Source organism: Actinopolyspora lacussalsi (genome assembly GCA_030803735.1).
Lineage (GTDB): Bacteria > Actinomycetota > Actinomycetes > Mycobacteriales > Pseudonocardiaceae > Actinopolyspora > Actinopolyspora lacussalsi.
In genome coordinates this window covers 4,549,045-4,606,715 of the sequence record JAURUC010000001.1, presented here as the reverse complement: position 1 = coordinate 4,606,715, position 57,671 = coordinate 4,549,045, and the positions used below count along the sequence as shown (strand labels likewise).

The following is a 57,671-nucleotide window of genomic DNA, read 5'->3' as shown; positions in this document are numbered from 1 at the left end:
CGTTGCGAATCGCACCGGCGGTGTCCAGCGGCTCGTGCTCCACCACGTACTCCAGCTCCAGCCCCATTCCGGAACCGTCACCGAAGTACTCGGTGAAGGTCTCGGCCCGGTAGGAGGTGCTGAGTATCACCCTGGTGATCCCCGCGGCGCGGATCCGCGAGAGCAGGTGGGTCAGGAACGGCACTCCGGCGGTGGGCAGCATCGGTTTGGGTGCGGACAAGGTCAGCGGCCGCAACCGCGTACCTCGGCCTCCCACGAGCACCACGGCCTCCGCACCGCTCGTCGGCGCGTGGTCGTCGGGACTCGTCATCGCCATGCACCTCCCCGGACCGAGGGTCCGCTCGATACGACTCGCACGGGTGGTCGTCGCCTACGACAGGGCGATTTCATTCGGTCGTCGAATTCGACCAACTCATCACCCTGACGTAGGAATCCATGAGGAATACTCTGGCAGTAGCAGCACCCACCTGGTATGGCGCCCCTGGTCGGCACGGTCCGCCAATGCGAAACCACGCGGTGTCGAACACTCTGTCACGATGGACCTGCCACCACGGGGTCGAGCCGCGAGGCCGGCCGACTCGGGACCGGCTAATCCACCGGACGGACGGGCCACGCTGCGGCTGAAAATCCACCGGCCAGCATTGAGAGGGACCATGGACCCCCGCAACCGAGCCGACGAAACACTTGCTCGTGCGCGGGCACGGGGTGCGTTCGTCGTCACACCGGACAGCGCCACCTCACCGATGGACGCGGCGCAGACCGTGCGCATCCCGCGCGACTCGGTGCGTGACGTGGAGCGGGACGATCCGAACTCCACGCAGCTCATCCAGGACTCGACGGGACGGCCTCCCCAGCGGGAACAGCAGAACCCCCAGTGGGACCAGCGATCCGGTCAAGGGGAGCAGGAGAGCCCCCGGCAGTCGGAGCCGCAACGGCCCGAGTCGTATCCCCCGTCGGAACAACCAACAGCCGAACAGCCCGCGGCCGAACAGCGAGCCTGGCCCACCTACGACGCCGACGTCCCCACCACACCGCACCGGATCGACAACGCCGCCTACCAGCACGATCCCAGGCGCGGTCCACAGCGGTTCGACTGACTCGGCGTCCCGGCAGAATCCCTCGCTCGGGAAAGAAGCTCACCGGACGGTCGTGCGCCGCAGCGCTCCCGAGCCGAACCCCGACCACTCCCGCAGGCCGAGCTCCAACCACCCCGGCAGTCGGCACCGCCGCGGGTTCTCCCGTGCGGCTCTCGCGAGGACGCCGGAGACGTTGTGTAGGTCGCTACCCGATGTCGCCGGACCCGCAGCGAGAGCCGCGCGGGAGGTTCCGCCACGGAACCATCCCAGCAGCTGACGTGGAACGCTCTGCTACTAACGGTCGGAGTTGCGCGCGACGAACCTGGCGCGCGCGCCCAGCGCGGCCCGCAGCGCGATCCGCAACGGCGCCCGGGTCGGCCCGGCATTCCGGTCGGCGAGGTACCGGTAGGCACTGCGGTGGTGTTCGTGCAGCATCCGTCCCGAGGAACGCGCGGTGGCGTGCCCACCGATGTGCGTCACCTCACTGGCGGGCACGTACACGTTGAGCCAGCCCGCTCGGCCCAACCGGTCCCCGAGGTCGACGTCCTCGAAGTACATGAAGTAGCGCGGATCGAAACCGGTCACCGAATCCAGCGCGGCTCGCCGCAGCAACAGGCAGGAGCCGGACAACCACCCGGCCGTGCGCTCCGCGGAGCTGTCGGTGGACTGCCGGTAGGCGCGGCTGAACGGATTGTCGGGCCATATCCCACCCAGCAGGGCGTGCCCGGCACCTCGTCCCAGTGAGGGCAGCGATCGGGCCGAGGGGTAGACGCTGCCGTCCGGTTCCCGGATCAACGGGCCGAACGCACCGCCGCGCGGCCAGCGTTCGGTGGCCGCCAGCAACTCGTCGAGGCTGCCCGCGCTCCACTCGACGTCGGGATTGGCGACCACCACCCAACCGATGTCGTCGCTCAACTCGGCGATGCCGCGGTTCGCGGCCGAACCGTAACCCAGATTGGCGCCCATCCTCGCGAGCTCCACACCGGGGCGCAGTGCGGCGCGTTCCGGGGAACCGTCGGTGGAACCGTTGTCGGCGAGGATCACGCTGAGTTGCCGATCGGTGGCCTTGGGCAGGGTCTCCAGGAAACGGTCCAGCGTGTTGCCGGGCGAATAGGTAACGGTGACGACGGCGAGCCCCTCGCCGTAACTGTGGGAGTCGCGCACGTCGTCATTCTCACGCATGGCGGCGAACCGATCGGCTCCGGGAGCCGCCCACCGGAACGCGCGGTCCGGGACGACTCGGTCGCGACCGCGCCGCACGGCGCGTCGGTCCGGAGCGGTTTCACCGGTTGCGCCGGTTGCGCCGGTGCAGGTACTCGGCGTGCTCGTAGGCGGCGCGGTGCCTGTCCGCGCAGTCGGCCCAGGTGAACTCCTTGGCACGCTGTTGCGCCGCGCTGGACAGTTCGGAACGACGCACCGGATCATCGAGCAGCTCACTTATTCCGTGCGCGATCCCTCGTTCCGCCACACCGCAGTAGGCCACCGCGTCTCCGCCCACTTCCGGCAGGCTGAGTCTTCGGGTGGTGAGAACGGCCGCACCGCAGGCCATGGCTTCCAGCACCGGAAGCCCGAACCCCTCCCCGATGCTCGGATAAGCCACCAGGGCCGCGCCGCCGAGAAAACCGGCCAATCGCTCGAAGGGTTGATAACCAGCACGAATCACCCGAACACGGTGCGGCACCGATTCGAGCGCGTTTTCCACCTCGGTGTCCCACCCGGCCTGTCCGGCCAGCACCAGGGCGGGGGAATCGCGGCGGTCGGCGACCGCGCGGGCGAAACCGCGGATCAGCGCCGGGACGTTCTTGCGCGGCTCCAACGCTCCCAGAAAGGCCACATAGGGCTGATCGCCCAGTCCGAGGGATCGTCGAACGGCGGTGACCTCCTCGGGGGCGGGCGGGTGGAACCGCTCCGGGTCCACCCCGTGATACATCACCCGCAGTCGCGCGGCGTTGGCTCCGGCCGCACGTACGAGTTCGTCGGAGGTCGCTCTGCTGGGCACCACGCAAACCGTGGCGCGACGCAGCGCCGCCCTGGTCCAGGCGCGGAAGAACCGCGCCTTGACCGGCGAGTGCAGCGGCGCGTCGGAGAAGAACGTCGCGTCGTGCAGGGTCACCACCGAGGCGCTGGTGTTGGCCAGCGGAACGGTGTAGTGCGGGGAGTGCACCACACGGGCGTTCAGGCGCCTGGCCAGCCTCGGCAGGGTGGTCTGCTCCCAGGAGAGCCGGGCGGTGCGGGTGACGACCGATTCGGCGGCGGGCGCTATCCGGGTGTGCGGCGCGATCCTGCCGTAGAGCTCGGCGTCGCGTGGCTGGCAGGCCACGCTCATCGGTGTTCCGGCGGTGTCCAGCGCGGCGAGCAGGGAATCGACGTATCTGCCGACGCCACCTCGGTCCGCGGGCACGGCGGTGGCGTCGATAAGCACGTGTGGATCTCCTCGGTGCACGCGAGCAGCCTAGGAGGTAGGCATCGGTCATTGTGGCGGGATGGTGAAATCCATGGTCGCGAACTCCGAAATGTGACAGCGGTCCCACCCGTCGCGGGGATCGTTCACCGAGCGTCGGGGTTCCGGGAGTGGTTCGCCACGTTCGCCGCACCGGTGTGCAGGCTCCAGACGCGGCGGGCGGTCTCGCGCCAGTCGAAGCGGCTCGCCCGCGACCTGCCGGCTTCGATCATCCCGGCCGAGCGACGTCGATCGTCGAGCACCTCACGCAGTGCCAGCGCCAGCGCGCCCGCGTCCGTCCTGGGCACTGTGATGCCCGCTCCGTCGGCGAGTTCCACGAGCGCGGGAGCGTCGGAATGCACCACCGGGGTTCCGGCCGCCATCGCCTCCAACACCGGCAGCCCGAACCCCTCGGCCATGCTCGGCGCCACGAGCGCGGCCGAGCGGCGCAGCAGCACGGCCAGGTCGCTGTCCGCGACGGGACCGAGATTCCGGAGCCTGCCGGGCGGGAGCCCGTGGCGAGCCGCGAGATCCGACAACGAGACGCCACCCCAGCCGGGCGCGCCCACGACCAGCAGCGGAATGTCCGGAGCTTCCGGCTCGGCCAACGCGCGGATCAGCCACTCGTAGCCCTTGCGGGGCTCGATCGTGCCCACGGCGAGCAGGTATCTCGGGGGCAGCCGCAGCCGACGTGCTGCCTTCTCCGCCTCCGCTGTGCCGGGGGAGAGCACGGCGGTGCTGACCCCTTCGCCGATCACCTCGATCCGCGTGGCGTCCGGGACATGTCGCCGCAGGTCAACGGCGACCGCCTCGGTGGGCACCACCAGCGAGTCCGCCTTTCGCGCCGCCCTGGTCACGGCTCGCCGGTGCCAGACCGCGCCGCGCGCGGTGAGCGTCTCGGGGTGGGTCCAGGGAACCGTGTCGTGCACGGTCACGACCAGCCCACGGCCGGGCGCGACCGACGGGAACAGCGGCGTGGGGGCGTGCACCGAATCGGCGGAGACGCGGGGCCACCGGCCGTACTGCCAGGCCAGGGTCAACGCCCGCCGTGGCAGCGGCAGCACTTCCGGGCCGCCCACACCGTCGACCTCGGCGCGGGCCGGATCACCGTCGGAGCTGACGACCGTACTCACTTCCCACCCGGCCGGAGCCGTGGCCGCCAACGAGCGCAGCAGCTCGCGGGTGTAACGCCCGGTGCCGCCCGGTACCGGCGCGAGCAACTGCTCGGCCACGACAACCAACTTCGGCACAGCCGCCCCCAGTCCGCACGTTTCACCGACCGCTGCCCGTCAGACAACCACATCCGTGATCGGACCGAGGCGATAGGCTGCGGACATGACCGTGGAGCAGGCCCGCAGCACGATCGTGGTGGTGACCTGGCGCGGTGCCGAGCACATCGGAGCGTGCCTGGACGCGCTCTCCCGGCAGCGCAACCACCGGCTGCTGGTGGTGGACAACGCCTCCGACGACGGCACGAGCGAACTGCTGGCCCGGCACCCCTCGGCTCCCGAGGTTCTCCGGCTACCCCGCAACCTCGGCTATGCGGGCGGTCTCGCGGCTGCCTTCCCGCTGGTGCGGACACCCTACTTCGGCTGGCTCAACGACGACGCCGCACCGGAAGCGGACTGGCTGTCCACACTGGAGGATTCGTTGGACCGCGATGCGGGTGTCGGTGCGGCGACGAGCCGGTTGTGGAACCGGCGAGGTCCCCTCTCCCAAGGGGTGCGGCTGACCGGCACGGGGTACGGCGCCGACACCGTGGCGGAGGACAGCACCGTGGCAGCGGACAACGTCGGTACCGGGGACGAGGTGTTCGGGTTCTGCGGCGGGGCGGCCCTGCTGCGCGCCTCGGCGCTCTCGACGGTCGGCGGCATCCCGGCCGACTACTTCTGCTACTACGAGGACACCGACACCTCCTGGCGCCTGCGGCTGGCCGGGTACGGGATCACGCGGACCGCCGCGAGCTGCGAGCACTGGCACGGTTGCTCATCAGCACCGGGGTCGGCACGGTTCCACCGCTGGAACGAGCGCAACCGGCTGCTGACGCTGCTGCGCTGTGCGCCCGTGGAGATCGCCCTGCGGGAACTGCTGCGGTTCGGCGCGATCACCCTCGCGCTGCCCTGGCGCGGACTGCGACAGCGGCCAGTCCCGCACGCGGCGAACTTCCGGGTGTCGCTGCGGCTGGGAGTGCTGGCGGAAGTGGCCGCGCGGGCACCGACGACCCTGCGGCAGCGACGCAGGATCACCGAGGTGTGTGCCGTCGCTCGCCGCCACATCTGGCGGAGCTGGGCCGGGAAGTGAGGGACGGAGGCCCGCCTTCCCGGCCGGGAAATCAGGTTTCGGCGGGCTCCTTGGAACTGAACATCCGGTAGAGCCGGACACAGGCGGGCACTCCCACCATGAATCCGAGCATGCCCACGGCCAGCATCACAGGCACCCCGAGCCACCTGTTCGGCTCGTAATCGGCCCGGAACACCTCCGGACGAGTGCTGGTGGTACCGGCACCACCGTCGGCGATGGCCCGCCGGACCACCGCGACCTCCTCACCGACATCGCCGGGCTTGAGCTGCGAACCCGAGACCTCCCACATCTCCGTGGTGCCGTCCCGCCAGGTCACCCGCGCCTGACAGATGTAACCGAAACCGACGATGCTGCCCCGCTCCGGAGCGTCCGACTCCGTGATCGGACCGGCGAACCGGCACTGCTGCGCCACAGCCGTACCACGAGCCGTCACCTCCGAACCGGCAACCCCGATGCCGAACAACGGGATCACCACGAAAATCACCGACAGAAGCAGCGCCACCCCGATCGGCACCAGCAACACGTCACGGACGAAACGAACAACACGCACGATTTCTCCCAGAACTGGCCGGGTGACTTTTCCTTGAGCTGCGAAGAACCACCACGGCCGATGAAAGCTTCACATCTCACGCACCGTCGGTGTGATCGTGCTTGCCCATCTCGTGCTCCGCGTAGTCCTGATCGTCAGCCGTGGCACCGATCGCGGCGGTGTTGCGAGCGATCTCCTGCCCACGGGTCAGATCGGACAACGAACGGTTTCTCGCCCACTTCTGGATACCACCCCCGATCCGCGAATCCAGCTGCAACAACTCGTCCACCTTGGTCAGCAGTGGTTTGACCTTGCCCACGATCTCGGCCAGCTGCCGGAAGGCCCGGACGATCTTGTCCAGCCATTCGGAGACCCTGCTGGCCCACTTCGCGACGATCCGGATGCCGTCGGCGATGAGCAGCGGGGTGAGCGCACCGAGCGAGAGACCGGCTGCGGCCGAGGACCGCACCAGATAGGTGACCAGTTCGGACATGGCCGAGGCGATCATGTCCCGCACGGTGGTGCGGACGATCAGGATGGCCGTTCCAGCGCCGGAAACCGCCGCGCCAACCGCCCTGGCCGATTCCGCGGCTCCCTCGATGAGCTTGGCCTCGCCGGAGCCGAACATCCGGTACGACTCGGCGGCCGGTCCCTGCCAGCCTGCCGTGTCGGTGTCGACCGCCTGTTGCATCTCCGTCGCTGCCTGCTGCAATTCGTCCGAGATGTTGGCCCAGGTGTGGGCGTTGGCCTGCACCTGGTCGTGGTTGCCCGCCAGCGAGTCCAGCATGTCCGGTAACGGCCAGACGTGTTCCATCATCCAGGCGAAGGTGGAGGTCAACAGCGCGTCGAACGGATTGGCCACGGTGGCGAGAGCGTCCACAGCGGCGGCGCCGCCGGTGATGGCGGCTTCGCCCCAGTCCTCATTCTTTACCGCGCGCCAGGAATCGACGGCGAAATCGACGACCATGAGGCCGTCCTCCCACATCTGGGAATCCGGCTCCGCCTCGACCAGCGGGTTGTCCTGGCTCACGTCAGATCTCCCCCAACTCGTTGCGCACCGATTCCAGCAGTTCGGAGACGTGCTGATCCACGGCGTCGTAGGTCTCCGCCGCTCCCTCGATCCCGGCGGCCGTGGCCTCCACCGCCGCGTTGGCGGTCGCGATGGTCGCCATGCCCTGCACCTCGATCGCACCGATCAACGGGGTGAGGATGGGGCTGCACAGCAGCCCGTACGCGTCCGTGCCGTTCAGCGAGACCTCACCAGCGGCGTCCTGCGCCGTGCCGATCCGGTCGGTCACCTGCTGCAGGTGCTGCGCGTGCGCGCGCATCTCGTCGGTGTTGACGTCGAAACGCTGTTCTCCCAAGGTTCACCTCCTGCGCTGGTTCAGCCAGTCGTACTCGTCGTACTGCTCCTCGCCGGAGCCCCGTCCGCCACGAGTGGACGCGGCGTCCCCCTGCTCCGGTTCCACCGGAAACCGGTCGCGCATCCCGGACAGCACCGAATCCATCGTCTCGCTGTCCTGCCCCAGCACGGGTTCCATCGCTTCCCGCATCCGATCCGTGAGCTGCGCCTGCGCCGAACGCACCGTGGTCAGGATCGTCTCGGACAGCTGCTCGGGGCGCTGTCGCAGCGCATCGTCCTCCAGCCGCAGATCGGACATGTTGCCGTTCTGGTCGACGGTCACCCGCACCGAACCGTCCCACTGCTCGCCTCGCCCGACACCGCCGAAGCCGCGTCCTGGATGCGCTGCGCCTGCTGCATCTTGTCCTGGATCTGCTGCCGGAAGCCGGCCAGCATCTCGTCCGGATCGGAAGGTGTGCTCACTTTTCCCGTCGTCCTTTCACCCGGTCGTGCTCCGAAGTCGTTCGGATACTACGGAGCGGTTCACAGCGACATGACACCAGACGAGTGACGCCGTGTTGGGCGGAACGAGTCATTCCGGACAGCGGACGCCCGACAGCGGACACCCGCCACCGGGTGCCTGCGCGAAGCGGTACTCACCCGATAGGGCAGTCTGGTGGACGTGGCTGACCCCGGGAACAGTGCCGAGCTGCCAATGGTGTCGGTGATCACCGTCAACTACCACGGCACCGAGAGCACCATCACCTGCCTGAACGCGGCACGGGAACTGGACTACCCACCCGACAGACTCGAACTCATCTGCGTGGACAACGAGAGTTCGACCGAGAACGCGGAACGGCTCGGTGCTCTCGACGGGGTGAAACTGCTGACCTCCCGGGAGAACCTGGGATTCGCGGGCGGCTGCAACCTGGGAGCCCGGGAAGCGAACGGCACCGTGCTGGCGTTCCTCAACAACGACGCGGTACCGGACCCGAAGTGGTCGCGCGCGGCGGTCGAGGTGCTGCGAGCCGAACCGACGGTGGGGGCCGTGGCGGGCAAGGTGCTGGATTGGCAGGGCAGCCGGATCGACTTCGTCGACGGGGGGCTGACCTGGTTCGGCATGGGCTACAAGCGCCACGCGGGCGAGCTCGACGACGGCAGTCACGACGGCGCCCGCGACGTGCTGTTCGGCACCGGTTCCTCGCTGTTCGTGCGCGCCGAGCTCTTCCGAGCGCTCGGCGGGTTCGACGAGCGGTTCTTCATGTTCTACGAGGACGTGGACCTGGGGTGGCGGCTGAACCTGCGCGGCTGGCGGGTGCGCTACGAACCGACCTCGGTGGCCTACCACCGGCACCACGAGTCGATGGCCGCGGTGAGTTCGGCACGCGAGCACTACCTGCTGGAACGCAACGCCCTGGCCGCGCTGTACAAGAACGTCTCCGAGGCGACCCTGGCGCGTGCGCTGCCCGCCGCGCTCGCGTTGAGCGTGCGCAGGTCGACCGCGCGCGGCGAACTGGATCCGCACCAGTTGGAACTGGACCGCAGGCCCGCCGATCCGCGCGAGGACGAAACACCCGTCCCCGTCGACCGACAGGCCCTGGCCGGGGTGCTGGCCATCGACCGGTTCGTCGATCTGCTGCCCGAGTTCAACCGCGCCCGCGAGGTCGAGCAGCGCGAGCGGGTCCGCTCGGACGCCGACCTGGTTCCGCTGCTGCGCAAAGCGATGGAACCCGCCTATCCGCTACCGCGTTACCTCGCGGCGCACGACGCGCTGGTGGAGGCCTTCGAACTGGAAACCGTCTTCGGGGGCTCGCGCCGGATCGCGGTGCTGACCGGGGACGCGATCACCGAACGGATGGCGGGTCCCGCCATCCGGGCCTGGCACACGGCGGAAGCGCTCGCCGTGGAGCACGAGGTGCGGCTGATCAGCGTCAACGCCGAGGTCGCCCCCGTCGATGCGGACTTCACGGTGCTGCGCGCCGCGCCGCGCGACCTGCCGTCGCACGTGGACTGGGCGGACATCGTGGTGGTGCAGGGGCACGTGCTGGAGATGGTGCCCGCGCTTCGGCGGCAGGACTCCGGCACGATCGTCGTCTGCGACATCTACGATCCGATGCACCTGGAACTGCTGGAGCAGGGCAGGGACACCGACGAGCAGCGCAGGGACGCGGATCTGCGCGGCACCACCGAGGTGCTCAACAAGCAGCTGCGGCGCGGCGACTTCTTCCTCTGCGCCTCGCAGCGGCAACGGCACTTCTGGCTGGGCCACCTCGCCGCACTGGGCAGAATCACGCCCTCGGTCTACGACGACGATCCGACCATGCGATCGATGATCTCGGTGGTGCCGTTCGGACTGCCGAACAGGCCGCCGACTCGCACCGGGCCGGGCATCCGCGGGCAGCGGGAGGGCATCGGGGCCGAGGACAAGATCGTGCTGTGGGCGGGTGGGGTTTACAGCTGGTTCGACCCGCTCACCCTGCTGCACGCGGTGCACCGGCTGTCGGAGCACCACCCCGAACTGCGGTTGTTCTTCCTCGGGATGCGGCATCCCAATCCCGACGTCCCGGAGATGGGCATGGCGGACCGGACCAGGGAACTGTCCGATCGGTTGGGGCTCACCGACAAGCACGTCTTCTTCAACGAGACCTGGGTTCCGTACGAGCAGCGCCAGAACTACCTGTTGGACGCCGACTGCGGAGTCACCACGCACTTCGAACACGTCGAGACCACCTTCGCGTTCCGCACCAGGATGCTGGACTACCTCTGGGCGGGGCTGCCGGTGGTCACCACCGACGGCGACTCGTTCGCCGACCTGGTGCGGGACGAGCGGCTCGGCGTGGTGGTCCCCGCCGAGGATCCGGATGCCCTGGCGAACGCCCTGGAACGGGTGCTCTACGACGAGCCGTTCATCCAGGGGTGTGAGGAGCGGATCGCCGGGGTGCGCGAGCGGTTCACCTGGGAGACGGCGCTGCGACCGCTGACGGAGTTCTGCCGCGATCCGCGTCCGGCTCCGGACCGCCTACCGGCCAGTGCTCCGCTGACGCGAACACCCCGGAAGTCGAGGACGGCGGCGCTGCGCGAGGATGTCGGACTGCTGCGCGAGTACCTGGATCGGGGCGGGATACGCGAGGTCACCAAACGTGCGGCGGGCAGGCTGCGACGAGTCGCCGCACAACGGCTGCGTGGCAGGGGAAACTCCTGACGTGCGGATAGTGCTGGACGGAACTCCACTGCTGGGAACGCGCACCGGGATCGGGCGCTACACCGCCCGCCTGAGCGAGGCGCTGGCCGAGCTTCCCGAGACACGGGTGCGGCTGCTGGGACTGACCGCTCGTGGCTGGTACGCGCTGCGCGGGGCGGCCCCGGCGGGAACCCGGGCGATCGGCCCGCCGCTTCCCGCCAGGATGCTGGCGGCGTGCTGGTCGCGTTCGGAGTTCCCGCCGATCGAACCACTGGGTGGGCGCGGCGACGTGGTGCACGGCACGAACTTCGTACAGCCCGCCACGGTACGCACGCCGGGGGTCGTCACGGTTCACGATCTCGACTTCCTGGACACATCCGCGAACGGGGTGAGCGGTGACGGACGGGAGAGACTGGTGGCCCGCTCCGTGCGACGGGCGAGGGTGGTGTGCACCCCGACCTCGGCGGTCGCCGAGCGTGTCGTGGCACGTTTCGGGATCAGTGCGCGGCGCACGGTGGTGACCCCGCTGGGGGTGGATCCGGAGTGGTTCGAGTCGCGACCACCGGACCCGCGGGTACGGCGACAGTACGGACTGCCGGAGAACTACCTGCTCTTCGTGGGCGAGGACGGTCCACGCAAGGGACTGTCCACACTGCTGGAAGCACTGGATCCGACGCTGCCGCCACTCGTCGTGGCGGGTCCGAGCGGCACTGGAGGGGAGAACCCGCTGCCGTCCGAGCGCGTGACGCGCACCGGCTATCTGCCGGAGGAGGAGCTGCGCGGTGTGGTGGCGGGTGCCACCGCACTGGTACTCCCCTCGCGCGACGAGGGGTTCGGTCTGCCGGTCCTGGAGGCGATGGCCGCCGGAGTTCCCGTGGTGTGCAGCGACATCGCCGCGCTGCGTGAAGTAACGGCGGGTCACGCCCACCTGTTTCCGTACGGACGTGCCACGGCACTGCGCGCGGCACTGCGTCGGGCCGTGGAGTCGGCCGAGGACCACGAATCCCGGGAAGCGGCGCGCGGGCACGCCGCCGGGTTCACCTGGCGGGGATGCGCCGAAGCCACGATGCGGGCCTATCGACTGGCGCGGTCCTGACTGGATCTCACGACATTCGGCACCGCGACGACTTCGGGCCGGATAGGATCACCGAAGGTGGTCAGTAGTGAACCCCGGGTGTCGGCACGGTTCGGCGGGACACCGGGTGGATCCGCTTCGCGGAGGAACGGTGCTCTGGGCGCTGAGCGTGTTCGCGATGAGCGCGGGTACCGCGGTGGTACCGGTGTTCAGCGCCGAGGTGTACCTGGTTTCGGTGGTGCTGACCCAGCACGGCCCACCGTGGTGGGTGCTGGGGCCGGTGGCGGCGGTGGGACAGCTGCTGGGCAAGGCGGTGCACTATCTCGCCGCTCGGGGTGCCGTACGGCTGCCGAGGCTGCTGAACCGCGACGATCGCCGCGAGGGGTGGCGATGGCCGCGCCGATTGGGCGAGTTGTGCCGACGACACCCCGTCGTCGGGGCGAGCACGGTGCTGCTCAGCGGCCTGATCGGCGTGCCACCGTTCGCCGCCGTCGTTCTAGCGGCCGGGATGCTGCGAGTTCCGTGGCCGGTGTGGCTGCCCAGCGCCGCCACCGGCCGAGTGGCACGATTCTGCCTGCTGGCGGCGCTTCCGGAACTGCTGTGGTTCGGAACCCCGTTGGCGGGTGCTCCACCCTCCTGAGCACGATCAGCCGTCACGGCCGCGACAGCCCCGCGTGTGCCCGGAACTCAGCTCGCGCCCCAGACGGCACCGTGCCGCTCGAAAGCCGCGCGCAGCGCTTCTCGCCAGTGCCGCAGCGGAGTGAGACCGCCCTCGGTCCACCGCCGATCGGACAGCACCGAGAACGCGGGCCGGGGTGCGGGCCGGGGAACATCGGCCGTGGTGACCGGACGCACTCGGTCGGGATCGGCGCCCAGCTCCTCGAAGACCGCCCTGGCGAACTCGTAGCGGCTCACGCTGCCGGTGTTGGTGCAGTGCAGCACCCGCGCCGCGGGCTCGTCCCGACGCGCGACCGAGTCGGCCAGTTCCAGCAGCCCACTGGCCAGGTCGACGGTCCAGGTCGGTGAGCCGATCTGATCCTCGGCAACCGAGACGGTCTCACGTTCGGCGCACAACCGGGCCATCGCGCTGACGAAGTTCGCTCCCCGCGCGCCGTAGAGCCACGCGGTGCGCACCACCCAGGCGCGGGGATGAGCGGCCAGCACGGCCTGTTCACCCGCCAGCTTGGTACTGCCGTACACGCTTCGCGGGCCGGTCTCGTCGGTCGGCTCGTAGGGTTCGACGGCGTCACCGGCGAAAACGTAGTCGGTGGACACGTGCAGCAGCGGCATCCCGCGGTCACGGCACAGCTTGGCGAGCTCGGCCGGAGCGCGCGTGTTGACCCGCTCCGCCGTCGCGCGGTCGGACTCGGCGTCGTCGACCGCGGTGTAGGCCGCCAGGTTGATGACCACCGGCCGCAGCCCCGCGTCGCTCGCGGCGTCGGCGAACGAGTCGACCGCGTCGGCGAGCATCCCGGAGTCGGTGATGTCGAGTTCAGCGGAGCCGGGGGCGTGCAGCAGCCCCGACGAGCCCCGACCGGCCGCCAGGTCGGCGCCGAGCTGGCCACGTCCTCCCGGGATCAGCAGTGCGGGTGGCGGCATCGACTTTCTCCTCGTCGTTCGGAGGGATTCTTGTCAACTCGGTTTCGGCGGAACTCGGGTGGCGGAACCTCTCGCGGGCTCTCGCTCCGTGCGGACCGACATCGAGTAGTAGCTACGCCACGTCGGGCCGTACTCGCGAGAGCACACACGAGAGAACCCGCTGGTGGTCGAGCCGCGTAGGTGGTCGTTGCGGCGCTGCCGCGCCGGGAGCACCGGCGAAATCCCACTTCTGGGAAACCATGCGGAAGGCTTCGGCAGCGGGGACGGCAGGGTGTGCTCGGCCGTCAGGCGTGCTTGAGCGGTTCCCACCAGGCACGGTTCCGCCGGTACCACTCCACCGTCTCGGCGAGCCCCTCCCGCAGCGAAACCGTGGGACTGTAGCCGAGCTCGGTGCTGATCTTGTCGTGGCGCAACGAGTAACGGCGGTCGTGCCCCTTGCGGTCGGTCACCGGCCGCACCATCGACCAGTCCGCACCCACTGCTTCGAGCAGCCTGGAAGTCAGCTCGGAATTGCTCAGTTCGGTACCGCCGCCGATGTTGTAGACCTCGCCCGGCTCACCGGATTCGGCTACCAGTTGTATCCCCCTGCAGTGATCGGCCACGTGCAACCAGTCGCGGACGTTGCCACCGTCGCCGTAGAGCGGAACCTCCTTGCCGTCCAGGAGGTTGGTCACGAACAGTGGGATCATTTTCTCGGGGTACTGGTAGGGGCCGTAGTTGTTGGAGCAGCGTGTGACGCAGACCGGCAGTTCGTGGGTTCGATGATAGGCCCTGGCCAGCAGGTCCGCCCCGGCTTTGGAGGCGGAGTACGGCGAGTTCGGTTCCAGCGGATGGTCCTCGGACCAGGAGCCCTCGGCTATGGAGCCGTAGACCTCGTCGGTGGAGACGTGCACGAACCTGGTGACCTCGGCCGATACCGCCGCGCGCAGCAGGTTCTCGGTTCCGACGACGTTGGTCAGCACGAAGTCGCCACCCGCCGTGATGGAACGGTCCACGTGGGATTCGGCGGCGAAGTGCACCACCACGTCGGTCCCCGGCAGCCACTCCGCGAGCAGTTCCGGATCGCGGACATCGCCCCGCACGAACCGCAACCGGGGGTGATCGGCCACTTCGGCCAGGTTCTCGGGGTTGCCCGCGTAGGTGAGCTTGTCCAGGACGACTACCTCGGCACCGTCGAAAGCCGGATACCCGCCCGTGAGCAGCTGCCGCACGTAGTGCGAACCGATGAAACCGGCTCCGCCGGTGACCAGGACTTTCATGGCACCTTTCCCATCACGGTGTTCCGTCCGCGGCACGAGCCCGGGGCCGCCGCGGCCATTCGAGTCTGCCATGCGGTTCGGCGGGTGAACTCAGCTGATACGCAACCCAACGTGAACGCCATACGTCCCCCGGAAGGGTATAGGCCACTTTTTCCCGCTACGGACCACGTACTGCCGTGATCAGCGTTAACCTACACACAGCGGCAAGGACGGCGGACCTCCGCCGACGGCACTGCCCCGCTCAGAGCTCAAGGGGGATTCGGCGTGAACAACCGGCCACGACGAGCGGGTGGCCCGAGCGGGCGCGCCGGAAGGCCCGATTCCCGCCGGCTCCGCGACACCGGCGACCGCGCTGACGGCAGGCGTCCCGAGGCCGGAGGGCGTTCCGCCGCACGACCGGGACGGCAGCACGAAACGAGAAGTACGCACGGTAGCCAGCGGGAACAGCGACAGGGCCAACCGCGTGACTCCCGACAGCCCCCGCCGCCGAACGACGTGTGGGACCGGCGAGGCGGCCGGGGAGGTGGTCGCGGGGGCCGTGCCCGGATCGCTCCCCGGATTCTGGTGCTGCTGCTCTCGCTCGTCGTGCTGAGCACCACCGGCTACGGCTGGGGCAAGGTGAGTCAGCTCGATTCCGGCCTGCGGGGCAACATCGACATCAACAACGAACGCGACTCGCCGGACGGCGCCACCGACATCCTGCTGATCGGCAACGACAGCCGCACCGACGCCCAGGGCAACCCACTTCCGGACGAGGTGCTGCGCGAACTCCGCGCGAGCGAAGGGGGCGGGAACCTGACCGACACGATGATCCTGCTGCGGATCCCCGACAACAGCAAACGCGCCCGCGCGGTCTCCTTCCCGCGCGACACCATGGTCGACATGGGCGAGTTCGGCGAGCACAAGCTCAACTCCGCGCTGAACCGAAAGCGCGTGGCGAAGCGGGAGGAGCTGGAGGCGCAGGGGATCACCGACGAGAAGAAACTGAGCAGCTTGTCCGAGAAGGCCGGCAAGGAGTTCCTGATGGAGACCATCGAGGACTTCGCGGGCGTGACGATCGAACACTACGCGGAAGTGAACCTGCTCGGTTTCCACAAGCTCACCGAAGTGGTGGGTGGCGTCAAGGTGTGTCTGAAGAACCCGGTGGACGACCCGTACTCCGGTGCCGACTTCTCCGCCGGGGTCCACACCCTCTCCGGGGGGGACGCGCTGGCCTTCGTCCGACAGCGGCACGGGCTGCCCCGGAACGATCTCGATCGGATAGTGCGACAGCAGGTTTTCATGTCGGGCCTGGCCAAGAAGATGCTCTCGGCGAACATGCTCAGCAACCCCGGCAAGCTGAACGATCTGATCAAGGCGTTGCAGGACTCGATCACACTGGACAAGAACTGGGACGTGCTGTCCTTCGCGGAGCAGATGCAGGGAATGGCCGCCGGTGACATCGAGTTCTACACCATCCCCGTGGAGATGGACGGCCCCAGCTCGGGACTGCTCGCCGACCCTGATGAGGTGAAACGGTTCGTCGACGACCTGCTGCTGTCACAGCGCAAGCGCGAACAGGCGCAACAGGATGCCGAGCAGGCCGAGGAGTTGCGCGCCGACACCGAGGTCAACGTCTACAACGCCTCGGGCGTTTCGGGCCTGGCCGGACGCGTACTGGACGACCTCGCCGATCAAGGGTTCGACAGCGGAGTCGCGGCCAACGCGGAGAGCATGATGTCGGACTCGGTGGTGCGCTACACCTCCGGGACCGAGCGGGCCGCGAAGCTGGCCGCCTCGGACCTGGGAGACGTACCGGTGGAAGCGGGCGAGGACGTGGCAGCGGGCACCGTCTCGGTGTATCTGGGGGACGACTACACCGGCCCCGGCACCCGCCGGTTCACCGGCGAAGGTGCTGTGCGGCTGGACGGCACGGCGCGGGCGCAGGGTTCGGAAACCGACCCGAGCACCGACGAACAGCCGATCACGGCGGGAGGAGTTCGCTGCGTGAACTGACCGAACTGTTTCGACGGATACCGTGGTCGGCCGCGATCCGGCGAGCAATGCCGACACGGCAACGATAATCGAAATATCCTCACATGAGCTCGGCCTTCGCACGTTAACCTTGGACTCCCGGTTCCACACGCTGATCCGGAGTTCGGTGTGCGCCACTGTCCCGAGTGCGGTGTGGCGTGTCGCGGCCCCGACGTGACCACCGAAGGGAAAACGGCCGCTTTCCAGGAGGACCCAAGTGGACGAGCCCGACACGCACGAGACGTCGTCGGAGGAGCCGCGCGACGAGGCCGGGGCGTCCGGTAAGGCGGAGTCGGACTCGGGCCTCCCGGAGAACGAGACGGAGAGCGGTTCGGACACCGGCGGGAAAGCGGCGGCCTCGAATGCTCCCGAGGCCGCCACCTCGGTCGGGGGAACGGCAACCGCCGGTGGCCGCGGCAGCCGTGTGCTGCGCGGCACGGTCCGGATCACGATGCGTTCCCTGCTGGTACTCGCCTCGGTGGTGACACTGGCCGGTACCGGACTGGGCTGGGCCGCGCTGGGAATGCTGGAGAACCAGTCCAACAAGGTCGACCTGCGAAGCGGTGACTCGGCCCGGCGGATGCCGGAGGACACCGCGACCGACATCCTGCTCGTGGGCAGCGACAGCCGGACCGATGCCCAGGGCAACCCGCTGCCGGACGAGGTGCTGGACATGCTGCGCACCGAGTCGGCCAGCGGGCTGAACACGGACACGATCATCCTGCTGCGAGTGCCCGACGACGGAACGGCCTCCACCGCCATCTCGATACCCCGCGACACGGCGGTACAGCGCGATGGGGAGGCCAGGAAGATCAACGGGATTTACGGGCTCACCAAGGCCGCCAGGGAGGACGAGCTGCGCGCCACCGGTGACCACACCGCCGCGGAGATCGAGAAACGGTCCAAGCGGGCGGGGATCCGCGCGTTGACCAGCGCCGTGGAGTCGTTGACGGGCGTCGGGGTGGATCACTACTCCGAGGTGAACCTGCTGGGGTTCTACGAGGTCACCAAGGCACTCGGCGGGGTGAGGGTCTGTCTGAAGCACGCGACCAGCGACGAGAACTCCGGCGCCGAGTTCCCCGCGGGCGAGCAGACGATCTCCGGTGGGGACGCGCTCTCGTTCGTCCGGCAGCGGCACGGCCTGCCCAACGGCGACCTGGACCGGATCGTGCGGCAGCAGGTGTTCATGGCCGCCGTCGCGGACAAGGTGCTCTCCAGCGGAACCCTGACGGACACCGGCAAGCTCCGCGACCTGATGGCCGCGGCCCGCAAGTCGGTGGTGCTGGACAACGACTGGCGAGTGCTGGACTTCGTGCGAAGGATGCAGTCACTGGCCTCCGGCGACATCGGCTTCGTGACCATCCCGGTCGAGGACACCACGGCGCGCAACTCCGCGGGACGCAGCATCGTCAGTGTCGACGAGGAACGGGTGCACGAGTTCGTCGCGGACTTCGGCCACGACGTCGCCGGGACCACTTCGGACTCGAACAACGGTTCACCCGGCGCGTCGTCCCAACCCGGTTCGACCCAGCAGCAACCCGGCTCCACCCCCTCCCAACCCGGTTCGACCGAACCGACGCATCGGATGACGGGGAATCCGCTGGTACGGCTGGACGGCGTGCGGGCCGCTCCGGCGGTATCCACGCAGCGGGAGATCACCGCTGAAGGGATTCCCTGCGTCCACTGACGACGGCTTCCCTCCCCGGCACGGCGGAGAGCGCGTGACTCCCTTCCGGGGCAGCTCTCTCATAACTCATAACGGAACTTTGCGTAGCCGGTCGGGTAGCCGTCACGTGAGTCGGCGCCTTGCTGCGTTGGAGGGCACCTCGAGTAGCGATCATCGAGTAGGCACCTCCCTGGTGGGTTACCCTGCCCCCATGAGCGTCACCGCGACCCTGCTGTCACCCCTGCTTACCAACGGATCCGCGCGTCCGCTGATCACGCACTACGACGAGGCCACGGGAGGCAGGATCGAGCTCTCCCGCGCCACGGTGGGCAACTGGGCCGCGAAAACGGCCAACTGGCTTACCGAGGAACTCGACCTCGAACCGGGTATGTCGGTGGCCGTTCGGCTGCCCGCCCACTGGCAGACCGCCGGGATCCTGCTCGGCGCCTGGTGGTGCGGTGCTCGCGTGACGGACTCCCCTGCCGGAGCCGAGGCGGCGTTCGTGCCGGGGCAACGGGTTTCCGAGGGCAGCGGAGCGCACACCGTCGTCGCGGTGGGGCTGGACGCTCTCGGGGGATCCGTGGCGGGACTCGACGACAAGGTGTTGGACTACGCCTCCGAGGTGCGGATACGCGGTGACGAGTTCAGCCCGCTGCTGCCGGTTCCCGGAGACACCCCCGCGTTGTTGGACTCCACCGTGGACGAAGTGATCGAGGCGGCACGGCGGAGTGCCGCGAACTCGGGCATCGGCGAGCAGGACCGGGTGCTTTCCACACTGGACTGGAGGCTTCCGGACGGGGCGGTGGACGGTCTGTTGGCCGTACTGGCCGCGCGGGCATCACTGGTGCAACTCACCGGACTGCCGGATAGCGGGAACACCGAGCTGCTGGACAAGCGGCGCTCCGACGAGAAGATCACGGTGGAGCTGGGCGCCGAGAGCTGACGGGACGACGAAACCGGATCCGACACGTCTCGCAATTTGCATTACTCGCAAGTAGCATCAGGGTGTGTCAGATACGACGCGGACGCTGTTCGAGACCGACGGAACCGGATTCGTCCCGACCGAGGCCGCTGGAAACCCCTGGGGCGAGCTGACCGGGGGCGGCCCGGTGGCGGGACTGCTGGCACGCGCCATCGAGCGCGCGGCGGCCGATCCCGAGCTGTTCGTGGCCCGGATGACCTTCGACCTGATGCGGCCGGTCCCCCGTGAACACGTGGTGGTCTCGACCCGCACACTGCGGTCGGGCAAACGCCTCCAGGTGATCGAAGCGGAGCTGAGCAGGGGCGAGGAGACACTCACCCGGGCGACCGCCCAGTTGCTGCGGCGCAGCGAGCTGGACGGGCCGAACTCCACGTCGGTTCCGCCGTTCACGGGCCCGGACGGGATCGCCGACGGATCGCTGATCCCTCCCGAGCTCGGGCTGCGCTGGGGAGTGCACGACGTGGTCGACGTGCGGTGGATCGACGACCAGAGCAGTCCGGACGCCAGCAGGGTATGGATGCGCATGCCGGTGCCGCTGTTGCCGGCCGAGCCGATGACCCCGCTGGTGCACACCGCCACCCTGGTGGACTGCATCAGCGCGGCCAGCCCGATCGGCGAGCTGTTCGGCCCCTGGATCAACACCGACATCACCTGCTACCTGCATCGTGAGCTGGCCGGCGAATGGCTCGGCATGGAGATCCGTCGGGACGTCGAGACCAGCGGCATCGGGGTGGCGCGAGCGCGGCTGTTCGACACCTACGGCCCGATCGGCACGGCCCAGGAAGCGGTGCTCGTCAACGAGCTCGGCTGACGTGGCCCATGTCGAACACCGCTGGAACTCAGAGTTTGGACCCGATATAGGCGATTTCCAACACGCGCTCTTCGGGGACGAGGCGAAAATGCACCCTTCCCGCCCCCGGCGTGAACCGGGCGTGCATGTCGAAAGTCCGTGTGATGCCGTTCGCGTCCTGAAACTCACAGCGGGATTTTCGACTGGAACTCTCCGGCGTCACATTGGACTTCCAGGCGGGCTGGTGGGTGGACTCCGGACGCCATTCGGCGGTGGCCCGCTCCAACTCGAGCAACCGGTCACGTACAGCTCGCAGTCTGTGCCCCTCGAGCTGTTCCAAATCGTTCTTGGTGCGTCCCAGAAACCTCAGGTTCGGGAAGAAGTCCGCTCCCGCGTCCCAGAGCTGCCTTCCGGTTGTTATTCCGGACAGCCCGGAGCAGGCCAACCACTCTTCGTGATGACGGAGTTCCGTCGGGGTAGCCGCGTGCCGGACCTCGACAGTTCCCTTCTCCAAATCCAAGGAACCGTCGACGTCCTCGATCGCCTGGGTCCGATCCACCACTACCCAAGGAGTCCGCCAGGAACTATCCGTCGCGAGACTCACAGCGAGGCTGTCGGTGAGGTGAGCTCCACCCAGGGCTTCCGCCGAGCGCCCCTGGTGGCTGTACTCGACCTCCCCCGAAGCCGATTCCCGTAAAGCCGAGGAAACCGGAGACATGTTGCGGGCGCTCTGCAGCAGACGCCATCTGTCCCGGTTCTCCGCCTTGTTGATCCACTGGCGTACGTGGTATCCGTCCCCCAGCTCCATATCCTTGAGCGGGGAAGGCGTCACGAGAGCGGTATCCCTGCGCTTCTTGCGTGCTATCCGGATGAGTTCGACGAAGTCGACCATACAAGCGTCGATCCTCGACTCATCCGACTCGATCACGCAGGACAACTCGTTGAAGAACAACAGTACGCGCAATATCCCCAGTTCCTGTTCAGTCCAGTAGAGCGTCCAAGGACTCGTCCCACTCGTCGAAGAAACCCTCGGGCCACTGCGAGAGCATCCCGTCCTCACTCACCACGGGGCTGACGAAGTCGACGTCGCCGCTGTCCCGCCGGCGGAAGTAGTGCAACCTGACCGATGAAGCGGGTATCTCACCACGCTTCACGGCGATACGGACTCCGTTGAGCACGTGGTCACTGTGCGTCTCCACGATCAGTTGGCTCCCAGCGGTCGCGGCGCGACATGCCAGGAAAGCGATCTTGGTCTGGCCGCGTGGATGCAGGTGCGCCTCGGGATTCTCCAGCAGCAACAGACCGTTGGAACCGGCGGTCAGACAGGCCACCACGATCGGAAGGGTGTAGGTGAGTCCGAAACCCACGTTCGTCGGCCGGTAACGGTTGGACGAGGACAGCCCAGCGGTTCCGAACCGGAATCCGAGTCTGACCGAATCGGTGTCGGTGATCTCCTCGGCTTCCAGGTTGACGCCGGGGCAGAACTCCCGCAGCCAGGCCTCGGTCTGTGCCAGCAGTGTCGCCGAGGTGGCCCGGGGGTGACGCAGTGACTCGTTCTCGACGATGTCGTCCTGGTGATAACGCAGGTAGTTGACCGTGTGCTCGCCCTGCGCACCCAGAAAGCCGCGTCGAATCGCAACGTCGTGCGACCTGGGATACCTCACCGAGGGAAATATTCGATCCGCTCTGAGATACTGGAACCCCTTACCGAACAGGGACAGTGCGGACAGTTCAGCGTGGCTCACGTCGGTGGGTTCGAGCTCCAGCAGGTCGCTTTCCCGCTCGTAGAAGGCGTTCCACCTGTACTCGGTTCCGCCCTCCTTGAGGCCAAGCACGATTCCCTCACCGTGAGGGCCGGCCGAAACGTAGTCCTCGTGGCGCACGTCCCTGCCGGTGCCCAAGCCGACCAGGTCGCCGTTGAGCAGCAGCCCGGTCTGGTCATCGTCCACGAGAGTTCCGGACACGTAGGACTGGCGCAGCAGAGCCAGCGCCTGCATCACGGTACTCTTACCGGCCGAGTTCAGTCCGGACAGCAGAGTCAGCTCGCCCAGCGGAACAACAGTCTGCCGGAACGCCTTGAAGTTGGTGAGTTCGACCCGGTCAACCATCGATCACCTCGACGAAAAGGTCCATGATTCCCCGGAAACGCGTACGTACCCTCTTCGGGTATCCCGTCGCCACCGAAACGGATTCGTTGAACTCCCTCTCGTTCAGCAGCTCACCGAGACCAGCCACCACCCTCTCCCTGCGCTCGGCGAGCGCACGACGCTCCGATTCGGAAAGCCTAGCCAGGCTCACCGAGATCGTCTCGAACAGGGCCTTGTTGATCGGATTTCTGCCGTGCTGACCGGGAAGAGCCTTGCGGAACGCATGCTCTCCGAATATCTCCATGGCCGAACTCATGGAGACCTCGAAGTCCTTTTTCAGCCCCTCGATTCGCTCTTCGCTCCAGTGGTTGAGCTTTTTCATCGCATCCTGCAGGAAGGCGTCGAGGTTGTTGGAGGTGTACTCACTCAGATCCGTGATGCTGAACGCGAGGAACCTGAGAACCATCTCGCGGTCGGACATCCTGGCATCGTTGACACTGCCCCGGGTAGCACGCTGAAAGCTCTCGGATTCGGAAAGTTCGGCCAACAGGTCGCGTGCCCTTCCCGGAATCAGAGCGTGCCTGAGCTCCTGAAGACTGAGCGGCGTACCCCCTGTGTTGATTCGCCCGAAGATGTTGAACTTCACCTCTTCCGGAGTGGTCTTTCCGATCAGGTGAATCAGCACCTCGGTCTCGACCAAGCGGGTCTGCAATCGCCCCGGAAGGTCTTCGTAGGTGTATCCGTCGTACTTCAGGTACTCCAGGCCCTGCAGCCTCAACGGTTCCTTGCCGATACTTTCCGGCTGGATGAAACGAGCTATCGTAGTCAGTCGTTGTACCCCGTCGACCATCGCCCAGGTTTCGTCCTCGTTCTCGGCCGCGTAGAAGCTCGGAAGCGGGATACGCAACAGTAACGACTCGATGAGCCTGCTCTGGTTCTCCGGTTTCCAGATATCGGATCGCCGCTGGAAATCGGGAGTCAGGTCGAGGACACCCCTTCTGAGCCTCGCCAGCAGGAGATCGATCGTCATGCTGCGCGTGCGCACGTCGATGTGCTCCGGATCGAAGGGCTCCTGAATCCGATCCTCGGCACTCTCCCGCTCCTGGTCCAGTTCCTGGCTGTAACCTCCCGAATCGAGTCGTGGTCCGTAGCCGGGTTCGCCCCACGTGGTCTGATGACCGGAAGCGGGCGAGTTCATCGCATCCACCATGCACCGTCGCAGTTCCTCAACTCGGTTCCGATCGGATTCACGACAACCGATGTTCGCACGTACGACGAACGATCGGTGTCCGTAACACCGGATCGGGGAACCGATTCGTACGGTTCGATTCGTTCAGCTTCCCCCATCGACCCGCTCACGCAGCGCGGAGTCCTTGTCCAGCACCTTGGTCTCCAGCTCGTCCTGGAACCGGCTCATCCGGTCACGCAGGCGCGCACCGAGCTCTCCCGAGTCGGCGGCCAGCGTGCGTACGGCCAGCAGCCCGGCGTTGCGGGCGCCACCGACGGACACGGTCGCCACCGGGATACCGGCGGGCATCTGCACGATGGACAGCAGCGAGTCCATCCCGTCCAGGTACTTCAGCGGCACCGGAACACCGATCACCGGCAGCACGGTGGCCGAGGCGACCATGCCAGGAAGGTGAGCGGCACCGCCCGCCCCGGCGATGACGACCCGGATCCCGCGGTCGGCCGCACCGCCCGCGTAGTCCAGCATCCGCTGCGGAGTGCGGTGCGCCGAGTACACGCCCACCTCGTAGGGAACGTCGAACTCGCGCAACGCCTCCCCCGCTTCGCGCATCACCGACCAGTCCGAATCGCTGCCCATCACCAGGCCCACCAGCGGCGTCCGCTCGTCGGACTCCACCAACGCTTCCTCCCGAGGTCGTCGAAATCGCTTTCCCGCTGAGCCTAGATGCCCGGACGCGAGTTCGGTCGAGCGGTGGAAACCAGCGGTGGAGCTGCTACTGGTGGTCCTGCGGTGCCGCAAGGGTCTGCTGCTCGGTAACGGTCGCCAACGCGTCGACGCAGGCACGGATCGCCGGACGCTCGGAATCGGTACGCCAGACGGCGAGCACCTGCCGCTGCAGCACCGGCCTGGTTCGCACCACGGCGACTCCGCCGGGCACCGAATCGCGGGCCAGCCTGGGCACCAGCGCCGCCGCGAGATTGGCCGCCACCAGTTCGAGCTGGGTGGGATACCCCGCGACGTTGCAGGTGATGCGCGGCTCGAACTCCTGGGCCCGCAGGGTCTGCACCAACCACTCGTGGCAGGCTGTCCCGGTGGCCCAGCTCACCCACGGCGTGTCGGCCAGTTCGTGCAGCGAGACCGTGGTGCGGTGGGCGAGCCGGTGCTGCTCCGGCAGCGCGACGTCGGCTGTGTCGGTGCACAACCTGCGGTAGCCGACCTCGGCGGGCAGCTGCGCGGGCAGCCTGTCCCAGCTCTCCAACACCGCCAGGTCGAGCTCGCGCCCCACCAGAGCCGGCAGGGTCTCCTCCGCCTCGCCCTCGCGCAGCGTCACCTCCAGTCGAGGGTGCCTGCGGTGCAGCGCGCTCAACGCACCGGGAACCACCGCTCGCAGCACGGTGGAGATCGAGCCGATGCGCAGCGGGCCGAGGATCTCCTCGCTGAGGCCGTCGAGGTCGGACTGCGCCTCCGACATCCGCGAGAGGATCTCCGAGGCGTGCTTGGCCAGCACGTGACCCGCGGCTGTGAGGCGGACGCCGCGACCGTGCTGCTCCAGCAGTTGGTGTCCTGCCTCACGTTCCAGCTTGGCGAGCTGCTGCGAGACCCCGGAGGGAGTCACGTGCAGCACCGAGGCCGCCAGCGCCACGGAGCCGTGCGCTGCGACGGCGTGCAACGCACGGAGTCGTTCCACGTTGAACACGGAAGTGATACTACCGAATTCCGACCAGAAACATTCGATTGTGCTGAATATTTTCGACCCGCATCGTTGAAGTCATGAGCGCCCCCGACACCGAACGACGTCCTGCCGAACGCACCACCGCCCCCGACGCACGACTGGTACTGACGATCGGTGCCACGATTCTGTCGGGCTCCGCGCTGTTCATGCAGCTTTCCGGCACGACCGCGGGCACGGCGGCCTTCTTCCGCTGCCTGCTCGCCCTGCCGGTGCTGCTTCCGCTGGCACTGCTCGAACGGCGTCGACTCGGCGGCCGGGCTTTCCGGTGGCAGGCGCTGGATCTGCTGGCGGGGTTCTTCCTGGGACTGGACCTGGTGCTGTGGGGTGAGTCCATCATCAACATCGGCACCGGCATCGCCACGGTGCTCAACAACGTCCAGGTGCTGGCGGCACCGATGCTGGCGCTGCTGATCACCCGGGAACGACTCTCGACGGGTTTCCTGCTGGCCACACCGGTGATGCTGGCCGGGGTGGCGCTGGTGGGCGGCGTAGCGGACAGCCAAGCGTTCGGCGATGCCCCCGCCTATGGCGCGCTGATGGGAGCCGCTTCGGGAGTGGCCTACGGCGGCTACCTCTTCCTGCTGCGACTGGGCGGTACGCGGCACGCCAGGCACCGCTTCTCGCCGGTCTGCCTCGCCTCCGCCTCCGCCGCCGCCACCGCGCTGCTGCTCGGCGGACCGTGGCAGGGCGTGGAACTGGCGGTAGGCTGGCCCGCCCTGGGATGGCTGACCGCGCTCGCACTATCATCGCAGGTAACGGGCCTGCTGGTGGTGGGGTCGGCGCTGCCTCGGGTGCCGAGCAGCGTCGGTAGCACCCTGTTGCTGCTGCAACCGGTGCTGGCCGTGCTGTGGGGAGTGCTGCTGCTCGGGGAATCACCCACGTGGTGGCAACTGCTGGGGTGCGTACTGGTGGTGGGGACGGTCTGGTTCACCAGTCGTCGAGTGCGCTCCTGACGCACCACGCGTTTCAGTGATCCGCGGCTGCCCGGGCCGCGACGGCCCGGGGGAACGGCGAACTTCGATCAGGAGGAGCCGCCACCGTCACTGCTGCCCCAGTTGCACTTGTGCCGCGTCGGGTTGTCCGTCTTCCAGTCCGGGTTGGAGAAGCGGTCGGACTCCATGTTCCACTCCGGCTCCTTGCGCCCGAACGCGGCGTGGCAGTCGAACTGCTGGCGCAGGGTGTCCAGGTTCGGGAAGGTCACGCAGTTCCGCAGATCGCCCCAGGCAGCCCCGACCGAGGGATGGGGGACGCGCAGGGCGTGCGACGGAACCATGTTGACCTTGAACATGTCGCCCCTGTTGTCCACCGAGGCCTTGTTGATCAGCAGGCTGCCGCAGGAACGCCAGCCCTGGTCCGGTGGCAGCGGGGCGGCTTGTGCCTGACCCGCGGCCGGTCCCGCACCCAGCAGTGTGACGGCCAGCGTGGTGACGGCGACGAGCGCGAACCGTTTCGTCGCGCGGGCGGTCCCGGTGGATCCGAGCATCTTTACGCTCCTCACGCTTTCGGCGGACGCGGTGTTGCACCGATGTCGGTCGAGCACGGAAGCGAGTCGCCGGATTGAGCCGTCTCCGATTCGGGGAGACGGCCACGAGCCTCGGAGGACGTTCGAGACTCACAGCGATCACTCGTAACACTCGATGACCGCCGGTGGTTCTAACAAGTCCGAATCGCACGGAAAACCACGTTCGCCACATCGGACCGGTTCACGCGCGAATCTCATCGGATCCGGTTACCACGGAAAGAGCGGAGCAGCCGCCGGACCGAATGAAGGTTACGCGGGGAAGGGCTCAACCATCTCGCAGTGCTGCCACGAACTCGCGCCACCGTAACGGGTCGAACACCAGCACCGGCGAGGAATCACCCCGCTTGCTGTCCCGCACACCAACCACTCCGGAAGATCCGGCCACCTCCACGCAGTCGCCCTGTGGCCTGCTGAAACTGGACTTGCGCCATACGCTGCTCCACAGCGCATCACCCGCGTTCACTCGACAACTCCTTCACAGCTCGCTGAATCAACTCTCTGGAGTCTGACAGAGATCCCGAAACATCGAACAAGCGCTCCATAGCCTGCTCGTAGAGTTCGATCTCACCTTCCTCCTCGTAGTAGCGTGCGTCTCCCAACAACTCGACGAAGACCACACCGTGGTCACCGACCATTTCTTCAGGAAAAGAGAGGAGCTTGAATGGGTAGTCGAGTTGCCCCTCAAAAGCTCCTACGTCCAGTGGAAGTATTCGTAGGGCTATCTGGGGATGCTCCATGTCGCTAAGCAGGGAACTCAACTGCTCACGCATGACCTCCGCGCTGCCCTGTCTCCGATAGAGGACGCTCTCGTCCACAACCACGCGCAGATGCGCGGGACGGGACTCTCGCTCGAAGATGTGACGTCGCCCCAAACGAAGACTAATCAGCTGCCGTGTCGAGTTCTCCGCATATGCGGAGTCCGCACTGAACATCGCTTGGGCGTAGCTCTTCGTCTGCAACAGCCCTGGGAGAAAGGTCGGCGCGAAGGCATCGATCCGAACCGCACCCGACTCCAGTCCCAAGTAGTGATCGAACCACGAGGGGATCTGCGAAACCTTCTGCCACCAGTTCTCGCCCCGCCGAGCTCCATCACGCAGCGCGCGGTAGTGCTCGGTTTCGTCGCTCGCTCCGTACATGTCGAGCAACGCTTCGAGATCACCGACGGAAGGCAAGTTCCGACCCGATTCATAGTGCCCGATCGTCTGACGACGAACATCGAGGCGCGCTGCGGCTTCATCCTGACCGACACCTGCATGTTGTCTGAGATTGAACAGCCCCATGCCGAGCCAACGACGCAACAGGATCGGACTGGAGTTCAGAAAAGGCGAGGTCGTCAACGCTTCTCCTTCGAGCTATCCCCACGTCGAGCGCACCAAGAAAAGCATCACCACCCGAACGTGTTTTCGTAGCGTGTTGTCCTGTTACGGTAACAAAACTAGCATCAACATCTAGCTGGATGATCCAGATCACCAGTAGAGCAGATCGATACACCCCATCCGGGAGGAGCCGTGATGAACGGGGTCAGCATGGGCACGTGGATCAAGGTGGACGACGGTCCGATCCGCTACGCGGTGTGCGGCGACGTGGTGGAAATGGAACTCGGTGGGCAGGGTTCGGGCGCTGAACTCGTCACCACCGAGGAGGGCCTGAGCAACCTACTGCGCGAAGGTACCGAAGCACTCCACGAACTCCGGCGGAAGCGGCACGGCTGATTCCTCCCGCTCGAACGACGACCGGGCCGGGATCTCTTCGGTACTCCCAGCGCCGAACCGATGCCGCCATCACTCGGCCCGGGTGTCGATTTCCCACGAAATCGCCGCGCCGCTGGTAGAGAGCTCCCCATGTTCGTAGGGCGGTTCCCATCCGGGCGGTGTCAATTTCTCGCGAAATTGACGCCCCAGTGCGGCGGTGTGGCCCCAGCCCCGTCAATTTCTCGCGAAATCGCCGCGCCGGTGGGCGCGAGCCCCGGTGCCGAACTCCGACCACTCCCGCAGACCGAACCACCACCCTCGCGGTCGGCACCGCCGCGGGTTCTCCGGTGCGGCTCTCGCGAGGAAGGCCCGACGTTGTGTATCGCTACCCGATGTCGGGCCTCCCCGCAGCGAGAGCCGTGCCAGAGGTTCCGCCAAGCGACGCCCCTGCGCAATCCAGAGCCGCAGCTTCCGCACACCCGTCATGCGGGTAAGCAGCGCATGGGTCCCGGTGCGTGAGTCGGATGCATTGCGAGGCCGGGCCGCTCGCCGCGTAGGTCGCTACTCAAGAGCCGGCCCAACGCGGCAAGGCGCCGACTCACGTGCCGGCTAACCAACCACGTCGAGGAGCGGGTCCAACACGGTATCCATCAGTGGATGGAGTAACCATCGGGCCACTCGGCGTGCGCGAGCCAGTGCGCGGCCAGCCGCGCCCGCTCGCTGACCTCGTCCATCCGCTCGCCGAGCATGTTTACGTGGCCGACCTTGCGCCCGGGCCGCTCGGTCTTGCCGTAGAGGTGCAGCTTGGCCCCGGGGAAACGCGCGAACAGGTGATGCACCCGTTCGTCCACGCTCATCCGCGGCTCGGTGGGGGCGGCCAGGATGTTGCCCATCGCCACGGCGGGCGCGGTCAGCTCGGTGGTACCCAGCGGGTAGTCCAGCACGGCCCGCAGGTGCTGCTCGAACTGCGAGGTCCGCGAGCCGTCGATGCTGAAGTGGCCGGAGTTGTGCGGTCGCATCGCCAGCTCGTTGATCACCAGACCGTCCGCCGTCTCGAACATCTCCACCGCGAGCACGCCGACCACGCCCAGCTCGTCGGCGATGCGCAGCGCGATGTCCTGCGCCCGCTGCGTCAGCTCCTCGGAGGCCTCGGGCGCCGGGGCGAGCACTCGCACGCAGATGCCCTGGGACTGCACGGTCTCCACCACCGGCCAGGCACCCCCCTGCCCGAACGGCGAGCGGGCGACGAGCACCGCGAGTTCCCTGCGCAGCGCCACCCGCTGCTCGACCATCAGCGGCGCCCCGGCATCGAGCAGTTCGGCGGTGGTGCGGCGCGCGCCGTCCGGTGTGTCCAGCACCCACACGCCCTTGCCGTCGTACCCACCGCGCGCGGTCTTGAGCACGCAGGGCCAACCGTGGGCGGCGCCGAACTCCAGCACGTCGGTGACGCTGCCGACCTCCGCGAACGGGGGTACCGGCAGTTCGAGGTCACGCAGCTTGCGTCGCATCACGAGCTTGTCCTGGGCGTGCAGCAGCGCGTCCGGCCCGGGGTGCACCGCCACACCTTCGGCGGCGAGCGCCCGCAGGTGCTCGTTGGGGACGTGTTCGTGGTCGAACGTGACGGCGTCGCAGCCTTCGGCGAACGTGCGCAGCGCGGCGAGGTCAGTGTGCGAGCCGATCTCGATGTTCGGCGCGACCAGTGCGGCCGATTCGTCCGGGGAGGCCGCCAACACCTTCAGCGATTGACCGAGGCCGATGGCAGCCTGGTGTGTCATGCGCGCGAGTTGACCGCCACCGACCATGCCGACGACGGGAGTTGCAGTGCGGTGGTCCACAGCCCGGATAGCCTACCCGTTCGGGGGACCGGACCGAGCGTCGGTATCCCCACCGCAACTCCCCCGCCGCAACTCCCCCGCCGCGGGTTCGACAACGCGATCAGCGACTCAGCGGAGTGAGTCGAGCAGTTCACAGGCCCGCGAGTACTCGGTCGGCAGCGGCGACCGGCGAATTCGCACGGCGCTGCCGGAGTCGTCCAGTGCCCGCGCCAGCTCCGGGTCGGCCAGCACGCGCTCGTTGATCGCGGTCTCGGCGCGGGAACAACGTTCCGCCAGCCACGTGTCGTCCCGCGTGAGCACCACGGGTGTGGAATCGCGCAGCAGTGACACGGTTTCACCGGCGTCGAACACGTCCCGCAGCACATCGGCGGCCAGCACCACCGCCATCAGCCGCGCCCACCGGTGATCGTCCCCCGGCAACCGGAGCGTGACGACGAGCAGCGCGTAGCTGTCCCGTCCGGGAGACGTCGCCGGTCCGGCTCCGGCGGCCCGGGTCTCGCGGTACACCTCGTACAGCCGCATCCGCAGGTAGGACAGCGTGCTCAACCCGGTCAGCGCGTCGGTGACCTCGCGGGCCGCCGAGCGTCCCGCGACCACGTCGGCCCATGCCAGCGCGGCGCGGCGCAGCAACCACGTGGGGACGTCGTCGCACTCCTGGCTGACCAGGGCGGTGCCGGTGTCCTCCCGCGAGAGCACGGCGTGCAGCACTCCCAGGTCCAGCAGGGTCTCGTCCAGCCCGATCCCGGAATCCGCCCGCTGCGCCGCGAGCTCGTCGACCGCGTCCCCCGGATCGTCGCCGCTTATCACGGCCTCGCACACCCGGTCGACCGCAGGACAGGCCCAGTCGCCGGGAAACGGCCAGCCGGAGGCCAGCGTCGCGCCACGCCACCGGGACCGCAACGCGCGGTGACGTTCCGCCCCGCCCGCGACGCTCGTCGCGCGACCGGACGGGATCGCCCGTGCGCCGCGCTGCCCCGGATCCGAACCGCCTTGCCCAGGATTCGAATCCCACGGTTGCGCCGTTCCGGGGTCGTTCGATTCCCCGCTACACCTCGGCTGTTCGGGTGATTGCTCCCTCGAAGGTTCCATTCTTCCTCCCCTTCTGGTGACTCCCCGCCGTGGGGACGTCCCGGGGAGTGGTCCGTGACGGTGATTCGAATAGCGTTCACCCGGAGAGTTCGATCACAATAACCGCTGAGTACAGTGCTGATCACGCCGCGGACACGCCGCGAGCCGTCATCGACACACACCGAGGGGAGCGTACGGCGTGGGCACGGATCCGAACGAGTTCGAGGACGCGGGTGACAACGAGCTGATCGAAGCCGTTCGCGGAGGTTCCACCGCAGCGTACGGAGTGCTCTACGAGCGCCACAGTGTCGCGGCCCACAGCATGGCTCGCCAGGTGGCCAACGACTCGTCGGAGGCGGACGACCTCGTTTCCGAGGCGTTCGCGAAAGTACTCACCGGACTGCGTTCCGGTCAGGGGCCGAACACGGCGTTCCGGGCCTACCTCCTCACGGCGGTCCGCCGTACGGCCTACGACCGCACCCGCAAGGAGCGCAGAGTGCGGTACTCGGCCGACGTGGGCACCGAGGACGGCGCGGACGTGAGCGTGCCGTTCACCGACACGGCGGTGGCGGGTCTGGAACGCTCACTGGCCGCGCAGGCGTTCAACAGGCTGCCCGAACGCTGGCAGACGGTGCTGTGGCACCTGGAGATCGAGGGCGAGTCACCGTCCGAGGTGGCCCCGGTCCTGGGGCTGACATCCAACGGAGTCTCGGCGCTGGCCTACCGGGCGCGCGAGGGGTTACGACAGGCATACCTGCAGGTCCACCTCGGGCAGCTGGAATCCGACGAGGCGGAGTCGCAGCAGTGCCGCGCCACCGTCGAGCGGCTGGGCCAGTGGACCAGGGGCGGGCTGTCCAAACGGGAGTCCGCGCAGGTGGACACGCACCTGGACTCCTGCACGAGCTGTCGCGCTCTGTCCGCCGAGCTGGGCGACGTCAACGGCGGTCTGCGGCTGGTGGTCGCGCCGTTCGTCCTCGGCACCAGCGCGGCGGGGTATCTGGCGGGCAACTCGGGAACGGCCGCCGCTGCCGGGATCACCGCCGGAGGTGCGGGAGGTACGGGTGCCGCCGGTGCTGTCGGGGCGGCGAGCTCACTGCCCCGGCAGATCGTGGGGACGACCGCCTCGACCGCCGCGATGGTCGTCGCGGTGGCTCTCGGCCTGGCGGCGGGTGGTCAACAACCGAATCCCGCGGCCGCGGCGCCCCCCACCTCGGAACAACCCCCGCCGCGCCCCGAACCGCCCGCACCGGAGCAGCCGACGCGGCAGCCCTCCGAGCCACGACCTTCCCCCGAACCGAGCCCACCTCCCGAGAAGGCTCCCCCGCCGGAACCCGAGCAGGGGGAGCCGAACCTCGTGGCGTCCGGGCCGGGACAACCGGTGCACCTGATCGCGGGTGGTGATCCCGCCGAGCTGCCCATCACGATCGGCAACAACGGGACGGGAATCTCCGAACCGATCACGGTGCGTCTCGCGCTGCCGAGGGGGATCAGCGCCCGTGTCCCCGGCGTGACCGACGGCTCGGGAGCCGCCGAGAACTCGGGGAGCGAGGCCGCGAGCACCGAACCGGCATGGGTGACAGCACGTTCGGCGAGCGCGCGAAACGCGGTGGTCCCGGCGAGCACGGGGAACAGCGCGGGCGGGGTGCTCCGGGCCGAGCCCGCGGTGTCCGGCTCGAACGGGACCGGTCCCGGCCTCGGTTGCGTTTCCGAGGGTCGCTCCATGACCTGCACCACCGAACGCGGGCTGCGGGCAGGCGAGGAGCTGCCGCTGGACTTCCGGGTTCGCGCGGACAGCACCGCGCGCAGCGGTGAGGTGACGGTGAACATCACGAGCGCGGGCGGGCTCTCGCTCTCGCTGGCCGAGGTGCGTGTCCGGGTGAAGCCAAGCACCGAACCGGGCATAGCACTCACGACGGACAGCTGGAGCGGGGCGTTTCCCTGGAGTGGCTCGCGAGTGCGCGCGCACGCCCGCAACACCGGGGACACCACCGGAACGGCACGGGTGGTGTTCGAACTTCCGGAGGGTACCCGAGCGGTGACGATCCCCTCGGGATGCGAACGCGCGGGTTCGACGGTGCGCTGCTCGGAGCGCCTGCGGCCCACCGAGACCACCGAATTCGCGGTGTGGCTGTGCGACTCCCGCTGGCTGTCCGCCCGCCCGCTGTCCGAGGAGGGGCTGCTCGACGAGTCGCCGGCCGAGTGGTCGCGTCCGACCCGGCTCACGGTCAGCGCCGAACTGGCCGACGCCCGCGACAGCGAACGAGTCACCCTGGAGCAGTGGTGGTCCCGGCTGCCGGACTACTGGAAACTGCCGGAGCACTGGAATCTGCCGGACGAATCGACGAGCACCGAGCAACGGCCGAACAGGCCGGATGACGGCTCGGACAGTGGTGTCCCGCAGGGCTCCGAGAACGGCAGGGAACCGGCGAACTCCGGTCCCAGCGGACCGCCCGACCCGAGCTCGGAGCCCGGAACCGATCCGGATGCCCCGAACGGAAACGGCGCGGGGCAGTCCGGCGGTTCCCCGCACGAGAGCTCCCCCGCTCCCGACTCCCCGGGATCCGACACGAACAAGCCGACACCGCCGACGACGGAACACGAGGGAACGAGCGGCCCCGAACCGCCCGAAGCCACCGAGGAACCGGAGTCGCAACCGCCGGAGCCCTCCGAGGGCGGCGGGCAGCGGAATCCGGATGATTCGGACAGCGAGGACTCGTCCGGGTTCGACCTGGAGAACTTCCTCGACGGGCTGCCCTACGTCGGAGCCTCGGACTGAGCCCACCGTGGCCGTGCTCCGATCCGGCGCGGCGATTTCGCGAGAAATCGACGCCCCGGAGGCTCCGAGGCCATGAGGTGTGACACTCGACCGGAGGGAACTCACGTGCGTGGCGGGGTGCCAGTGGCGCCACTCCGTAGACTCGTCGGGTGTCGGTAGTCGACGAGGTGCTCACCCAACTCCCCCGCCCGCTACGGCAGCTGGCGCTGCGATACCGCGAGCTGTTGAAGTTCGCGATGGTGGGCGCGAGCACCTTCGTCATCGACACGGTGATCTTCTTCGCGCTCAAGTGGACCGTGCTGGCCCCGAAGCCGGTCACGGCCAAGGTCGTGGCCGTGCTGGTGGCCACGATCGTGTCCTACGTCCTCAACCGGGAGTGGGCGTTCCGCACCCGCGGCGGCAAGGAACGCCACCACGAGGCCAGCCTGTACTTCCTGTTCAGCGGTATCGCGATCGGGCTCTACGCCGCACCGCTGTGGGTCTCCAGATACCTGCTGCACCTGCAGACGCCCTACACCACACCGCTGGTCGAGGAGATCGCCGACTTCACCTCGGGCCAGATACTCGGCGTGCTGCTGGGTATGGCGTTCCGCTGGTGGGCCTTCCGCCGCTGGGTCTTTCCCACCCGGGAAACGGAGACCACCGAGCGCCCCACCGAAGACGCCACAGAGCTCTCCAACGTCGAGCCCTTCCCCATCGAGCGAGCCACCGTAGAACGAACCATCGTCGAGCGCGCCACGGATGAACGAGCCACGGGTGAACGAGCGACCGCTGATCACTCCACCGGGGAACACGGTGCCACCCCGAGCGGCGCTTCCCACGAAACAACCGAAGAGCACGACATCTCGCGTCCGGCCGCCGGGTGAAACCGCCCCGGAACCGGGTGGACCCCACTGAGGGATCCACCCGGGGATCCACGCACGCGGGGGGCGAGGTTTCGTGCGTGGATCGCGGGAACCCGACCACGGCGCCGGACGAGGGCTCACGGCGCCGTGGTGGGCGACTCAGCGGAGTCGGAAGGTCGCCCGCTCCCGGTCCGCTCGGCTTCCGGGCCGCTCCACGACGAGCCTGCCCTCGCGGTGCGCGAGGTAGCTGTGCGGATCGTGCGAGAGCCGGAAGGACACGCCGTCGCGGTCGGCGAGTCCCTCGTCCCGGATGAATCCGCTGGCCCGGCCGTACTCGTCGCTGTCGGCGTAGGGCTCCACCACGGGTGAGCCGTCACTCACCCGGACGTGGTGGTCCGGAAGGTCGACGCACCGCAGCGCCACCCTGCCGGGGTCCAGGAAGCCGGGCACGATGCGAAACTGGCTCCGCTCGACACGGTCGGCGACCCGATCGACGACCAGCCGGCCGCCCTGTCCGTGCCGGACGAAGGACCCCGGACTGTCCAGCGGCGAGAGCCGCACCACGGGCTCGCCCTCGGCGATCGGTATCCCGAGTGCGGGTGTGCCGTCCGGGTACCAGTTCAGCCGCTGCACCCTGGTGTGACGGTTCGGGTCGTACAGCGGATCGCCCTCGATCCCCTGGTAGGACCGCGCGTGGTAGACGAGCACGTCCGTCTCGCCGTCCTCGGCCACCGTGAAGGAGTTGTGCCCGGGGCCGTACCTGCTGTTGGCCTCGTTCGTCCGCAGCAACGGCTGCGGCGACTTGGTCCAGGAAGCGGGATCGAGCAGATTCGCGCGGGCGTCGGCGGTCAGCAGCCCCACGCAGTAGTTGGCGTCGGTGGCGCTGGCCGAGAAGGTCATGAAGACCCGCCCGTTGCGGACCAGCACGTACGCACCCTCGTTGACCTTGAAACCACGGGTTTCCCAGTCGGCGGTGGGCACCGCGATCCGGACCGGATCGCCCTTGATCGCCAGCGGGGAGGCCATCTCGGCGATGTAGAGGTTGCTGCTGGTGTCGATGCCCGGTTCCGCCTGCGCCCACGCGTAGTACCGGGTCCCCGCGTGCTCGAAGGTGGTCGCGTCGAGCGCGAAGGTGTCCCAGGCCGTGGTGATCTGCCCGCGCAGCTCCCACGCGTCCTCGCGGGGGTCCTCGGCGCGGGATTCGAGCACGTACATCCGGATGCGGAACACGTCGTCGGAATCACCGGCGGCGAAGTAGATGTACCAACGGCCGTCGATGCGGTGCAGCTCCGGCGCCCAGATGTGGCCGCCCATCCGTCCGGACTTCGGGCGGCGCCAGACGGTGCGCTCCCCGGTGTGGGCCAGCCCCTCGATGGTCGGGGCGCCGCGCACCACGATGCGGTCGTACTCCGGCACCGAGCCGGTCATGTAGTACATCCCCCGGTGGGGGTAGGTGATGAGCGGATCGGCGCGTTGCTCGATCAACGGGTCACGGGTGGTCAGCACGCCGGAGTCCCGACCGGGGTCCTGACCGTGTCCCCTGCCGGGCCGCTGTGTCGCCGCGCTCGCCGAGGTGCCGAGCAACGGCACCGCCGCGGCTCCAGCCGCCGCCGCTCCACCGCCGCGCAGCAGCGAACGGCGATTCAAATTGTTCTGCGTCATGTAGTACTCCTGTTCGGAGAAAGTGACGTGGAGGTTTTCCGCGTTGTGAGGGGTTTTCCGTGTGGTGACCGGCGAAAGTGATGTTTCGGCTCAGCGGTGCCAAACCCCCACCACCTACGCAGTTCGCACCGCCGCGGGTTCTCGCGTGCGGCTCTCGCGAGGAAGGCCCGACGTTGTGTAGGTGCCTACCCGATGTCGGGCCTCCCCGGAGCGAGAGCCGTGCGAGAGGTTCCGCCACCCGAGCCCCTCGGGAAACCGGTCGGCGGATTCGACTCACTCGTCGTACGTCTTGATCCGCATCACGGTGATGGAGTTGGCCGGGAAGGTGTGGCTGAAGCTCTCGTCCACGCCCCGGATCACCGACTTCTCGGGTTTGATCGGTCGCGACTCGGCGGTGTTGACCGCTTGGGGGTCGCCCTGCAACGTGGTCAGCCGCGCCGTGTTCGCCAGCCGCGAGGCACCGCTGATGTCCAGCTGGGTACGTGCCCGGTTGTTCTGGGCGTTGACGACCTTGACGATCAGCTCACCGGTCTTCTCGTCCCTGGTGACCACCTGGCGGAACGGTTCGGCGTTCTGCTCGTCGGTGAAGCTGCCCCACTTCTCGCCGTCGAGGAACAGCGTCACCTGCCGGCCTCGGACCTCGACCCTGATGTCGTACTCCCGGCCGGTCTCGATGGTGGTGTCCTTGGACAGCACGGTCTGCGAGCTGCCGGCGGTGGTTTGCTGCACCGCCGAGCGGGTGTTGTTCCAGCCGCCCAGGTTCCACCAGTAGTAGTTGCCGGTTCCCTTGACGCCGAAGGCGACGAGGAACCCTTCGCTGCCCGCGCGCTTGGTGGCGGTCAGGTTCAGGTCGTAGTCGCTCCAGTTCTCGTCACCGGCCGTGACCATGGTGTTCTGGACCGAGGCGTCCGACTGCACGTAGGATCCGTTCTCGATCGACCAGTCGCCGGTGCCGGTGAGCTCGCTCCACTTCGAGGCGTCGCCGGAGAAGTCGTCGGCCAGCAGTGTCTCGCCGTCGGCGGAGGTCACCCGCACGTCGTCGTAGGCCGCGCTGGTGTTCCAGGTGGACAGCCCCACCGCACCGCTGATCGGTTTCTCCTCGACCGGGGTCGAGGACGCCTCACTGGGCACCACCTCGTCACCGACGTTGTTGCCGAACAGCTTCTGGGCCTCGTAGCTCGCCGAGCCCCACGACCGGTGGTTGTCGAACCAGATCATGTCCGGAGTCCACTGCGGATCGTCCTCGTGGGCCAGCAGCGGGGCGTAGGAGCTCATCCGCACCACGTCGGCGTTGCGTTCCAGCCCGGTCATGAAGGACGCCTCGACCAGCGCGTTGTAGAACTCGTTGCCCTCCGAGGCGTACTCGGTCAACGAGACCTTCGGCCCCGAGCGGTCGTAGGAGTCGTAGCGCCGGTTGTTCTCCAGGAACCACCGCGGGTTGTTGTAGTAGTGCTCGTCGACCATCTCCGCGTTCTGCTCGCGGGCGAGCTCCCAAGCGCGTTCGAAGGTGGCTCCGCTGTCGTCGGGTCCCGAGTTGGCGACCACGGTGATCCCGGGGTAGCGCTGCTCGATGGCGTCGCGGAACTTCTCGAAGCGCTCGTAGAAGTCCTCGGGGAGGTTCTCCTCGTTGCCCACGGCCAGGTGCGTGAGCCCGAACGGCTCGGGGTGGCCCATGGCGGCTCGCTTGCCGCCCCACTCGGTGTCGACCGACCCGTTGGCGAACTGGATCAGGTCGAGGGTGTCCTGGATGTGGCGCCGCAACAGCTGCGGATCGTCGGTGGCCTCGTCCTCACCGCAGCCGGTCACCAGGGCGGGCACCACCGGCAGCGGCATGGCGCCGATGTTCTCGGCGAACCGGAAGTACTCGTAGAACCCGAGGCCGTAGGACTGGTTGTAGCCCCAGAAGTTGGCGTTGGTGGGGCGTTGTTCGACCGGCCCGACGGTGTCCTTCCACTGGTAGGAACGGCGACGTTCCCAGTCGGGGGCATGGTAGGACTCGTGGCTGCCGGTGTTGACCAGACATCCGCCGGGGAACCGCAGGAAGCCGGGGTTGAGCGCTTCGATCTTGCTGGCGAGGTCCTCGCGCAGCCCGTTGGGTTCGCCCTTGAACGTGTCGCGGGGGAAGAGCGAGACCATGTCCAGCCGCACGGTTCCCGAACCGTGTCCGAGCACGCGCAGCCCACCGGTGTTGGTGTCGCTGTGCGCCACGAAGGTCCCGCTGTACTCGGTCCACTGGTCGCCCCGGACCCGGAGCCGCATGGTGCGGCCGACCGGTGAGCCGGAGCCGTCGGTGGCGGTCACGGTCAGCGGGGTGCCGCCGGGTTGGTCGCTGCGGGCCCAGATCGAGAAGTCGTACTTCTCGCCGCGTTCCAACGACATTCCGGAGTGGTATCCGGCGTTGGTCACCCCGTAGGCGGCTCGACCTCGGGCGTTCGGTCGCAGTCGCAGGTAGCGGCGGTTGTTCTCGTTGAGCCGCTGGGCGTCGTCGACCACCTCGGCGGAGCCTTCGGCGCCGCCGACCGAGGTGGTGCTCCAGCCGGTCATCGGGGTGTAGGAGGGGTTGTCCACGGTGTCGTACTCGAAGGAGCGGTTGCGCACCAGCTCCGCGTAGATGCCACCGTCGGCGGCGTCGTTGATGTCCTCGAAGAAGACTCCGTGCATGGTGTCGGGGATCGACTTGGTCTCTCCCGCCGCATCCACCTGCAGCGAGTAGTCGATCGGTGAGCTTTCGGCGGTGTCCGCGAGAGCCGATGGCAGCAGCGCGCCGCCCAGCAGTACGGCTGTGGCCAGGCCGACCGCCGAGTGTAATCGGGACATGCGGGCTCCAAGTCCGTTTTCGGATGACCGAGATCCTCGTTGTCTGATATACCGAACTAAGTCCGATATTCCGAAAAAGTAACCGCCCTCACACGGAAGGTCAACAGCATGTGACAGCGTGATTACACCCGGATCGCCGTCGAGTGGGGGTTCTCGGCGCGCGGCGACACCGGGGACGAGTAGCCGGTGGTCGAGCACCGGCGAGCCGTCTCCGAAGCGAGTTCTCACCCGGCGGGCAGGGGTTCCCGGTCGAATCGCACTACGTGCTGCCGTGGTCTCCGGGATCGGCGTGCGGATTGGCCCGCTCGGCCGCCAATCCGCCGTCCGACATCGCGACGACGCGGTCGCACCGCTCCGCCACGCGGCGGTCGTGCGTGGCCACCAGGACCGAGGAGCCCCGCTGCCGCATCGACAGCAGCAGCGTCACGATCTCCCGGGCCGTGGCGAGGTCGAGGGCGGCGGTGGGTTCGTCGGCGATCACCAGATGAGGCTCGTTGACCAGTGCCCGCGCGATGGCGACCCGCTGCCGCTCGCCGCCGGAGAGCTCGGCGGCCCTGCGGCGCAGTGCCCAGCCCAGGCCGACGCTGTCCACGGCCCGGCGGGCGCGTTCGAGCCGCTGCCGCCTGCCGACGCGCGGACGGGCGTACTCCAGCGGGATCGTGACGTTGGCCGCGACGGTGTCGGACTCGACGATGGCGAACTCCTGGTGGAGGTAACCGAAGAACTCGTTGCGCAGCCGCGCCCGATCCCGCTCCCGAGTGGGTGCGGGCTCGCCGCGCACGACGAGTTCGCCGCTGGTGGCCGGCAGGGTGAGCCCGAGCAGGTTCAACAGGGTGGACTTGCCGCAGCCAGAAGGTCCCATCAGGGCCACAGCCTCGCCCGCCCCGACCGAGAGCGACACCTCGTGCAGCGCCTCGACACGCAGCCTCCCCTGCCCGTAGGTCTTGGACAGTCCGGATGCCCGCAGCAGGGCCATGATGGTTCACCGGCCTTTCAGCTCGTGTCCGCGCTGCTGTTTCACGGTCCAGCCCCACAGCCCCAGGAAGATCACCACGACCAGCACCGCCATCCACCCCGCCGCCGAGGCGAACGGACCGCCGAACAGCAGGAGCCCGGCCAGCGGCGGCAGCGGCGGGACGAGGACCACGACGCCGACGAACCCGGCCAGCCGGATAGCGAGGTGCCCACTGCTCGCGCCGTGGGTGCGCCGGATCGCGAAGACCGCCCGCTCCCGATACAGCGTCCGCCGCGCGGTGACGGCGAACGCGAGCAGCACCAGCGCGAGGAAGGCCGCCATTCCGGCGACGTACATCGTGGCGGCGACCATGATCCCGGAGAGCCGCTTCGGCTGGTCGACCGCGACGCGGTGCGGCACGAGGTAGAGCTCGCCCGCCGCGTTGCCCGCGAGGTAGCTGTCGAGTTCGGAGTCACTCACCTCCAGCAGCACCGCTCGCGACATCGCCTCCTCGCGCTCGTACCGGTTGAGCCGGGGCAGGCTCTCCGGCGGCAGGTTCAGCACCACCCGCTCGTCCAGCGACACCGCGCCGAGATAGGTCTCGAAGTGGGTGGCGGAGCGGGGCAGCCGCTCGAAGTCGGTGAAGTTGTGGCCCGCGATCCCGACCGGCTCGGCCGGTCGGGCCACCTCGGCGCCGCGCATGGCGCAGGGAGCGGGCTCACAGAGCTCCAGGTCGGGCACGGTCTCCGCCAGCTCCGAACCGATGAACAGCACCGTCGGCACACCACCCGCGAAGTCCGGGCTGTTCGGCCGCGCGTTGTTGATGACGGCGGTGTAGGCGCGCTCCGCGCGGATCATCTCGACGAGATCGGCGACGGTCCGATCGGGCACCGAGGCTACCCCGGAGGAGCCGTAGTACGGCTTGAAGACCACCGCGCCGCGCTCGCGCAGCTCGTGGCCGCCGCGCAGCGCCTTGAACTGGACGAGCACGTCGACGAGCAGCACGACCAGCACCACGCAGGCCAGGCCGATCATGGCGGCCAGCGACAGCATGGTGGGCCGGCGCCGCAGCGCCATCCGGACACCGCCCCGGAGTTCACTCAGCACGCCCCACCTCGCTTCGCACTCGGGTTCCGAGCACGGTGGCCAGCAGCCACGTCGGGGCCACCAACAGCAGCCCGCCCGTCACCGCGGCGGCCATGACCAACCAGTCGACCCGATCCGGTGGCCGGAGACCGACCAGCGACACCAGCGCTCCCGTGATCGCCACCCCGAGCACGATCCCCAGCAGTTGGAACGGCAGGCCCTGCGGCCACACCTGCCGCACCAGCCGGGCACGGGTGGCGCCGTGACGAGCACGGATCGCGAACTCACCGGCCCGGTCGCGCAGCCCCAACGTCCAGAACAGCACCGCCGCCAGACACCCGGCGCCCAGCAGCGTGCCGGTGGTTCCCACCAACGGGTCATCGCGGAGGTGTTCCCACAGCGGCACGCGGTCCGTCGAGAAGTCCGCGAGCCCGGCGCGATACGCGATGTCCCGGATCTCGGCGAGCTCGCCGGGGTCGTCGGTGTTGACGAGGTACTGGCCGGGCGGCAGCGGGGACTCGGCGAGCGGACGCACGTACTGCGGGTCAGCGGCGCCCTCAGGGGCGGACATCGTGCCGACGATCTCGACTTCCGCGGGCACCAGCGCGGGGGTGCTCCCCCGCAGCCACTGCCGTCGCGAGTAGGTGCCCTCGAACACGTAGCCCAGCCGCGCCCGGCCCGACTCGTGCTTCCCCGTGGGATTCGGCGGGATGTACCAGGGCAGCACGCCCACGGGGTCGGCCACCACCAACCGGGGCGGGCCGTCGGTATCGGGAGCGATGACCAGCGCCAGCGAGTGCTCGGCGAGGTATTCGCGCAGCTCTACCGTCGCCTCGGTCCGGGCCGCCGGGTCGACCTCCTGCGGCCCGCGACCGAGCGACAGCTCGGTCACCGCGCCCGGCAGCTCGTAGGTGGTCTCCTGGTGATCCTCGAACGACCAGTGCACCGCCCACGCGGCGAACGCGCTCAGCACCCCCAGCAGCAGACCGCTGACAACCAGCTTCACCCACATGCGCGGTTCCGCATCGCCACCGGGGCACCTCCGCGAGAAAGATCATCGCGAAGGTAGCAACCGTGGCTCGCGGACGAGGCCGAAACGGCGAAGCGATGACGATGATCACACCGTTCCGGACCGGCTCAGCGGGAGGTCGAAGGAACGTCCCGGGGGCGGGAACCACCGAGGGCAACGCGGTTCGCCGTGCTGGACGAGTCCGCCCGGAGCAACCCGGCCACTGGGATCAACCCGGCCCACCGGAATCAATCCGGTTCACCGGGATCAGCGCGGGGTGGAGTCGGTCTGCCACGGGACCCCGAGCACGTCGTCGGCCCTGGCCACCGGCAGGTAGATCTCGAAGGTGGCCGGACGGCTCAGCTCCAGCCGACCGCTGTCGGCCTCGATGAGGGCTCGGGCCAGCGCCAACCCCACGCCGGTGGAACCGCCGCCGGAGAAACCACGGGTGAACACGTGCGGCACCAGTTCCTCGGGAACCCCGCCGCCGCTGTCGGCCACCTGCACCAGCACGGTGCCGCTGCCGTACTTGGCGGACAGCGTGACGGTCCCCTCCCCGTGCCGCAGCGCGTTGTCCAGCAGCACACCGAGCGCCTCGCGTAACCGCGCGGGCGTGGCCCTGGCCAGCAATTCCTTCTCGATCCGCAGCCGCAGGGTGCGCCCCTGGGCGCGGAACTGCTCGCGCCACTCCTCGGCGACCCCGGAGAGCTCGGCGGAGACGTCGAGCGGTTCGGCGTCGCGCGCCCTGGCGGCGGTGGCGGCGGCCAGCAGGTCGTCCAGCACCCCGGACAGCCGTTCGGCCTGCTCCAGCGCGGCGCCCGCCTCCTCGGCGGTCTCCTCGTCCTCGGTCTCGGCCAGCGCCTCCAGCCGCAGCTGCAACGCGGTGAGCCTGCTGCGCAGCTGGTGGGAGACGTCGCCGACCAGCTCGCGTTCCCGCTGCATGAGCTGCGAGAGCGCGGCTCCGGACGCGTCGAGCGCGTCGGCGACCCGATCGAGCTCGGGCACGCCGTGCCGCTTGGGGTCGGGCCGGAAGTCCCCCGCGCCGAGCCGGTTGGCTCGGTCGGCCACGTGGCGCAGCGGGTCGGCGAGCCTGCGCGCGGTGACGATGGCGACGAATCCACCGGTGGCCGCCGACAGCACCGCCAGCAGCGAGATCCCGCCCGCGACCTGGAGCTGTTGGGTGCGCACCGGGGAGCTGGGCACCGCCAGCCGCACGGTGCCGCTCTGCACCATCGACACCGTCTCGACCAGCGGGTCCTCGCCGGGGTCCGTGCCGTAGGTGTAGGTGCGGTCGCTGATCCGGACGGTCAGCCTGGCGTCGTCGGGCACCACCAGCCGGACGTTGGACAGTTCGATCGGTTCACCGGCGGCGACCTGCTCGTCGAGCCGGGTCGCGATCTGCTGTGCCCTGCCGGACAGGTCCCCGCGCGTGATGTCCTCGACCAGCTTCAGCGCGCTGACCACGAGCGGGATACCGAGCACGAACGCGGTGAGCGCGACGGCCAGCAGGGTCGCCTGCAGCAGTCGTTTGCGCATTGGTTGGGCTTTTCCGATCGGGTTGTCGGGGTGATTCCACGCCGGAACCAACCGAGGTCACGGGGTTGGCGGCGCGGGAGGTCCGGTCGCCGGTTCCCCGATTGTTCGCGGGATCAGTCGGTGTTGAACCGGAAACCGACGCCGCGCACGGTGGCGATCCGCTGCTCGGCGGCCCGATAGTGGCCGTCACCGAGCTTGCGGCGCAGCCAGGAGATGTGCATGTCCAGCGTCTTGCTGCCCTTGCGGCTGGGTTCGGGCCAGACCTGCTCCAGGATCTCCTCCCGCGTGACCACTTCCCCCGCGTGCCACATGAGCACGCGTAACAGCTCGAACTCCTTGTTGGCCAGCTGGACCTCCTCGTCGTCGACCAGCACCCGCCGGGCGGTGAGTTCCAGCCGGACGCCACCGGCCTCCAGTGTCTCGGGCGAGTTGCGCCGCAGCAGCGCACGGATGCGCGCCATCAGCTCGGCGAGTCGGAACGGCTTGGCCACGTAGTCGTCGGCGCCCGCGTCCAGCCCCACGACGAAGTCCACCTCGTCGGTGCGCGCGGTGAGCATGAGCACCGGTGTCCCCCTGCCGCGGGCGCGGAGCCTGCGACACACCTCGAGCCCGTCCATCCCGGGAAGCCCGAGATCGAGTACCAGCAGGTCGACACCTCCCGCGCAGGTCTCACGCAACGTCGCGTTGCCGTCCTCCAGCACCCGCACCGAGTAGCCTTCCCGCTGCAGCGCCCTGGACAGTGGCATCGCGATGGCTGGGTCATCCTCGGCCAGCAGCACTACGCTCACGGGTCCCAGCCTAGTTGCACTCGGAGCCCCCGAGCCGGTGTGTCGCCGCGCGAGCACCGAGCGCGGGGTGTTCCCCTCACGGGCGCGGCGATTTCGCGAGAAATTGACGGAGCTCTGGGACCGCACCGCCGCACTGACGCGGCGATTTCGTGAGAGATCGACGCCCGGACGGGTGCCCGGTTACTCGGGTGCCCGGTTACTCGGGTGCCCGGTTACTCGGGTGCCCGGTTGGGGCGCGGGGGCTGCGAGAGTCCGGCGACCGCCGGGCACCCGGTGGCACCACCGGGAGGTCGCGGCGGCGGTGGTCTATAGGCTGCGGGCGTGAGCGCAGTTACCGATCACGAGCTGGCGCGGCGCCTGGCCGACCGTGCCGACGAGATCACCACCGCCCGGTTCCAGGCGGCCGATCTGCGGACGACGAGCAAGCCCGACCGGACTCCGGTGACCGACGCGGACGTGGCCGTGGAGGACGCGGTGCGCGCGGAGCTGGCCGAGCACCGCCCGGACGACGTGGTGGTGGGTGAGGAGCGCGGCGGCAGCGCGACGACCGGGCGCAGCTGGATCATCGACCCGATCGACGGGACCAAGAACTTCCTGCGCGGGGTGCCCGCGTGGGCGACGCTGCTGGCGCTGGTCGAGAACGGGGCGCCGGTGATCGGTGTGATCAGCGCTCCGGCGCTGGGGCGGCGCTGGTGGGCCGCCGCCGGTGAGGGTGCTTATCGGCGGGTCGGTGCCGAGGGTGACGCGGAGCGGATCTCGGTCTCCGAGGTGACCGAGCTGGGCGATGCCTACGTCTCCACCACGAATCTGGGCAGTTGGAGCGAGCTGGAGCGGCGCGCGGACTACCTGCGGCTGGTGGACAGCTGCTGGGAGAGCCGGGCTTTCGGGGACTTCTGGCACCACTGCCTGGTGGCCGAGGGCGTGATAGATCTGGCCGCCGAGCCGCTGGGCAATCCCTGGGACCTCGCGGCGGCGCAGGTGATCGTCGAGGAGGCCGGGGGCGGCTTCACCGACCTGTCCGGCGAGCCGCGCTTCGACGGCGGCAACGCGCTGAGCTCCAACGGCGCGCTGCACCGAGCCGCGCTGCGGGCGCTGGACGGTTGAGGGGCTGGGTGGTTTCCGGGACGGCTTGCCGGGTGAGGTGACAGGCAGCTGATCGGCGGTACCGCGCTGGGTGCCCTAGGTACGCGCAGCGCACTGTAACCCGAGGCATCGCCGGGTAGCACTCGCTGTTCTAGGGGATGAGCACTACCCGCCCGCCGATAGCCGCGTGAGTCCGCAGTTCCTCCCCGCGTACGCGGGGCCTACTCGTCAGTCCACAGCTCTACTCGGCAACGACGTGGTCTATCCCCGCGTGCGCGGGGCCTGTACTCACTGCGCTGGGATTCTAGCGGCGTGACGGCGTTGTGAGAACCACGTGGTTACTCCTCTTCGGACACCACAGCTCCGGGCGGACCGCTCCGGAGGCTGGATTGTCGATGATTCAGGTAGCGGTTCCCACCATTGTGGATTGCCATATGGGGGTCCCCGCCCGGCCGGGTGGGGGCGGGGAGGGAGGCCCGGCCGGGCGGGGTTTTTGGTGGTGGCGGTGCGTACATTTCGTGGGAAATCGTCGCCGCTGCGTGGGGAGGTGCGCGGCGATTTCGTGGGAAATTGTCGCCCCGCCACCGATGGCCCGGGGTGTGTCTCGGCGGTTGTCGAGGGTTGGCCGAGTACACGGTTCCGGGCCGTCTGGGTGGGGAGATGGATCGTGGGGACGGAAGCTGGCGGGTAGTTGGTGGCTAGAGGCGGTGCAGGCCGTCGAGGACGCGGCGCAGGAGTGCCAGTTCGGGGTGCTCTGTCCCGCCCGGATCGGTCGCGGCGTCTGGTGCCGTGGGGCTGGTCGTCACGGTGGGAAGCGGTGCTGCTGGTTGCGCCGGAATCGGGTTCGGGAGCACCGGGGCCGGTGGGTCGAGCGGGAACAGGTGCGGGTGTTCGTCCGGGTCGCACAGCGGCCAGCCGATCAGCTCGGTGGTGGGGCGTTCGTCCCGGAAATAGTGCTCCAGCCGCAGGGCGGCCAGCCGTCTGGCGGCGGGGCCGCTGCCGCCGGCGTGGCGGGGCCGGTAACTGACCCGGTTGCCCCAGCCACCCAGCACGATCGCCGTGGCCGTCAGCACCACGGCGGTGGTCAGCAGCATCGCCGGATGCGTGCTCATTCCGCCTCACCCCGCCTGCGGAACTCGTCCGGGTCGATCGAACCCGACTCCGGAGGGGTGCCCCCGCCAAAGGCGAGCCCGGCGGCGTAGTCGCGCAGCTCGTCCGAGAGCCGCTGCAATATTCCGGCGAGTTCGGCGCACTGCCTGGGGGTGGCCTGCCGCGCCGGGATGTCGTAGGAAGCCTGTTCCAGCTTCCACTGCTCGTGGGCCAGCCACATGCCCAACCTGCCCGCATAACTGGTCACCGCGACTCACCCCCAGCCCGCACCGCAGCGGTCAGCACATCCCGCAGCCGAATCGCCTGATCGACCGTCCACACCGTCCGGTGGAACACCGTCGGCGTCTCGATCCGAATCACCTCCGGAGTCCAACAAGAGATCCACACCAGCAACGACGACGACCAGCCCGACTCGTTGCCACACCACACCCGAACACCCGGATGACGCACCTCGTACCTGGTTGGCATTCCGCGCACTCCATACGTTCAGGAGCGACGAAGCGTCGTCGCTCTCCTTCGTTCTGACATTGCGACAGTATTTTGTCGCACGCACCAATAACAATAATTCGATCGAGTGATGCTGCTACAAAACTTCGGATCTGCGACATACTCTTGTCGCATGACAAGCACCAAACGTACTTCGCCCAGAGCACGCGCCCTTGGCGCGGAATTGCGGGATTTTCGCGAGCAAGCCGGAATGACCGTGCGCGACGTAGCAGAGCGCCTTGGCGGGCATCACTCGAAATACGCCCGACTTGAAACCGGACAGACTCCCCAATCACCGGAAATCGTCGTCGCACTGTTGGCGACATACGGAGCGTCGGAATCCGAACGCGACAGGTTGGCGTCGATGGCACGCGATGCGACAGAGGAAACGAACTGGATCAAGCCAAGAGACCGATCGGTGAATCCCGACTTGACCACGCTGATCGAGTTCGAGCGGACAGCCACTTCGATCGTGGACGTGTCACCGATCATGATTCCGGGACCACTGCAGACCGCCGATTACGCACGAGCGGTCATGGCGAGCGGGATGCGCGCCGAGGAGCTCGAAGCACACGTCACCATGCGGATCGGACGCCGCGACGTGCTCACACGACGCAACCCACCACGACTCCACTTGTTCATCGGCGAATGGGCGCTCCGTGAACCGATGGGTAGTGCCGAGGTGATGGCTGACCAGCTACGGCACCTTACCAAGATGACAGAGCTCGACAACGTGACTCTGCGGATCGTCCCCAGCAGAACCGGCGGCTGGACTCCGGCACACGCAGGTCATTTCCTCCTGTTCGAATTCGCCAAGGCCGCCCCGGTCGTGCATGTGGAACACCTGCAGTCCGACGCTTTCCTGAGTAGCTCCGGGGAGATCGAGGCGTATCAGAACGCGGTGGCTAACCTCCATGACGTAGCGATGAGCCCAGAGGACTCCACGGAACTCATCGCCAGTGTCATAACCGAGCTGGAGGACAGTCTGAAATGACGTTACGCCCCCGAAATTGGCAGAAGTCGAGCCGCTCGAACCAACACTCACACTGCGTCGAAGTCGCCCGCACCCATGACGGCGCCGCCGTGCGCGACACCAAGAACCGCGCCGCCGGACACTTCACCACCACCCACCAGCAGTGGGCGGCGTTCCTCAACGCGGTCAAGACCAACCGCTTCGACTGAAACCACGGCAGCAACACAGCGCCTCTGGAGCGGTCCAGAGGCGCTTTTGCTCTCTCTATCCCCGCATGCGCGGGGCCTACGAGCTGTTGGAGACCGAGGACCGCTACAACTGGGGTCTATCCCCGCGTGCGCGGGGCCTACACACTCACTGCGCTGGGATGTTAGCAGCGTGAGCGCACGTTGAGAACCACTTGGCAACACCCCTCCGAGCACAGGCACACGCGCCATACCGCTCACGACGCTGGATGGCCAGCAACTGGCCTCATCCCCGTCGCTTCCGCGGTTGCAGCTGCTCCACCTCTCACTCAGAAAATCCTCGCCAGTCCAGCTGAGAGTGGCAACAGCGCCTCCAGGACGAGAACAGGATTGCGCCCCCTAGAACACACCCGAGAAATCGACACCCACCAACGCTGATCGACTCTCCAGCCGCAGCGACATGCGCGGACTCTGAACCCCCGCGACACGCCCATGAGCACCGCATACTTGGAGCACCTCGCAGAACCAGCCGCACAAGAGTCCGAAGGGAACTCCCAATGAACGCATCACCCAACGGATGGCGCAAATCCACATACACCCACCAGGAAACAGCCTGCGTCGAAGTCGGCCGCACTCAAGATGGCGCGGCCGTGCGCGACACCAAGGACCGCTCGGCCGGGTACTTCACCACCACCGGCCAGCAGTGGGCGGCGTTCATCGACGCGGTCAAGACCGACCGCTTCAACTGAAACCCACCAACAACACAGCGCCTCCGGAACACTTCAGCACTCCGGAGGCGCTTTACTACTCCCGCTACAGCGTGCGCGGGGCCTCCCCCGCCAGCCGCACCGAACATGCGCCCTCGGTAGTACTCGTCGGTTCCTCACAGCCTGTCGAACCACTTTCGATCGACTCCCGCAGGATGTTTGCCGTTGGAGACGAACTCGACAAGAACTTTGCGGATATCGCCCAGTGGCAGAGCAGCGGAACGTGGGAAGTAGCTAGGAGTAACACCATCGGTGAGAAGATCCACTTGAGGCTCAACATCCGAGTTGCGGGTGATGTGCAACTCACCCTTCCAGGGGAATGTATCAACTTGTTCGAGCAAACAGCGGATCGCAATTACTCCACCCGGGGCTCGTTTCTGGGGATTTGACTGAATCTTGTTCCCGTTTGGACGCCGTCAAACGAAAATGAATCATCGTGATGATCAACACAGCGTCTTGCTCCGCCCGCGCGGACACTGCGAGCATTGATCTCGCAATAAAAATCGGCAGGTTCCAATATTACCCAAATTGGAGTAAGCCTCGTTTGGCAAGTTGTTTACTTCCGCATCGACGGGGTAACACTCTTCTCGATTGTCGGAACCGGCGCGGTCACTGCTGCCACCACTGAGGCCCCCGGAACGGCGTGAGCTGAGACGGCCGCCCCTTACGACGCCCCAGCATCGGAACGAGTAACGGTCAACCGCTGGTCGTCGACAAAGGCATGCAGGGAAATATCTCGATCACGCCGACTGGACAGAGGCCAGCCTCAACGTGTACCTGGGCGGTTGCTTCGGCGATCTACGCGTTCGCCGCTCGGAACGTCTGGTAAATCTGTACAGTATTCTGAACACGGAAACGCTCCCCGAAAGGCCGCTGATCGTCGTGTCCGCCGTTTCCACGCTGCTCCTCGTCAACCTTTTGTGTCTCGCCGCCATAATCGTATTGTATTTACGAGACAAAAACGGGCACAGCAAGGCGATCGTCGCGCTAGCTTGTGTCTCGGCTTTGACCGCGTTAACATCATCAGGGATCGTTCTGTTTTCTTAGTACCTACAGGATGAATCGGATGCGTGAGAAATCTTTCCTCGGTGCCGCACTGCTGACAGGGATGCTCATCCTGGCAGCATCGGTGCTGCTCGGTGGTGTTCCGTCGACTATGTTGTGCCTCCTACTGTTGCCGTCAATACCGCTGGGAGCGCTCATGATAGGAACTCTCACGCTGGTGTTCGCACGCCACAACAGCGGACCCGCGGAACATCCGGCAAACCTCTCCGAAAACACTCCGCGTGCCATGGCCGACACCGGCCTAGTGTCGTGAGTCGTTGATTCGGCTGCAGCAGGGGTTTATGGAAGAGCCGGGAAAGCTCGAACGTCACAGCTGGTCAGGCTGCTGACTCAGCCGGCTCCAGGTGCCGAGTACGTACTCGTCTCTAATGCTGCGACCAGCAGCTGTACACGCTCGCGTTTCACTTTCTCCGGATTCTTTCCAGACCTCGGGCCGTATCCCGTGGTCCAGCCGCATCACGAAAGGCCCCGCGACGCACTCGAATACCTCCTCACGGAGTGACACTCGGTTCGCGGCGGTAAGGCGCCTGTTGCCACGTTGATCGGCGGGGTTCGGCAGCCGCGACCAAGTGCGGCGTAAGACGCCAGCTCCGAAATCTGCGTTTCATTGGAAATCGCCGCGCCGGGCGGCTCGGACCAACGAAGACACTGCCTCGGTCAACCGTCGCGGACGGTTTCGGTCTCCGGCTCGGCGGGGCGCGCTTCCGGAACGTCGCTCGGCTGCTCGGGATTCCGGTCGGACTCGTCGGCCGGTGCAGAATAATCCACTTCGGATGGCAACGGCGGGCTCGTGGGCTGCGACTCCCGGACCCGCATCGGGATGTAGCTGCCGCTGTCCCGGTCGAAGTGCATCAGGTGCGTGCCGTGGAAGAACCGACACTCGTGCTGCGAGAGATGCCACCCCACGGCGAGTACGACCGCCTTGGGCGCCATCGCGATCATGACGAGCTCCCGATCCCCGGCTTCCGCCTTGATACGCGCCAGGTGATCGGCGATCTCGCTACCCAGGTGCCCCAGCTCATCGGCCGAGTAATCGGGTGGACCACCCGACTCGGGCATTCCGCCCCGGTAACTGATCAGGTGCAGCTCGTCCACACCGAACCGCCGGAACCCCTCCTGCGAGAAGTACTTGCTGGTATCCCCGAAAGCCAACCAGACCCCTACCCTGTCCTTACCGTGCGACCGTCCGTCGAGCCGACTCAACGCCGCACTCGTGCGGCTGCGGGGCCGTGCGGTGAGCGCGAACTGCTGCTCGGTGTTATTCGGCAGCAGTTCGAGCAGCCGCAGGCTCTCGGGGTGCGGCAGGTAGGCACCGACCGTCAGCGCCATCGGCCAGAGCATGTTCGGCGCCACGGTGTAGCCGGTGTCGTCGCGATCGTTGTTGATCGCTTCCTCGATCACCGCGCCGATCTCGTGACACGGTTCCACGACGTCGATCACACCGCCACTGGTGCGCTGCTTGAGATCCACCCAGCGAACCACCGAACGCATCGACATCCGGCTGTCGTGCGCGGCGCGCAGCGAGCGCTCGTGCCAGTTCGGCATCGACTCGTCGAGCAGGTGGACGTAGAACAGCGTGCCCAGCCTCCGGTGCAGCCACGCGCGCCAGGCCAGTCCGGACAGCAGCGCGCACAGCGCCAAGATCCCCACTGCCCAGCGCGTCAGCACGACGTAGCCGTCGTCCGGATCCTTCGGGAACAGGTCCTCCAGCACCAGCGCCAGCGAGGCGGTGATCAGCGAGGCGGCCACCACGACCAGCGCGTTCGCGGTGAAGATCTGGGTCTCACCGCTTCGCAGTGACTGACGACGCCAGAATTTGACCATGAATCCCCCTCACGAACGATGATCGTTCGGTAACCTACCGCAGTGATCACCACTGGTGTTCTGCCGAACGCGCATTCGATTCGCGCAACTGAGGAAGGCGCATTGGCGAGCAGCAGCGGGATCAGCGGTAGGTTGTCGCCCGGACATGCGACCGGGCGATGACGACGTGGAGGTCGGGACGCGGTGAAACGGACACCCCCGAGAGGAGTCGCCACCGTGTTCGCGGTGGCGATGTTTCTGTTACTGCTGTTTCTCGGTGTCGAGAAATGGATACTGTGGACGATCGGCGTGCTGACCGTGATATTGGTGGCGGCCGAGGCCGGGCGCGAGATGATGGCACGGAGCATCGAGAACCTGAAGGTGGAGTCGTTCGTAGCGCCGGACACCCTCGATCGGGCCAAGAACGCGGGGGGCGCGCTCGACGGGCGCGTGGCACACACCGCGAGCCTCTACGAGCTCACGGAGCACGCACTGCGCAGCGAAGTCGAACGACTCGAAGCCGAGCACAACGATGGGAGCAGGTTCCCGAAGCCGGACGGCGAATCCCGCACCGGTTCCGGGGCGAGGCGAAGCGGCTGACGGCGTCTCCGAGAGCCCGGAACCGCCCCGAAGTCCCGGTCCGGGCTCGGTGGAGCGTAAATTTCTCGCGAAATCGCAGCGCCGCAGCGACGCAGGGGCGGCGGGAGCGGCACAGCGGAGGCAGGGCCTCGGCAACAGCTCGGGTCAGCGCTCCGCCGCACCCGCAGTGGTGATGCGGGTGACGGCCTCGCGGGTGAGGGCACGATCGTGGGGTTCGGGGGTCAGGGCGCGGTGCAGGGTCATCCCCTCGATGAGGGCGTCGAGCTGGCGGGCCGTGTCCGGGTCGAAGTGCCTCTCCAGGTGGACCCGGCTGCGGCGCATCCACTCCTTGGTCAGTTCCCGGTAGGCGGGTTGCCGGGCGGCCAGGGTGTAGAGCTCCTGGGTGAGCACCAGGTAGCGCTGATCGTCCTCGGACAGCTCGTGGATGAGGTCGGTAACCGCGTCCCTGGCCCGCTCCCGGTCGGTCGGCGCGGCGAGGTAGCTGTCGAACAGGGCGACGATCCGCTCGGCGAACCTGCCGAACGCCTCCCGGAGCAGCTCCTCCAGCCCGCCGAAGTGGTAGGTCATCGATCCCAGCGGCACCCCCGCCCGGGTGGCGATCCGGCGGTGGGAGACGTTGGCGATCCCCTCCTCGGCGATCAGGTCGAGGGTCGCGTCGATGATGCGCTCGCGGCGCCGCGGGTCGGTGTGTCCGGTAGCCATGACACCGAGCATCCTAGAGGTTGCGGACCTCGCGGGCCGGATTGCCGAGGGCGACGACGTCGGCGGGCACGTCCCTGGTAACCACCGCACCGGCACCGATGACGGAGTTCTCGCCGATGGTCACGCCGGGCAGTACGATGCAGCCGCCGCCGAGCCACACATTGTCGCCGATGGTGATCGGGCTCGCCGCCTCCAGCTTGTCGCGCCGGGGCCGTGGTTCCAGCGGGTGCGTCGGGGTGAGCAGCTGCACCCCCGGACCGAGCTGGCAGTCCTCGCCGATGGTGATCGACGCGACGTCCAGTGCGGTGAGGTTGTAGTTGACGAAGCTGCGCGCCCCGATCGTGATGTTGCTGCCGTAGTCCACGTGCAGTGGTGGCCGCAGGTGCACCTCATCGCCCACCGAGCCGAGCAGTTCGGCGAGGATCGGCCGCGCCGCGTCCGGATCCTCGACGTAGGCGGCCTGGTAGCGGGCGGCCAGCCGTACTGCCCGCCGCTGCCTGCGGCCGAACTCGGGGTCGTCGGCGATATACAGGTCCCCGGCCGCCATGCGTTCGAGATTCGTGCGCGGATCGTCCGCGAAGTAGCCACTCGGCATGCGTACGATCGTACGCTCCGGTGCGATCCGGAAAGCCCGAATCGGAGCATCTACCGGTCACGGCTCAGGCGCGCCGGTTGCTCAACACTCCCGCGAACAACAGCACGAGCACCCCGGCCAGCGGCACGACCAGCAGCCCCACCCGGAGACCTGCCGTATCGGCGACCACGCCGACCAGCGGCGGGGACAGCAGGAAGCCCAGCCGCATGAGCCAGGAAACGACGGTCAACCCCGAACCCTGCTTGAGTCCGGGCAACTCGTCGGCCTCGTGCATCGCGGCGGGCACCAGCGTCGCCACCCCGAACCCGGCGGCGGCGAAGCCGAGGACCGTGCCGGGCACGGTCGGCACAGCCAGCGCCAGGCCCATACCGACTGCGGTGATCAGACCACCGGAACGGGCCACGGTGCGCTGCCCGAACCGTCCGACGAGCCGATCACCGAGGATGCGGCCGACAAACTGGGCCGCAACCAGCGCCACGTAGCCCTGGGCCGCCAATGTCGCGGGCGCGTGCAGCGATTCGGAGAGGTAGAGCGTGGCCCAGGAGTTGCCCGCGTCCTCGACGAGTGTTCCGGCCATGGCGATGACGACGAGTGCTGCCAGCACGAACGCGATGCGCCGCCCCGGGAGCACGCGCTCCGCCCGTCCCGCCTCCCCGAGGTCGGCATCGGCTCCCGGGATGGATTCGTCGTCGGGCCCGGGCAGGCAGAGCATCCAAGCGGCACAGGCCGCGAGCACGAACACCGCCGCCGAGATCGCCAGGTGTTGCCCCCGCGAGAGCCCGAGCGCCATTGCGGCGGCGGCCATGGATCCGCCGGTCACTGCCCCGATGGACCAGACGGCGTGGAACGAGTTGATGATGGAGCGTCCGTAGCGGCGCTGCACCCGCAATCCGTGGGCGTTCTGCGCGACATCGGTCAACGAATCCATCGCACCGGCGAGAAGCAGTGCTCCCGCGAACATCGCGACCGAACCCGCCGTTCCCGCGACCAGGATTCCCACCGCGGTCAGCAGGGTGCCCGCGACCGCCACCCGCGCGGAACCCAGCCGCCGGACGGCCACCCCTGCGGCCAGACCGGCGACGATGGCCCCCATCGGGAACGCCACGACAGCCACCCCGTAGGCGGTGTTGCCGAGTCCGAGATCCGCCTTGATCTGCGGAAACCTCGGCAGCAGGTTGGCGAACAGCGCTCCGTTGGTGAAGAACAGCACGGCCACGGCCACGCGAGCCCGCCGCTCGACCTGCGTGGGTCGGGATGGTGCGGCAACGGTCATGCGCGGCAGCCTACCCATCGGAGCGGACGATCGTACACTCGTTTTCGGAACCGTTCCAGGAGGAGACGCATCGGCCGGGCGGGTGTCAATTTCTCGCGAAATCGCCGCGCGGACGGGGAGTGCTCATTCGCCCGAGGTGTGCCGTTCCGACCCGGCGGTGCCCTGCTCGGTTCCGGAAGTATCCCGGTGGGAACTCCCGGAGTCGGGGTCGGCCGAGGTGTTGCCGGTGGCCGGGGTCGCCGGACCGTTGCTCGCATCAGGGGAGCCGCTGCCGGAGCCCGAAGAAGCGCTGCCAGGTCCCGAAGAAGCGCTACCGGACCCCGAAGAAGCGCTGCCGGGATCAGCGGAGCCACCGGGGATCGGGACTCCCCTGGGCGGTGTGCTGCCGGAGTCGAGCGGGCCGACCGCGCCCCGCAGCGCCTGGGTCCAGGTCAACCGCCCGAACAGGTAGAAACAAGCCACCCGTTCGTCCGAGAACCGCGCCCAGTCGTAGCGGTTGCCCTGCTCACGCCAGAACACGTCCCAGACCTGTTGTCCTTCGGAGTCGTCCCGCAGCAGGCACCAAGCGTCGTCGCGCTCGGCCGCGACGGAAACCACCCGCGGTGGCACTCCCATCGCCTCCAGCCATCCCAGCACGGATTCGGAATTCACACGGCCTCCTTGGAGTTCACAGCTGTAGTTGCGTGCGTGGTCGGGTAGCCGGCACGTGAGGCGGCGCCTTGCTGCGTTGGGCCGCTCTTGAGTAGCGACCTACGCTGCGAGGCGACCCGGCCTTGCAATGCATCCGCCTCACGCACCGGAGTCCCCGGCGCAACGTCGCGGCGATTTCGCGAGAAATCGACACCGCCCGAGCCACACCTCCCCCACCGGCACGACGATTTCGCGAGAAATCGACACCGCCCGAGCCACACCTCCCCCACCGGCACGACGATTTCGCGAGAAATCGACACCGCCCGAGCCACACCTCCCCCACCGGCACGACGATTTCGCGAGAAATCGACGCCGCACGGGAGAACCCGCGGGTGGTCAGGTTGCGAGAGTGGCTGTGGTTCGGCGCTGGGAACGCGGAAGAACTGTTCCAGCGTCGACACAGCGGCGAGCATCAGCGGGGCGTCTCGGCGGAACCGCTCATCGAGCTCACCTCGACGCCCGTGTCCTCACTATGAATCCGCACCGTCCGTTCCGTCGTTTCGGAGTCAGCCGCTTCGTCCTGTTCGGACGTGTCGTTCCGCCCGGCAACATCGACACCACCGGACGAAACTTCCTGTCCGGAGACATCCTCGTGTTGGGCCTCAGTCTCCATTTCGGCTCCGACGGCCGGATCGGCCAGCAGGCCCAAGGCCACCAGTTCGGCGATCGGGTGCGTCGTGCGGTAGCGCAGCCCCGTGCCGGGCTGCTCGAACCAGGCGACCGCCCGGGTGAGCCACACCGGCAACGGATGCACCACCCGGTAACGCCGATAGGTCCGCTCCCGGAACTCCGGAGGAAGCGAACGGTCGGCGAACGCGGTCCCCTCGGGAGCCAGCACGAGTCCCCACTCGTCCCCCAGCCGATCGAGCATCGTGCCCGGAGGCAACACCTCGGGGTCGGGTTCCTCGACACCGTTGTCCGCGAAACCGTGCCGCACCGGCCAGTCGTAGGCGTGCGTGCGGTTCCCACCCGGCCCGGGAAGCAGGTAACGCCGTTCCCACTCGAACTCGCCGACCTCGGCTTCCGGGCCGAGCGGTTCGTAGTCGACGAGCAGCTCCTCGGGGATCGTGCGGTCCGCGTCCTCCGCCGCTCCCGGCGCGGCTCGGCGCTCGGTGGAGCGCGCGAGTCCGACAACGGCGTACTCCTCGACGAGGTCCGCACGCGGATGCGACCGCGGCGGCACCGTGAAGGTGTCCCGTTCGGACGGTTGCCCGGAGGGTGACCACTGCCTGCTCGGTCGGGTCTCGGCCACCGGCATGTGCCCCAGCGGGAACTGGTGCAGCACGAACGCCACCACGGCGGGGTCCCGCTGGTTCTCCCGCAACGGGCGTCGCCCCTCGACCGGCTGCTGTTGTGGGGATTGCGGCTGGGGAGATCGCTGCGGTGGTGGCTGCTGCGCTGGGTGCGGTGGTGGCGGGGGCTGTTGCGAAATGCCGCCGCCGGGAGCGAACGGATTACGTCCCACCGGTGGCGCCACACCCGGATGGG

At 68.0% G+C, this 57,671-nt stretch carries 55 protein-coding genes and 1 pseudogene (2 of these 56 only partly in view); 18 read left to right on the top strand and 38 right to left on the bottom strand.

Going from position 1 to position 57,671, the window contains the following annotated elements:
- Window positions 1-310: the start of a mannose-1-phosphate guanylyltransferase gene (manB, locus tag J2S53_RS20540; RefSeq protein ID WP_456242363.1), read on the bottom strand. It extends 788 nt beyond the left edge of the window; only the first 310 of its 1,098 coding nucleotides appear in the window; its start codon is at window positions 308-310; its stop codon lies beyond the left edge, outside the window.
- A 331-nt stretch (window positions 311-641) separates the two neighbouring features.
- Between manB and J2S53_RS20535 the strand changes: the two genes are divergently transcribed.
- Complete coding sequence (locus tag J2S53_RS20535) at window positions 642-1,097, top strand: hypothetical protein (RefSeq protein ID WP_456242362.1); 456 nt, start codon at window positions 642-644, stop codon at window positions 1,095-1,097.
- Window positions 1,098-1,370: 273 nt separating this feature from the next.
- On the opposite strand, the gene J2S53_RS20530 is transcribed toward J2S53_RS20535, so the two are convergent.
- The 3 genes from J2S53_RS20530 to J2S53_RS20520 form a co-directional block, all read right to left on the bottom strand.
- The gene (locus J2S53_RS20530; RefSeq protein ID WP_456242361.1) at window positions 1,371-2,258 is read right to left on the bottom strand and encodes a glycosyltransferase family 2 protein; all 888 of its coding nucleotides are present in this window, start codon (window positions 2,256-2,258) and stop codon (window positions 1,371-1,373) included.
- A 100-nt stretch (window positions 2,259-2,358) separates the two neighbouring features.
- Window positions 2,359-3,498, bottom strand: coding sequence for a glycosyltransferase family 4 protein (locus tag J2S53_RS20525; protein ID WP_456242360.1), 1,140 nt, complete (start codon window positions 3,496-3,498; stop codon window positions 2,359-2,361).
- Window positions 3,499-3,623: 125 nt separating this feature from the next.
- The gene (locus tag J2S53_RS20520) at window positions 3,624-4,766 is read right to left on the bottom strand and encodes a glycosyltransferase family 4 protein (RefSeq protein WP_456242359.1); all 1,143 of its coding nucleotides are present in this window, start codon (window positions 4,764-4,766) and stop codon (window positions 3,624-3,626) included.
- An 85-nt stretch (window positions 4,767-4,851) separates the two neighbouring features.
- On the opposite strand from J2S53_RS20520, the gene J2S53_RS20515 reads away from it, so the two are divergent.
- A complete protein-coding gene (locus tag J2S53_RS20515; protein ID WP_456242358.1) occupies window positions 4,852-5,817 on the top strand; it encodes a glycosyltransferase family 2 protein in 966 nt (321 codons plus the stop codon).
- Window positions 5,818-5,848: 31 nt separating this feature from the next.
- On the opposite strand, the gene J2S53_RS20510 is transcribed toward J2S53_RS20515, so the two are convergent.
- The 5 genes from J2S53_RS20510 to J2S53_RS20490 form a co-directional block, all read right to left on the bottom strand.
- Window positions 5,849-6,367, bottom strand: a complete 519-nt coding sequence (locus tag J2S53_RS20510) for a DUF6346 domain-containing protein (protein ID WP_456242357.1) — start codon at window positions 6,365-6,367, stop codon at window positions 5,849-5,851.
- Window positions 6,368-6,443: 76 nt separating this feature from the next.
- Window positions 6,444-7,376 carry a WXG100 family type VII secretion target gene (locus tag J2S53_RS20505; RefSeq protein ID WP_456242356.1) on the bottom strand — a complete coding sequence of 311 codons (933 nt, stop codon included), beginning with the start codon at window positions 7,374-7,376 and terminating at the stop codon, window positions 6,444-6,446.
- Between the two features lies 1 nt (window position 7,377).
- Complete coding sequence (locus J2S53_RS20500) at window positions 7,378-7,710, bottom strand: type VII secretion target (protein WP_456242355.1); 333 nt, start codon at window positions 7,708-7,710, stop codon at window positions 7,378-7,380.
- 3 nt (window positions 7,711-7,713) lie between these two features.
- The gene (locus tag J2S53_RS20495; protein WP_456242354.1) at window positions 7,714-8,031 is read right to left on the bottom strand and encodes a YbaB/EbfC family nucleoid-associated protein; all 318 of its coding nucleotides are present in this window, start codon (window positions 8,029-8,031) and stop codon (window positions 7,714-7,716) included.
- A complete protein-coding gene (locus tag J2S53_RS20490) occupies window positions 8,028-8,171 on the bottom strand; it encodes a hypothetical protein (protein WP_456242353.1) in 144 nt (47 codons plus the stop codon). Before J2S53_RS20490 ends, J2S53_RS20495 begins: the two co-directional genes overlap by 4 nt.
- Window positions 8,172-8,403: 232 nt before the next feature.
- Here J2S53_RS20490 and J2S53_RS20485 point away from each other — a divergent pair, with 232 nt between their 5' ends.
- From J2S53_RS20485 to J2S53_RS20475, 3 genes are all read left to right on the top strand, one after another.
- Window positions 8,404-10,890 (top strand): glycosyltransferase, encoded by a 2,487-nt coding sequence (locus J2S53_RS20485; protein ID WP_456242845.1) that lies wholly within the window; start codon window positions 8,404-8,406, stop codon window positions 10,888-10,890.
- Window positions 10,871-11,965, top strand: a complete 1,095-nt coding sequence (locus J2S53_RS20480) for a glycosyltransferase family 4 protein (protein WP_456242844.1) — start codon at window positions 10,871-10,873, stop codon at window positions 11,963-11,965. Before J2S53_RS20485 ends, J2S53_RS20480 begins: the two co-directional genes overlap by 20 nt.
- 130 nt (window positions 11,966-12,095) lie before the next feature.
- The gene (locus tag J2S53_RS20475) at window positions 12,096-12,584 is read left to right on the top strand and encodes a VTT domain-containing protein (RefSeq protein ID WP_456242352.1); all 489 of its coding nucleotides are present in this window, start codon (window positions 12,096-12,098) and stop codon (window positions 12,582-12,584) included.
- A 47-nt stretch (window positions 12,585-12,631) separates the two neighbouring features.
- Here the strand turns inward: J2S53_RS20475 and rfbD are convergent, their stop codons facing one another.
- Window positions 12,632-13,543, bottom strand: coding sequence for a dTDP-4-dehydrorhamnose reductase (gene rfbD, locus J2S53_RS20470; protein ID WP_456242351.1), 912 nt, complete (start codon window positions 13,541-13,543; stop codon window positions 12,632-12,634).
- A 284-nt stretch (window positions 13,544-13,827) separates the two neighbouring features.
- Window positions 13,828-14,802, bottom strand: a complete 975-nt coding sequence (gene rfbB, locus J2S53_RS20465; RefSeq protein ID WP_092974813.1) for a dTDP-glucose 4,6-dehydratase — start codon at window positions 14,800-14,802, stop codon at window positions 13,828-13,830.
- A 264-nt stretch (window positions 14,803-15,066) separates the two neighbouring features.
- On the opposite strand from rfbB, the gene J2S53_RS20460 reads away from it, so the two are divergent.
- The 4 genes from J2S53_RS20460 (at window position 15,067) to J2S53_RS20445 (ending at window position 20,274) form a co-directional block, all read left to right on the top strand.
- Entirely contained in the window at window positions 15,067-16,797 is a 1,731-nt protein-coding gene (locus J2S53_RS20460) for an LCP family protein (RefSeq protein WP_456242350.1), read from the top strand.
- Window positions 16,798-17,032: 235 nt separating this feature from the next.
- Complete coding sequence (locus J2S53_RS20455) at window positions 17,033-18,502, top strand: LCP family protein (RefSeq protein WP_456242349.1); 1,470 nt, start codon at window positions 17,033-17,035, stop codon at window positions 18,500-18,502.
- A 190-nt stretch (window positions 18,503-18,692) separates the two neighbouring features.
- Entirely contained in the window at window positions 18,693-19,424 is a 732-nt protein-coding gene (locus J2S53_RS20450) for a TIGR03089 family protein (protein WP_456242348.1), read from the top strand.
- A gap of 64 nt (window positions 19,425-19,488) precedes the next feature.
- Window positions 19,489-20,274: a thioesterase family protein gene (locus tag J2S53_RS20445; RefSeq protein ID WP_456242347.1), complete on the top strand. Its 786-nt coding sequence runs from the start codon at window positions 19,489-19,491 to the stop codon at window positions 20,272-20,274.
- A gap of 28 nt (window positions 20,275-20,302) precedes the next feature.
- Here J2S53_RS20445 and J2S53_RS20440 read toward each other — a convergent pair whose 3' ends face one another.
- From J2S53_RS20440 to J2S53_RS20420, 5 genes are all read right to left on the bottom strand, one after another.
- Entirely contained in the window at window positions 20,303-21,217 is a 915-nt protein-coding gene (locus J2S53_RS20440) for a hypothetical protein (protein WP_456242346.1), read from the bottom strand.
- A gap of 16 nt (window positions 21,218-21,233) precedes the next feature.
- Entirely contained in the window at window positions 21,234-22,361 is a 1,128-nt protein-coding gene (locus J2S53_RS20435) for a DUF3696 domain-containing protein (RefSeq protein ID WP_456242345.1), read from the bottom strand.
- On the bottom strand, window positions 22,354-23,550 hold the full coding sequence (locus J2S53_RS20430) for a DUF262 domain-containing protein (RefSeq protein WP_456242344.1): 1,197 nt from the start codon (window positions 23,548-23,550) through the stop codon (window positions 22,354-22,356). Before J2S53_RS20430 ends, J2S53_RS20435 begins: the two co-directional genes overlap by 8 nt.
- Before the next feature lie 123 nt (window positions 23,551-23,673).
- Window positions 23,674-24,165 (bottom strand): 5-(carboxyamino)imidazole ribonucleotide mutase, encoded by a 492-nt coding sequence (gene purE, locus J2S53_RS20425; protein WP_456242843.1) that lies wholly within the window; start codon window positions 24,163-24,165, stop codon window positions 23,674-23,676.
- Between the two features lie 136 nt (window positions 24,166-24,301).
- Window positions 24,302-25,225: a LysR family transcriptional regulator gene (locus J2S53_RS20420; RefSeq protein WP_456242343.1), complete on the bottom strand. Its 924-nt coding sequence runs from the start codon at window positions 25,223-25,225 to the stop codon at window positions 24,302-24,304.
- A 74-nt stretch (window positions 25,226-25,299) separates the two neighbouring features.
- Here J2S53_RS20420 and J2S53_RS20415 point away from each other — a divergent pair, with 74 nt between their 5' ends.
- Window positions 25,300-26,214 (top strand): DMT family transporter, encoded by a 915-nt coding sequence (locus tag J2S53_RS20415; protein WP_456242342.1) that lies wholly within the window; start codon window positions 25,300-25,302, stop codon window positions 26,212-26,214.
- Window positions 26,215-26,282: 68 nt separating this feature from the next.
- Here the strand turns inward: J2S53_RS20415 and J2S53_RS20410 are convergent, their stop codons facing one another.
- From J2S53_RS20410 to J2S53_RS20400, 3 genes are all read right to left on the bottom strand, one after another.
- Entirely contained in the window at window positions 26,283-26,744 is a 462-nt protein-coding gene (locus tag J2S53_RS20410; protein ID WP_456242341.1) for a DUF2599 domain-containing protein, read from the bottom strand.
- A 304-nt stretch (window positions 26,745-27,048) separates the two neighbouring features.
- A complete protein-coding gene (locus tag J2S53_RS20405) occupies window positions 27,049-27,246 on the bottom strand; it encodes a DUF397 domain-containing protein (RefSeq protein WP_456242340.1) in 198 nt (65 codons plus the stop codon).
- On the bottom strand, window positions 27,233-28,120 hold the full coding sequence (locus J2S53_RS20400) for a helix-turn-helix domain-containing protein (protein WP_456242339.1): 888 nt from the start codon (window positions 28,118-28,120) through the stop codon (window positions 27,233-27,235). Before J2S53_RS20400 ends, J2S53_RS20405 begins: the two co-directional genes overlap by 14 nt.
- 174 nt (window positions 28,121-28,294) lie before the next feature.
- Between J2S53_RS20400 and J2S53_RS20395 the strand changes: the two genes are divergently transcribed.
- The gene (locus J2S53_RS20395) at window positions 28,295-28,495 is read left to right on the top strand and encodes a hypothetical protein (RefSeq protein ID WP_218120187.1); all 201 of its coding nucleotides are present in this window, start codon (window positions 28,295-28,297) and stop codon (window positions 28,493-28,495) included.
- Between the two features lie 629 nt (window positions 28,496-29,124).
- Here the strand turns inward: J2S53_RS20395 and J2S53_RS20390 are convergent.
- Both J2S53_RS20390 and J2S53_RS20385 read right to left on the bottom strand, forming a co-directional pair.
- Window positions 29,125-30,309, bottom strand: a complete 1,185-nt coding sequence (locus J2S53_RS20390; RefSeq protein WP_456242338.1) for a 5-(carboxyamino)imidazole ribonucleotide synthase — start codon at window positions 30,307-30,309, stop codon at window positions 29,125-29,127.
- A 108-nt stretch (window positions 30,310-30,417) separates the two neighbouring features.
- Window positions 30,418-31,209, bottom strand: coding sequence for a hypothetical protein (locus J2S53_RS20385; protein ID WP_456242337.1), 792 nt, complete (start codon window positions 31,207-31,209; stop codon window positions 30,418-30,420).
- 367 nt (window positions 31,210-31,576) lie between these two features.
- Between J2S53_RS20385 and J2S53_RS20380 the strand changes: the two genes are divergently transcribed.
- Entirely contained in the window at window positions 31,577-34,153 is a 2,577-nt protein-coding gene (locus J2S53_RS20380; RefSeq protein WP_456242336.1) for a sigma-70 family RNA polymerase sigma factor, read from the top strand.
- A gap of 149 nt (window positions 34,154-34,302) precedes the next feature.
- Window positions 34,303-35,019, top strand: a complete 717-nt coding sequence (locus J2S53_RS20375; RefSeq protein WP_456242335.1) for a GtrA family protein — start codon at window positions 34,303-34,305, stop codon at window positions 35,017-35,019.
- A gap of 138 nt (window positions 35,020-35,157) precedes the next feature.
- On the opposite strand, the gene J2S53_RS20370 is transcribed toward J2S53_RS20375, so the two are convergent.
- From J2S53_RS20370 to J2S53_RS20340, 7 genes are all read right to left on the bottom strand, one after another.
- Window positions 35,158-36,660, bottom strand: a complete 1,503-nt coding sequence (locus J2S53_RS20370; RefSeq protein ID WP_456242334.1) for a family 43 glycosylhydrolase — start codon at window positions 36,658-36,660, stop codon at window positions 35,158-35,160.
- Between the two features lie 273 nt (window positions 36,661-36,933).
- Complete coding sequence (locus tag J2S53_RS20365; RefSeq protein ID WP_456242333.1) at window positions 36,934-39,477, bottom strand: alpha-L-arabinofuranosidase C-terminal domain-containing protein; 2,544 nt, start codon at window positions 39,475-39,477, stop codon at window positions 36,934-36,936.
- 259 nt (window positions 39,478-39,736) lie between these two features.
- A complete protein-coding gene (locus J2S53_RS20360) occupies window positions 39,737-40,453 on the bottom strand; it encodes an ABC transporter ATP-binding protein (protein ID WP_456242332.1) in 717 nt (238 codons plus the stop codon).
- A 6-nt stretch (window positions 40,454-40,459) separates the two neighbouring features.
- Window positions 40,460-41,539 (bottom strand): hypothetical protein, encoded by a 1,080-nt coding sequence (locus tag J2S53_RS20355; RefSeq protein ID WP_456242331.1) that lies wholly within the window; start codon window positions 41,537-41,539, stop codon window positions 40,460-40,462.
- A complete protein-coding gene (locus J2S53_RS20350; protein WP_456242330.1) occupies window positions 41,529-42,530 on the bottom strand; it encodes an FtsX-like permease family protein in 1,002 nt (333 codons plus the stop codon). The genes J2S53_RS20355 and J2S53_RS20350 overlap by 11 nt, the downstream gene beginning before the upstream one ends.
- 264 nt (window positions 42,531-42,794) lie before the next feature.
- Complete coding sequence (locus J2S53_RS20345; protein ID WP_130469197.1) at window positions 42,795-44,063, bottom strand: ATP-binding protein; 1,269 nt, start codon at window positions 44,061-44,063, stop codon at window positions 42,795-42,797.
- A gap of 113 nt (window positions 44,064-44,176) precedes the next feature.
- Complete coding sequence (locus tag J2S53_RS20340; RefSeq protein ID WP_092629498.1) at window positions 44,177-44,851, bottom strand: response regulator transcription factor; 675 nt, start codon at window positions 44,849-44,851, stop codon at window positions 44,177-44,179.
- 321 nt (window positions 44,852-45,172) lie between these two features.
- On the opposite strand from J2S53_RS20340, the gene hisN reads away from it, so the two are divergent.
- The gene (hisN, locus tag J2S53_RS20335) at window positions 45,173-45,955 is read left to right on the top strand and encodes a histidinol-phosphatase (protein WP_456242329.1); all 783 of its coding nucleotides are present in this window, start codon (window positions 45,173-45,175) and stop codon (window positions 45,953-45,955) included.
- 677 nt (window positions 45,956-46,632) lie between these two features.
- On the opposite strand, the gene J2S53_RS20330 is transcribed toward hisN, so the two are convergent.
- From J2S53_RS20330 to J2S53_RS20320, 3 genes are read right to left on the bottom strand one after another with little or no spacing between them, the layout of a single operon-like run.
- Window positions 46,633-47,046 carry a hypothetical protein gene (locus tag J2S53_RS20330; protein ID WP_456242328.1) on the bottom strand — a complete coding sequence of 138 codons (414 nt, stop codon included), beginning with the start codon at window positions 47,044-47,046 and terminating at the stop codon, window positions 46,633-46,635.
- The gene (locus tag J2S53_RS20325) at window positions 47,043-47,291 is read right to left on the bottom strand and encodes a hypothetical protein (protein ID WP_456242327.1); all 249 of its coding nucleotides are present in this window, start codon (window positions 47,289-47,291) and stop codon (window positions 47,043-47,045) included. The genes J2S53_RS20330 and J2S53_RS20325 overlap by 4 nt, the downstream gene beginning before the upstream one ends.
- Window positions 47,288-47,512, bottom strand: coding sequence for a hypothetical protein (locus J2S53_RS20320; RefSeq protein WP_456242326.1), 225 nt, complete (start codon window positions 47,510-47,512; stop codon window positions 47,288-47,290). The genes J2S53_RS20325 and J2S53_RS20320 overlap by 4 nt, the downstream gene beginning before the upstream one ends.
- A gap of 151 nt (window positions 47,513-47,663) precedes the next feature.
- On the opposite strand from J2S53_RS20320, the gene J2S53_RS20315 reads away from it, so the two are divergent.
- The 3 genes from J2S53_RS20315 to J2S53_RS20305 all read left to right on the top strand — a co-directional run bounded on the left by J2S53_RS20315 (window position 47,664) and on the right by J2S53_RS20305 (window position 49,437).
- The gene (locus tag J2S53_RS20315; RefSeq protein ID WP_456242325.1) at window positions 47,664-48,524 is read left to right on the top strand and encodes a helix-turn-helix domain-containing protein; all 861 of its coding nucleotides are present in this window, start codon (window positions 47,664-47,666) and stop codon (window positions 48,522-48,524) included.
- A complete protein-coding gene (locus tag J2S53_RS20310) occupies window positions 48,521-48,712 on the top strand; it encodes a DUF397 domain-containing protein (protein WP_092928132.1) in 192 nt (63 codons plus the stop codon). Before J2S53_RS20315 ends, J2S53_RS20310 begins: the two co-directional genes overlap by 4 nt.
- A 533-nt stretch (window positions 48,713-49,245) precedes the next feature.
- On the top strand, window positions 49,246-49,437 hold the full coding sequence (locus J2S53_RS20305; protein WP_456242324.1) for a DUF397 domain-containing protein: 192 nt from the start codon (window positions 49,246-49,248) through the stop codon (window positions 49,435-49,437).
- 134 nt (window positions 49,438-49,571) lie between these two features.
- Here J2S53_RS20305 and J2S53_RS20300 read toward each other — a convergent pair whose 3' ends face one another.
- Entirely contained in the window at window positions 49,572-49,796 is a 225-nt protein-coding gene (locus J2S53_RS20300; protein ID WP_456242323.1) for an Imm1 family immunity protein, read from the bottom strand.
- Between the two features lie 1,381 nt (window positions 49,797-51,177).
- Complete coding sequence (locus J2S53_RS20295; RefSeq protein ID WP_456242322.1) at window positions 51,178-52,344, bottom strand: hypothetical protein; 1,167 nt, start codon at window positions 52,342-52,344, stop codon at window positions 51,178-51,180.
- Window positions 52,345-52,527: 183 nt separating this feature from the next.
- On the opposite strand from J2S53_RS20295, the gene J2S53_RS20290 reads away from it, so the two are divergent.
- A complete protein-coding gene (locus J2S53_RS20290; protein WP_456242321.1) occupies window positions 52,528-52,923 on the top strand; it encodes a hypothetical protein in 396 nt (131 codons plus the stop codon).
- A 144-nt stretch (window positions 52,924-53,067) separates the two neighbouring features.
- On the opposite strand, the gene J2S53_RS20285 is transcribed toward J2S53_RS20290, so the two are convergent.
- The 5 genes and pseudogenes from J2S53_RS20285 to J2S53_RS20265 all read right to left on the bottom strand — a co-directional run.
- Window positions 53,068-53,625, bottom strand: coding sequence for a TetR/AcrR family transcriptional regulator (locus J2S53_RS20285; protein WP_092928245.1), 558 nt, complete (start codon window positions 53,623-53,625; stop codon window positions 53,068-53,070).
- A 13-nt stretch (window positions 53,626-53,638) separates the two neighbouring features.
- On the bottom strand, window positions 53,639-54,220 hold the full coding sequence (locus tag J2S53_RS20280; protein ID WP_456242320.1) for a sugar O-acetyltransferase: 582 nt from the start codon (window positions 54,218-54,220) through the stop codon (window positions 53,639-53,641).
- A gap of 64 nt (window positions 54,221-54,284) precedes the next feature.
- Complete coding sequence (locus J2S53_RS20275; RefSeq protein ID WP_456242319.1) at window positions 54,285-55,493, bottom strand: MFS transporter; 1,209 nt, start codon at window positions 55,491-55,493, stop codon at window positions 54,285-54,287.
- Window positions 55,494-55,886: 393 nt separating this feature from the next.
- Window positions 55,887-56,144: pseudogene (locus tag J2S53_RS20270) on the bottom strand (hypothetical protein); the annotation flags it as partial.
- A gap of 451 nt (window positions 56,145-56,595) precedes the next feature.
- Window positions 56,596-57,671, bottom strand: partial view of a glycohydrolase toxin TNT-related protein gene (locus J2S53_RS20265; protein WP_456242318.1) — the 3' end only. Its footprint extends 1,420 nt past the window's final position; 1,076 of the gene's 2,496 nt are visible here — the last part of the coding sequence; the start codon falls outside the window, past its right edge; the stop codon is at window positions 56,596-56,598.

Excerpts from the sequence above, each read along its gene's own strand:
- J2S53_RS20530 (WP_456242361.1), bottom strand. The coding sequence starts at position 2,258 with ATGCGTGAGAATGACGACGTGCGCGACTCCCACAGTTACGGCGAGGGG.
- J2S53_RS20515 (WP_456242358.1), top strand. The coding sequence starts at position 4,852 with ATGACCGTGGAGCAGGCCCGCAGCACGATCGTGGTGGTGACCTGGCGC.
- J2S53_RS20485 (WP_456242845.1), top strand. The coding sequence starts at position 8,404 with ATGGTGTCGGTGATCACCGTCAACTACCACGGCACCGAGAGCACCATC.
- rfbD (WP_456242351.1), bottom strand. The coding sequence starts at position 13,543 with ATGCCGCCACCCGCACTGCTGATCCCGGGAGGACGTGGCCAGCTCGGC.
- rfbB (WP_092974813.1), bottom strand. The coding sequence starts at position 14,802 with ATGAAAGTCCTGGTCACCGGCGGAGCCGGTTTCATCGGTTCGCACTAC.
- J2S53_RS20450 (WP_456242348.1), top strand. The coding sequence starts at position 18,693 with ATGAGCGTCACCGCGACCCTGCTGTCACCCCTGCTTACCAACGGATCC.
- J2S53_RS20435 (WP_456242345.1), bottom strand. The coding sequence starts at position 22,361 with ATGGTTGACCGGGTCGAACTCACCAACTTCAAGGCGTTCCGGCAGACT.
- J2S53_RS20430 (WP_456242344.1), bottom strand. The coding sequence starts at position 23,550 with ATGGTGGATGCGATGAACTCGCCCGCTTCCGGTCATCAGACCACGTGG.
- purE (WP_456242843.1), bottom strand. The coding sequence starts at position 24,165 with ATGGGCAGCGATTCGGACTGGTCGGTGATGCGCGAAGCGGGGGAGGCG.
- J2S53_RS20415 (WP_456242342.1), top strand. The coding sequence starts at position 25,300 with ATGAGCGCCCCCGACACCGAACGACGTCCTGCCGAACGCACCACCGCC.
- J2S53_RS20410 (WP_456242341.1), bottom strand. The coding sequence starts at position 26,744 with ATGCTCGGATCCACCGGGACCGCCCGCGCGACGAAACGGTTCGCGCTC.
- J2S53_RS20395 (WP_218120187.1), top strand. The coding sequence starts at position 28,295 with ATGAACGGGGTCAGCATGGGCACGTGGATCAAGGTGGACGACGGTCCG.
- J2S53_RS20370 (WP_456242334.1), bottom strand. The coding sequence starts at position 36,660 with ATGACGCAGAACAATTTGAATCGCCGTTCGCTGCTGCGCGGCGGTGGA.
- J2S53_RS20365 (WP_456242333.1), bottom strand. The coding sequence starts at position 39,477 with ATGTCCCGATTACACTCGGCGGTCGGCCTGGCCACAGCCGTACTGCTG.
- J2S53_RS20360 (WP_456242332.1), bottom strand. The coding sequence starts at position 40,453 with ATGGCCCTGCTGCGGGCATCCGGACTGTCCAAGACCTACGGGCAGGGG.
- J2S53_RS20350 (WP_456242330.1), bottom strand. The coding sequence starts at position 42,530 with ATGTGGGTGAAGCTGGTTGTCAGCGGTCTGCTGCTGGGGGTGCTGAGC.
- J2S53_RS20345 (WP_130469197.1), bottom strand. The coding sequence starts at position 44,063 with ATGCGCAAACGACTGCTGCAGGCGACCCTGCTGGCCGTCGCGCTCACC.
- J2S53_RS20330 (WP_456242328.1), bottom strand. The coding sequence starts at position 47,046 with ATGAGCACGCATCCGGCGATGCTGCTGACCACCGCCGTGGTGCTGACG.
- J2S53_RS20320 (WP_456242326.1), bottom strand. The coding sequence starts at position 47,512 with ATGCCAACCAGGTACGAGGTGCGTCATCCGGGTGTTCGGGTGTGGTGT.
- J2S53_RS20315 (WP_456242325.1), top strand. The coding sequence starts at position 47,664 with ATGACAAGCACCAAACGTACTTCGCCCAGAGCACGCGCCCTTGGCGCG.
- J2S53_RS20310 (WP_092928132.1), top strand. The coding sequence starts at position 48,521 with ATGACGTTACGCCCCCGAAATTGGCAGAAGTCGAGCCGCTCGAACCAA.
- J2S53_RS20305 (WP_456242324.1), top strand. The coding sequence starts at position 49,246 with ATGAACGCATCACCCAACGGATGGCGCAAATCCACATACACCCACCAG.
- J2S53_RS20295 (WP_456242322.1), bottom strand. The coding sequence starts at position 52,344 with ATGGTCAAATTCTGGCGTCGTCAGTCACTGCGAAGCGGTGAGACCCAG.
- J2S53_RS20285 (WP_092928245.1), bottom strand. The coding sequence starts at position 53,625 with ATGGCTACCGGACACACCGACCCGCGGCGCCGCGAGCGCATCATCGAC.
- J2S53_RS20280 (WP_456242320.1), bottom strand. The coding sequence starts at position 54,220 with ATGCCGAGTGGCTACTTCGCGGACGATCCGCGCACGAATCTCGAACGC.
- J2S53_RS20275 (WP_456242319.1), bottom strand. The coding sequence starts at position 55,493 with ATGACCGTTGCCGCACCATCCCGACCCACGCAGGTCGAGCGGCGGGCT.